Raw genomic sequence first — 54911 nt, 5'->3', positions numbered from 1 at the left:
TTGAAGGGCCTGAGATGAATCCCGCCAATTTTGACAAGAGCCTCGTGCTCATTCCGGCGCGCATGGCCTCCACGCGGCTTCCGGGCAAGCCGCTGGCCGATATCGCGGGCCTGCCGATGATCGTCCAGGTGGCGCGGCGCGCGGCCGCAGCCGATGTCGGACGTGTGGTGGTCGCGGTCGATCATCAGGACGTTTTCGGCGCGGTCGTCGCGGCGGGTTTCGAGGCCGTCATGACGCGCGGCGATCACCAGTCCGGCTCCGACCGTATCCACGAGGCGCTGACGGTGTGCGATCCGCAGGGCCATGCCGAGATCGTCATCAATGTGCAGGGCGACCTGCCGACCATCGACCGGGATACGATCCGCGCCGCGTTGCGCCCGCTCGAAAACGCCGCCACCGATATCGCGACGCTGACGACGGAAATCCGTGACGAGCACGAGAAGACCAATCCGAACGTCGTGAAGGTCGTGGGTTCGCCGATCGGCGAGAGCCGCCTGCGTGCGCTCTACTTCACCCGGGCGACGGCGCCGCACGGGGCGGGCCCGCTCTTCCACCATATCGGCCTCTATGCCTACCGCCGCAAGGCGCTCGAAACCTTCGTCGCGCTCAAGCCCTCGACGCTGGAAAAGCGGGAATCGCTGGAGCAGCTGCGGGCGCTCGAAGCGGGCATGCGCATCGATGTGGAGATCGTTGACACCGTTCCGCTCGGTGTCGATACTCCCGCCGACCTCGAAAAGGCTCGTGCCATGCTCGCGGCCCACCCCATCTGATACGGATCCCAGCCATGACAATGAAGACCAACAGGATCGCCTTCCAGGGCGAGTACGGCGCCAATTCCGACATGGCCAGCCGGGACATGTTTCCCGACATGGATCCGCTGCCGTGCCAGACGTTCGAGGATGCGTTCCTGGCCGTGGAGAACGGTGACGCCGATCTCGCGATGATCCCGATCGAAAACACGATCGCCGGCCGCGTTGCCGACATCCATCATCTCCTGCCGGAATCGCGCCTGCATATCGTCGGCGAGTATTTCATGCCGATCCGCTTCCAGCTCATGGTGCTGCCGGGCGTGACGAAGGAGGAGGTGCGCACGGTCCACAGCCATATCCATGCGCTGGGCCAGTGCCGCAAGATCGTGCGCCTCAACGGCTGGAAGCCGGTGATCGCCGGCGATACGGCGGGTGCGGCGAAGCTGGTTTCGGAAACCGGCGACCGCTCCATGGCAGCGCTTGCGCCGCGCCTGGCGGCCGATCTCTACGGCCTGTCGATCATTGCCGAGAATGTCGAGGACACGGAAACCAACGTCACGCGCTTCGTCGTGCTCTCACGCGAGGAAAAGCCGGCGGAACGGACGGGCGAGGGCATCATCGTGACCACCTTCGTCTTCAACGTGCGCAACATCCCGGCCGCGCTCTACAAGGCGCTGGGCGGCTTTGCGACGAACGGCATCAACATGACGAAGCTCGAAAGCTACCAGATCGGCGGCAAGTTCATCGCCACGCAGTTCTATGCCGATATCGAAGGGCATCCGGACGAGGCGCATGTGCGCCAGGCGCTCGACGAACTGCGCTACTTCTCTGAAAAAGTGCGCATTCTCGGCACCTATCGTGCCCATCCGATGCGAAGCGCCTTCTAGAATTGACGATCGTCAGGGAGCCCGGAACCGGGCTTCCGAAACGGCATTTCCATCCTGAAAGGAGATGCCCATGCGCACGATTACCTATATCACGATCATGGTTTCGATGATGGTGAATGCCGTCGTCTTCGGTGCGGGCGCCATCGCCATCCTGGCGGTGCCGGCCCTTGCCGATCATGCCAAATACCTTCTGCCGGCCTGGATCGCCATCACGTTCCTCGTCAGCCCCGTCATCGCCCGCCTTATGGCGCCGAGGCTGAGGCTGCGCGAGCATCCCGGCGACCGGCCGACCTTCGGCTGGCGCTAGTCCAGCTTCCAGTCCAGCCAGTCGCGCATCAGGCGATGCGCGATGGCGCCCTTCGGCGGGGGTGTCGTGGTGCCCGGTGCCACGCCGGACATCGCGCTGCGCTCGATCATCGCCGCCGTCTCCTCGCGGGTGAACCAGCGGCAATCCTCAAGCTCCTGCTCGTCGCGGCGGATATCGAAGGAGATCGCCTCGCCGTAACAGCCGATCATCAGGGAATGCGGCATCGGCCAGGGCTGCGAGGCGTGGTAGCGCACGCGTCCGACCCTGATGCCCGCTTCCTCGAAGGTCTCGCGGCGCACCGTATGCTCGACCGTCTCGCCGGGCTCCAGGAAGCCGGCGAGGCAGGAATACATGCCTTCCGGGAAATGCGGCGAGCGGCCGAGCAGGCACAGATCCCGCTCCACGTCGATGACCAGCATGATCGCGACGGGGTCGGTGCGCGGAAAGATGATGTGGCCGCAGGCCTCGCAGATCCGGCGGTAGCCGCCGAGTTCCGAGCGCGTCGGCGAACCGCACTTGCCGCAGAAGCGATTGTTCGCATTCCACGTCATCAGGCTGGAAGCCTGGGCGAACTGGCCGAGCAGGTCGTCGTCCAGCATCTGCTGGCGATAGAGTGTCCGGCTGTCCGTCGCCTTCAGCGGTTCCTGCAGCGTATCGGGGTCGGCGCGGACGGGAATGGCCAGACGCGGTTCGCCGTTCTTGAGATAACCCAGCAGGATCGCGTCTTCCGGCACGGGGTCGAGTTCGGCCAGCTCGTAGGGCGCAAACAGCGGATCGATGATCTTCTCGTCGTGCTTGACGACGAGCTTTCCGCTGGCGAGCGCGAAGGCATGGACGTTTTCCGCCTTGAAGGCCTGCTCCAGGCAATCCGGCGCGCGATATTCCGAGCGGCGGTCGAGCGTGTTCTCCGCGAAGGCCACCATCGTGCTGGGTTCGGCGTGCGGGCGATAGAGATCGAATAGCGAAGGCTTCATGGGTTCAGCGCATCCAGGAGCTTGGCGGAGAGTGCCTTGGCGTCCGCCTCCGCGCGCGGCACGGCCGTGCCGTGGCCCCAGACGGGACCGGGCCAGTTCGGATCACCCTCGCTGCGGGCGATGACATGCACATGAAGCTGGCGTACGATGTTGCCCAGCGCGCCGGTGTTGATCTTCGTTGCGCCGGTAACCTGCTTCAGGGCCTCGGCAACCAGCGTCGTCTCGAAGGTCAGCATGGTCTGGTCGAGCGGCGTGAGATCGAAAATCTCGCTGACATCGGGACGTTGCGGCACCAGCACCAGCCAGGGCCAGCGGCCGTCCTTCATGAGGCGCAGTTCGCACAGGCCGATCTTCGTCAGAAGGTCGCTGTCGCGCTCCAGCCGTTCGTCGGTTCGAAAATCGCTCATCGGAGTTCTCACGCATGCTTCTTGTTTGGTGATTCATGACACGCAGCGGATTTCCGTCCAACAGTTTTTTATCGGCTCCGCTTGCATTCGGCTGGAATATTGCCGATATGGAGGCCGGGAGGTTGGTGGTGGACGAGCCACTCGCCAACCGGGTCAGGTCCGGAAGGAAGCAGCCCTAACGAGCCCCGGCACGGGTCATCGTGCCAGCCTCCCACCTTTCCGTCCTGTCGGGACAGACGTTCGATTAACGGCAGGGTCGATGAGCGACGAAACGCAAAATCCGTCCACTGAAAAGCCCGCCGCCTATCGCGTGCTTGCGCGAAAGTACCGGCCGAAGGACTTCTCCGACCTCATGGTCGGCCAGGAGCCGATGGTTCGCACGCTGACCAACGCCTTCGAGACGGGCCGCATCGCCCAGGCCTACATGCTGACCGGCGTTCGCGGTGTCGGCAAGACGACGACCGCCCGCATCCTCGCCCGCGCGCTCAACTACAAGACATCAGACATCGACAAGCCGACGATCGACCTGCGCGTTCCCGGCGAACATTGCCAGGCGATCATGGAAGGCCGGCATGTCGACGTCATCGAGATGGACGCGGCTTCCCATACCGGTATCGACGATATCAGGGAGATCATCGAGCAGGTGCGCTACCGCCCGGTTTCGGCGCGCTACAAGGTCTATATCATCGACGAAGTGCACATGCTCTCGACGCAGGCCTTCAACGGTCTCTTGAAGACGCTCGAAGAGCCGCCGGAGCATGTGAAGTTCATCTTCGCGACGACCGAAATCCGCAAGGTGCCGATCACCGTCCTGTCGCGCTGCCAGCGCTTCGACCTGCGGCGCATCGGCGCCTCCGATCTCGTCGGCCTGTTCACCACCATTCTCGGCAAGGAAGGCGTGGCGTTCGAGCCGGACGCGCTGGCCATGGTCGCCCGCGCCGCCGAAGGCTCCGCGCGCGACGGCCTCTCGCTGCTCGACCAGGCGATCGCCCACGGGGCGGGCCGCGTCGAGGTCGATGCCGTGCGCTCCATGCTCGGCCTTGCCGACCGCGCGCGCATCGTCGATCTCTTCGAGCACATCGTGAAGGGCGATGCGGCAGCGGCTTTGGCCGAGTTCGCCGCGCAATACGAGGCCGGCGCCAGCCCGTCCGTGGTGCTGACCGACCTTGCCGATTTCACCCATCTCGTGACCCGCATGAAATATGTGCCCGATGCCACCGGCGACCAGTCGCTGAGCGAGATCGAGCGCGTGCGCGGCGTGGAATTCGCCAATTCCATCGCGGTCACGGCGCTGTCGCGCATATGGCAGATGCTGCTGAAGGGCATTCCCGAGACGGAAGCCTCCAGCCGTCCCGCCGGGGCTGCCGAGATGGTCATCATCCGTCTTGCCCATGCCGCAAACCTTCCCTCGCCGGAAGATGCCGCCCGCCGGCTTGCCGAGCTTTCGAGCGGGGACGGCGGTGGCAACGGCGCGCGTGCGCCGCAATCCGGAGGCTATGGCGGGCAACCGTCGGCGCAGGGTGCGGTGTCCGCGGTCGCGCGCCAGCCGGATGCGCCGATGCGCGCCCAGGCGGGCGGCGGAACCGTCACGATGCTGCGCCCGGTGCCGCAGGCCGAATCCGCGCCGCAGCCGGTCGGCCGCGTCGAGACCGCGCCCGCCGAGCAGCCGGCAGCGGCGCCGAAGGTGCCGGTCAAGTCGATCTCCGATATTGCCGACCTCTGCACCAGGAACCGGGACATCAGGCTTCGCGCGCTGGTGCGCGCCTTCATACGGCCCGTGAGCGTCGAAGCGGGCAAGCTCGAAATCAGCCTGACCGACGACGCGCCGAAATCGCTGGTCTCAGAACTGTCGAACCGTCTCCTGGAATGGACCGGTACGCGCTGGCTCGTCATCCTGTCGCGGGAAGCCGGCGGCCCCACGCTGGCCGAGGCCGAGGCGATGGCGCAGGAAGCGCGCGTGGCCGATGCCCGGCAGGATCCTGATGTCGCCGCCATCCTCCAGCGCTTCCCCGGCGCGAAGATCACCGACGTGCGCATCAAGGTGCCGGAGACGGAAGACGAGCCGGAGACCGTCGAGGCCGCCGCCATCGCGGAATCCGCCGAGGGCGATATCCTGCCCGGCGACGATATCGAACATTAGCAATTCCAGCAAAGTGCGCAGCGGTTTTGCGTCCGGAATTGCGCGCAATTGTAACAACGAGAACTGAGAGGAGAGGCCGATGCGCGACATCATGGGCATGATGGGCAAGGTCAAGGAAATGCAGGCCAAGATGGAGAAGATGCAGGAGGAGATCGCCGCCCTCGAGGTGAACGGCACCTCCGGCGGCGGCCTCGTCTCGGTCACGCTCGACGGCAAGGGCAACCTCAAGGCGCTGAAGATCGACCCTTCGCTGTTCAAGGAAGACGACGTCGAAATCCTGGAAGACCTGATCGTGGCCGCCCATAAGGATGCCAAGGACAAGGCCGAGGCCGAAACCGCCGAGCGCACCAAGGCGCTGACCGCCGGCCTGCCGATCCCGCCCGGCTTCAAGCTGCCGTTCTGATCACGCCTCAGCCGGTCAGCGCGGCACGCAGCTTGTCGCTGATCGGCGCCGCCAGGTAGCGCAGCCGGTCCTCCTCGGAGAGGTTGCGCCCATAGGTGCGCAGCAATTCCGGCATGGTGACGGGCTCGCCGTCGAAGGGTGTGTAGGTCGCCGGGTCTCCGGCCTGGATCACGCCGTCGCGCAGCACCCGGCAATAGAAGCCGGGGCGTCCCGCGCTCATGAAGCGCCGTGCGAAGCCGGGATCGCCCATGCGGGCATTGAATGTCGCGCAGGGCGTGCGCGTCGAGGTCACTTCCAGAAGCACGCTTTCCGTCTCGAAGCGATCGCCGACGCTGATGCTGCGGCTGTCGACGCCTTCGATCACGATGTTTTCGCCGAAGGTGCCGGGCTCGATTGAGCGGCCAAGGTCCTTCGACCACCAGTCGAGATCGACCGAGCCGAGGCCATAGACCGCCTGTTCCGGGCCGCCGTGATGCTTGCGGTTGCAGATGGCATCGCCGAGCAGGCCCTCGCGGTCAACGACGATGGCCGCGTCCGTCGGCGTCTTGAAAATGCCGGTCTTGTAGCTTTTGCCGGGAACAGGGCGGGCGACGCCCGTGCATACCGCGAGGATTTTGATCAAGCGTCGATCTCCAAAGATTCCGTTTCCCCGTGATATGGGCTAGATAGCGCCAATGGCAAAACGAGTCACCGGTCCCGAAATCGAAAAACTCATCCAGCTCCTGGCGAAGGTGCCGGGCCTCGGGCCGCGCTCGGCGCGCCGGGCGGCGCTGCATCTCGTCAAGAAGAAGGACCAGCTGCTGGGGCCCCTCGCCGAGGCGATGGGCGAGGCGCATCGCAAGGTGCGCATCTGCTCGTGCTGCGGCAATGTCGATACCAGCGATCCCTGCACCGTCTGCACGGATGTGCGCCGGGATCATGGCATGATCATCGTGGTCGAGGACGTTTCCGACCTCTGGGCGCTGGAGCGCGCCGGCGCGATGAACGCGGCCTATCACGTACTCGGCGGCACGCTGTCGCCGCTCGACGGCGTCGGCCCTGACGATCTCAACATCCGCGGCCTCGTCGATCGGGTGGCGAAGGGCGGCGTGCGCGAGCTGATCATCGCCGTCAACGCCACCGTCGAAGGCCAGACCACCGCCCATTACATCACCGACCAGCTCGCCGGCCTGGAGGTCAAGATCACGCGGCTTGCCCATGGTGTGCCCGTCGGCGGCGAGCTCGACTATCTCGACGAAGGCACATTGACGGCGGCGCTTCGCGCCCGCACGGCGATCTGAGGAGACCCATTTTGAGCATTCGCAAAGTGTTGAAGGCCTCCGTCAGCATCGTCCTGTTTTCGCTTGCTCTGGCACTGCCTGCAAACGCCGCCTCCAAGGCGGAGGTCGAGAGGATGTTCCGGGTCTGGATCGACAAGGACCTGTGGCCGGCCGCGCAGAAGACCGGCGTCAGCGAAAGGACCTTCCGTGCGGCGATGGAGGGCGTGACCCTCAACTGGGACCTGCCCGATCTCGTGCCGCCGGGCTCGAAACCCACCAAGGAGCAGGCGCAGAGCCAGGCGGAGTTCTCCTCACCCGGCGCCTATTTTTCCGAAAAGCGGCTGCAGGGGCTTGCGGCGACGGGGCGCGGGCTGGCGAAGACCCATGCGGCGACGCTGCGCAGGATCGAGCAGCGTTTCGGCGTGCCGGGCGAGATCGTCGTTGCGGTCTGGGGCCGCGAATCCGGCTTCGGCAGCGCGAAGATCCCCTATTCGGCCGTCGATGTCCTCGCCACCAAGGCCTTCATGTCGACACGCAAGGACATGTTCCGCAAGGAGCTGATCGCCGCGCTGCATATCGTCGACGGTGGGGACCGCACGGTCGCGCAACTGAAGGGTTCCTGGGCGGGTGCGCTCGGCCAGCCGCAGTTCATGCCCACCAGCTACCTGCAATATGCCGTCGATTTCGATGGCGACGGCGTGCGCGACATCTGGGGTTCGGTGCCCGACAGCCTCGCCTCCATCGCCAATTATCTGGCGAAGAAGGGCTGGCAGGCGGGCCGCAGCTGGGGCTACGAGGTCTCGATCCCGGCCAGCGCGAGCTGCGCACAGGAAGGGCCCGATCTCGCCAAGCCAATCTCGGCCTGGGCGGCCACCGGCATCACGCGCATTTCCGGCAAGGGCTTCCCCTCCGGCGAAAGCAAGGCGTCGGGCATGATGCTCGTGCCGGCCGGCACGCATGGCCCGGAATTCATCGTCACGCCGAACTTCTACGTGCTCAAGGAGTACAACAACTCCGACCTCTACGCGCTCTTCATCGGCAATCTCGCCGACCGCATCGCCTATGGCAGCGGTTCGTTCCAGGGCCAATGGGGCGATGTCGGCAAGATGCTGCGCTCGGATGTGCTGGCCATGCAGAAGGCGCTGGTCGCCAAGGGCTACGACGTCGGCAAGGTGGATGGCCTTCCCGGCTACAAGACGCGCCGCTCGCTGGGCGACTGGCAGGCGAAAAACGGCCTCAAGCCGACCTGCTATCCCGATGCCTCGCTGAAGACGAAGCTGCGCTGAGCATTTCCAGCCGAAGCGAAATCGCTTCGGCGTCGGATATGCGACAAGACCCTCCAGCCTCAATGCATCTCGACATTCTGCTTGAAGCGCTCGTATTCGTGCGGAATGATCGTCTGGCGCTCGATCATGCGGTGGACGCGCGGGTCTTCCGCGCCGCGGTGCAGCTGGCGTAACCGCTCGCCGTTGGCGGCATCGGCATGGGTGCGGCGCTGGTTGTGGCGCACATATTCCACCCAGGTCGGAACGTGGTAGGTCTCCGTCCAGATCGTCGGGTTCTCGAGGTCGCGCATCAGCGCCCATTGTCCCGCGCCGTCGCGAATGCGGATGCGTCGTCGCTCGGTCATCGTTTCCAGGAACTGCGGTATGTCTTCCTCGGCGATCTCGTAGTCGATCAGGATGACGATGGGGCCGCTGCGGGGCTTCAGGTCGAGCGGCAGGTCCGGCTCGCTGAAGCGGTTGAGCGGATCGACATTGAGGCTTTGCAGTTCGGGCAGCGTGAAGCGCAGGCCGATAGCCGCCCCGGCGATCATCGCCACGGCCGAGGCGAGCAGGGCCGCTTCCGCTCCATGGGTGTCGGCGGTCGTGCCCCAGATCCAGCTGCCGGCCGCGATGCCGCCGAAGGTCGTGGTCTGGTAGAGCGAAAGTGCGCGGGCAACGACCCAGCGCGGCGTCGAAAGCTGGACCGTGGTGTTGAAGAGCGAAAGCGCCATGACCCAGGACGCGCCTGACAGCAAGAGGACGGCGCCGGTGAGCAGTGCGGAGCCGCTGACGGCACAGACGGACGCGCTGATCGCAAAGCCCGCAAAGGCCATGCGGGCGATGGTTTCGCTCGCAAAGCGTTCGCGCAGCCGCGCGTTCATGAGAGCGCCGGCGATGGCGCCAAGCCCGAAACAGCCGAGCAGGATACCGAAGGTCAGCGGCCCGCCCTTGACGAGGTCTCGCGCGATCAGCGGCAGGAGCGACAGGATGGAGCTGGTGGAAAGACCGAAGGCGAAGCCGCGCAGCAGCACCTTGCCGATATTCGGCGACATCGAGACATAGCGCAGGCCCGCAGACACCGCTCGGCCGAAATCCTCACGCGGCAGGGTGCGCGGCGACACGGGCGGCTTCCACCGGAACAGCGCGAAGAGAAGGGCGAAGTAGCTGCAGGCATTCACGGCAAAGGCCGCCGCCGCGCCGGCCGCGGCGACGATGGCGCCGCCGATCGCAGGGCCGACGCTGCGGGTCAGGTTGAAGCCCATGCTGTTGAGCGATACGGCGGCCGGCAGGTCCTCGCGCGGCACCATGTCGCCGACCGATGCCTGCCAGGCCGGGTTGTTCAGCGCGGTGCCGCATCCGATCAGAAAGGTGAAGGTCAGGAGCAGCCAGGGCGTGATCAGTCCCTGCCAGGCGAAGACCGTCAGCATGACGGAGACGACGAACATGAATGCCTGCGCCGTCAGCATCAGCTTGCGCCGGTCGAAATTGTCGGCAAGTGCGCCGGCGGCGACGGAAAACAGCATGATCGGCAGCGAGGTGGAGGCCTGCACCAGCGCGACCATGTTGGCGGAGGAGGATATCGAGGCCATCATCCAGGCCGCGCCGACCGACTGGATGAGCCCGCCGAAGTTCGAAATCAGGCTCGCTGCCCAGATCACGCGAAACGTCTCATTTCGGAAAGGGGCGAGGGGGGATTTCCGGTCCGGCACGGTGGGTACTCATTCTCGAAGCAGCGTTGGCTAGCAATCTAGTCCATGCGACGAAAGCGGCAAGTCGATGGCTGGAAATAGCTCGCCCACAGGGTCCGCCGACGCCGACCTTGCATTTGTGACGAACCCGGTCTATATCAGCGTCAAATTCTTGATCGTCAGATGAAGAGTGGGCCCGCGAGGACCCGCTCTTTTTTATTGCCTCGATCAGGCGCATGATAACGACCATCCCGGGAGGGCATGCCATGTCCGACACGACCCAGACGGAAAATGTGGCCATCGAGCCGCGGCTGATCGTCGAAACCGGCCTCGACCGCCGCGTTGCCGACATCATCGAGCCGACCATCGAGCAGATCGGCTACCAGCTGGTGCGCGTGCGCCTGTCGGCGCAGAACGGCGCCACCTTGCAGATCATGTGCGAGCGGCCGGACGGCACCATGACCGTCGAGGACTGCGAGCAGGTCTCGATGGCGGTCTCGCCGGTTCTCGATGTTGAGGACCCGATCGATAAGGCGTATCATCTCGAAGTGTCGTCTCCCGGTATCGACCGGCCGATGGTCCGCAAGTCGGACTTCAAGCGCTGGACCGGGCACCTGCTGAAATGCGAGACGTCGATCCTGGTCGATGGCCGCAAGCGCTTCCGCGGCACGATTACTGCCGCCGACGAGGACGGCTTCACGCTCGACCGGGACCAGCCCGCCGCCGGCGATGCGCCGACGGTCGTCATTCCCTTCACGGCGCTAGCCGAAGGCCGGCTGATCCTGACCGACGAACTGATCCGCGATGCGCTGGCCGCCGACAAGAAGGCCAAGGCCGCGCAGGCCGCCAACCAGAACGACGAAGACGGCGGCGACGAAGAATAATGTGTGAGTGCGCTCCGGCCGAGTGGCGGGGCGGAGAGGACGCAACCGGAGCGGTGTTCCGCTTCAGATAGGTCGGAGGCACAGGCCCCGGCCCGACCATGGAGACCTGAGACAATGGCAGTCAGTGCGAACCGGCTTGAGCTTCTGCAGATCGCGGATGCCGTGGCCCGTGAAAAGGTCATCGACCGCGAGATCGTGCTTGCCGCGATGGCCGACGCCATCCAGAAGGCAGCCCGCTCGCGTTACGGCACGGAATCGAACATCCGCGCCGACATCAATTCCAAGACCGGCGAAATCCGCCTCCAGCGCCTGCTTGAGGTCGTCGAGCACGCCGAGGACTATTCGACCCAGATCCCGCTGGAACTGGCACGCGACCGCAACCCCGACGCCAAGCTCGGCGACTTCATCGCCGACCCGCTGCCGCCGATGGACTTCGGCCGCATCGCCGCCCAGTCGGCCAAGCAGGTCATCGTGCAGAAGGTGCGCGAAGCCGAGCGCGACCGCCAGTTCGACGAATACAAGGACCGCATCGGCGAAATCGTCAACGGCACGGTCAAGCGCGTCGAATATGGCAACGTCATCGTCGATCTCGGCCGTGGCGAAGGCATCATCCGCCGCGACGAGATGATCCCGCGCGAGAACATGCGCTACGGCGACCGCGTCCGCGCCTTCGTCTACGACGTGCGGCGCGAGCAGCGCGGCCCGCAGATCTTCCTGTCGCGGACCCATCCGCAGTTCATGGTGAAGCTCTTCACCATGGAAGTGCCCGAAATCTACGACGGCATCATCCAGATCAAGTCGGTTGCCCGCGACCCGGGTTCGCGCGCCAAGATCGCCGTCATCTCGAACGATTCGTCGATCGATCCGGTCGGCGCCTGCGTCGGTATGCGCGGTTCGCGCGTCCAGGCCGTCGTCGGCGAGCTGCAGGGTGAGAAGATCGACATCATTCCGTGGAGCCAGGATCCGGCTTCCTTCATCGTCAACGCCCTTCAGCCGGCTGAGGTCGCCAAGGTCGTTCTCGACGAAGATGCCGAGCGCATCGAAGTCGTCGTTCCCGACGAGCAGCTGTCGCTGGCCATCGGCCGTCGCGGCCAGAACGTCCGCCTTGCCTCGCAGCTGACCGGCTGGGACATCGACATCCTGACGGAAGCCGAAGAGTCCGAGCGTCGCCAGAAGGAATTCAACGAGCGCACCAACCTCTTCATGGAAGCGCTCGACGTGGATGAGATGGTCGGCCAGGTTCTGGCCTCCGAAGGCTTCGCCGCCGTCGAGGAGCTCGCCTACGTCGATCTCGACGAAATCGCCTCGATCGACGGCTTCGACGAAGACACGGCCCAGGAACTCCAGACCCGCGCCCGCGAGCATCTCGACCGCCTCGAGGCCGAGATGGATGCCAAGCGCAAGGAACTCGGCGTTTCCGACGACCTGCGCCAGATCGACGGCATGACGAGCCAGATGCTCGTTGCGCTGGGCGAAGACGGCATCAAGACGATGGAAGACTTCGCAGGCTGCGCCGCAGACGACCTTGTCGGCTGGACCGAGCGCAAGGACGGCGAGACGAAGAAGTTCGAGGGCCTGTTCTCGAAGTTCGAGGTTTCCCGCGCCGAGGCCGAAGCGATGATCGTCCAGGCCCGCCTTGCGGCCGGCTGGATCACGCAGGAGGATCTCGCCGCCGAGGAAGAGGAAGTCGTCGAGGGCGGTGAAGAGGACGCCTGATCGGCGTCTTCCAGGTTGGCATGCCGCCCGCTGATTTTGCATAGCGGTTTGCGTTGACAAGAGCGGAAACCTATATGGGCAGGAAAGACGAGGACGGCGTGAACGACCGCATGTGCATCGTGACGCGCGAAAAGGGCGAGGCGGATGATCTGATCCGCTTTGTCCTGGGCCCGGACGGCAGCGTCGTTCCGGATCTCAAGCGTCAACTTCCCGGACGCGGATGCTGGGTGAAGGCAGAACGGGCGATCGTCGACAAGGCGGTCGCCAGAAAGCTTTTCGGGCGTGCGTTGAAGGCGGAGGCGAAGGCCGCGCCGGAACTCGGCGCCGAAGTGGACAGGCTGATCGCGGCCCAGCTCGGCGGCATGATGAACATGGCGCGCAAGGCCGGACAGTTCATCACAGGCTCCTCCAAGGTCGATCAGGCGGTTCGCGCTCTGGCGGCATTGGCCGTCTTCCACGCGACGGATGCGGCGGCGGACGGGGTGCGAAAGATTGACCAGGCGAGGAAGGCCGCAAGCTTCCTTACCGATGACGAAACGGAAATTCCCTCCTTCAGGCTCTTCTCCGAGAGCGAATTGGAGGGGCTTTTGGGCCAGAATGCGTTTATCCATGCCGCAGCGCTTGCAGGGCAGGCGGGTGAGGGTGTAGTGAAGCGCGCAATCATGCTCGAAAAATATCGGGGCGACAGCCTGATGATGACAAAAGGTGGCGCTGGCCAGACGAACCAATGACGCGGTTACCGGCATTCGGCCGGCCGAATTCGCATTGGGTGAACACAATTGAACGACGGGGTCTGGTGATACGCATCCGGCCCTGATCTTAGGAACGGAACGGAATGACCGACAACGAAGACGACAAGACGATCAGTGTGGCTGGCAAGAAGACCCTTAGCCTGAAGCCCTCGGGGGTTCAGCAGGGAACCGTGCGCCAGGACATGGGTCGTGGCCGCACGAAGGCCGTCGTGGTCGAGACCCGCACCAAGCGCCATTTCAGCCGCCCGGGCGAAGACCGCCAGGCGTCGGCGCCTGTCACGCCCGTGCAGCGCCAGCCCGAACCGCAGCAGACGCGTCCGGCGCCGCAGCAGTCGCGGCCGGTCCAGCAGCAGCCTTCGCGTTCGGCCGAGCAGAGCCGCCCGCGCGTCGGCGTCGTGCTGAACCAGCTATCGCCCGATGAGGTCGAGGCCCGCCGCCGTGCGCTTGCCGAAGCCCAGATCCGCGATGCCGCCGAAGCGCGCCAGCGCGCCGAGGACGAGGCCCGCCGCAAGGTCGAGGAAGAAGCCCGCCGCAAGGCTGAGGAAGAAGCCCGCATCCAGCGCGAGAAGGAAGAGGCCGAGCGCCGCGCCAACGAGGCCGCCGCACCCGCGCCCGAACCGGAAGTCGTCGAACCGCAGCCGGTCGCACGCGCTGCTGCTCCTGCTGCTGCCGAAACGCGTCCGCAGCCGGGCCGCGTGCCCGTTGCCGCGCCGGCCGGGGTTCCCGGTCGTGGTCGCCGCGATGCGGACGACGATGACGACAAGCGTCCGCGTGGCGGCGTGCCCGCCAACCGCGGCGCCATCAAGCGTCCCGAGCCGGCCAAGGCTCCGGCCCGTCCGAAGTCCGACGACGGCCGCCGCCAGGGCAAGCTGACGCTCACCACCGCCTCGACGGACGAGGACGGCTCGCAGCGCGGCCGCTCGCTGTCGGCGATGCGTCGCCGCCAGGAGAAGTTCAAGCGCAGCCAGATGCAGGAAACCCGCGAGAAGGTCATGCGCGAGGTCATCCTGCCGGAAACCATCACCATTCAGGAACTGTCGCAGCGCATGTCCGAACGCGCCGTCGACGTCATCAAGTACCTGATGAAGGAAGGGCAGATGATGAAGCCCGGCGATCTGATCGACGCCGACCTGGCTGAACTCATCGCGGGCGAATTCGGCCACACCGTCAAGCGCGTTTCGGAATCCGACGTCGAAGAAGGCATCTTCAACGTCACCGACGATGCCGGCGATCTGCAGAGCCGTCCGCCGATCGTGACCATCATGGGTCACGTCGACCACGGCAAGACCTCGCTGCTCGATGCCATCCGCCAGGCCAACACGGTCGCCGGCGAAGCCGGTGGCATCACCCAGCATATCGGCGCCTACCAGGTCGAGCACAACGGTCACAAGATCACCTTCATCGACACCCCCGGCCACGCCGCGTTCACCGCCATGCGTGCCCGTGGTGCGCAGGCGACGGATATCGCGATCCTCGTGGTCGCCGCCGACGACAGTGTGATGCCGCAGACGATCGAGTCCATCAACCACGCCAAGGCGGCCGGTGTGCCGATCATCGTGGCGATCAACAAGATCGACAAGCACGAAGCCGACCCGCAGAAGGTGCGCAACCAGCTCCTCCAGCACGAGGTCTTCGTCGAATCCATGGGCGGTGAAACGCTCGACGTGGAAGTGTCGGCCAAGAACCGCCTCAACCTCGACAAGCTGCTCGAAGCCGTCCTGCTGCAGGCCGAAATCCTCGACCTCAAGGCGAACCCGAACCGCACGGCCGAAGGCGTCGTCGTCGAAGCCCAGCTGGATCGCGGCCGCGGCGCCGTTGCAACCGTGCTGGTTCAGACCGGTACGCTGAAGCCCGGCCAGATCCTGGTCGCAGGCGATCAGTGGGGCCGCGTGCGTGCGCTGGTCAACGACAAGGGCGAGCACGTCAAGGAAGCCGGTCCGTCCATGCCGGTCGAGGTCCTCGGCCTGTCCGGCACGCCGGCCGCCGGTGACAAGTTCGCCGTCGTCGAGAACGAGAGCCGCGCCCGCGAGATCTCCGAATACCGCCAGCGCCTCGCCCGCGAGAAGCAGGTGGCGCGTCAGGCCGGTTCGCGCGGTTCGCTCGAGCAGATGATGAGCCAGCTGCAGAACACGGGCCTCAAGGAGTTCCCGCTGCTCATCAAGGGCGACGTGCAGGGCTCGATCGAAGCCATTGCCGGCGCGCTCGACAAGCTGGGTACCGACGAAGTGCGCGTGCGCATCGTGCATTCGGGTGCCGGCGCCATCACCGAGTCGGACATTTCGCTCGCCGAAGCGTCCAATGCCGCGATCATCGGCTTCAACGTCCGTGCGAATGCCCAGGCACGCACGGCGGCCGAACGCGCCGGCCTCGAAATCCGCTACTACAACATCATCTACGATCTGGTGGATGACGTGAAGGCGGCGATGTCGGGCCTGCTCTCGCCGGAGCGTCGCGAAACCTTCCTCGGCAATGCCGAGATCCTCGAGGTGTTCAACATCACGAAGGTCGGCAAGGTCGCGGGTTGCCGCGTCATCGAAGGCAAGGTCGAGCGTGGTGCCGGCGTGCGCCTCGTGCGCGACAACGTCGTCATCCACGAAGGCAAGCTCAAGACCCTCAAGCGCTTCAAGGACGAAGTCGCCGAAGTGCCGATGGGCCAGGAATGCGGCATGGCCTTCGAGAACTACGAGGACATCCGCGCGGGCGACACGATCGAGTGCTTCCGCGTGGAGCACATCACCCGCACGCTGTAAGCGTCCGGCGATCCCAATATCGTGCGAGCGCCGGACCTTTTCGGCGCTCGCATTTTTTTGAAGGTAACGACCATGGCAAGAGCAACTACCTCCGCACCGTCGCAACGCATGCTGCGCGTCGGCGAGCAGGTGCGCGCGGCCCTGACCCAGGTTCTCCAGCGCGGCGAAGTGCGTGATCCGCTTCTCGAAAAGACGGTGATCTCGATTTCGGAAGTCCGCATGTCGCCGGACCTGAAGCATGCGACGGCCTATGTCACGCCGCTGGGCGTCAAGGATCACGACGCGATCATCGAGGCGCTCAACCGCAAAGCGAAGTTCATCCGCGGCCGCCTCGGTCCGCAGCTGCGCCAGATGAAATACATGCCGGACGTCCGCTTCCGCGACGATACGAGCTTCGACAATTACAAGAAGATCGACGAGCTCCTGCGTTCGCCCGAAGTGGCGCGCGACCTTTCCGCCGATGGCGGCGACGACGACAAGTAACCCAGGATAAAGATGTCCAAGCCCCGCAAACCCAAGGGCCGGCCGGTTTCCGGCTGGCTTATTCTCGACAAGCCGTTCGATTTCGGCTCGACCGAAGCCGTCGCCAAGATCAAGTGGCTTCTCAAGGCCCAGAAGGCCGGTCATGCCGGCACGCTCGATCCGCTCGCCTCCGGCATGCTGCCGATCGCGCTGGGCGATGCGACCAAGACCGTTCCCTACGTCATGGACGGCCGCAAGATCTATGAGTTCACCGTCACCTGGGGCGAGGAGCGCACGACCGACGACCTGGAAGGCGAGGTGACGCAGAGTTCCGACAAACGCCCGACCGCCGAAGAGATCAAGGCGATCCTCGGCGACTATACCGGCACCATACAGCAGATCCCCCCGCAGTTTTCGGCCATCAAGATCGACGGCGAGCGTGCCTATGATCTCGCCCGCGAAGGCGAGACGGTGGAAATCCCGTCCCGCGAGGTGGAAATCCACCGCCTGACGCTGATCGCATCGGACGAGAATACCGCGCACTTCGAAGTGGAGTGCGGCAAGGGGACCTATGTCCGCGCGCTCGCCCGCGACTTCGGCCGCCAGCTCGGCTGTTACGGTCATATCTCGGCGCTGCGCCGCACCTTCGTCGCGCCCTTCGGCGAGGACGACATGGTGCCGCTCGCCGACCTGTTGGCGCTGGAAAAGATCGAGGACGAAGCCGAGCGCCTCGCGGCACTGGACGCCTTCCTGATCGATACGGGCGAGGCCCTCTCCAGCCTGCCGCAGATCGTCATCAACGACGACCAGGCGCATCGGCTGCGCATGGGAAATCCCATCATCCTCCGCGGCCGCGATGCGCCGGTTTCCGCGGATGAAGCCTATGCCACGGCGCGCGGCAAGCTGGTGGCGATCGGCGAAATCGGCGGCGGCGAGTTCCGTCCCAAGCGGGTCTTCCAAGGTTGATATGGGGGCGGAACCAACCGCCGCCGACTTGATTTCACCACAAGCAACAGGCTTTATGGGCCTGCAAGGTTCGCTCCGGGGCGGGGTGGGCGGCGTGCGCCGCCGTGATCGCTCCTGAGGGAAGGGTGAAAAGGGCTGGCCGTTGACGATTGCGCCGACTGACAGAACGGTCTCTGCCGGAGACGCGGAGGCAAAACCTGCCGTCGGACGCCGGCGCATGCACTATCCGGTCCTCTTCTATCTCGTCTGCATGATCCTCGTCCTGATCGTGCCCGCCTTCCTGTTTTCCATGGTGGTTCTGAAGCGCACCAACGAGGCGCAGGAGCGGATTTTCGAATCGCTGCTGCGTACCTCCACGAGCGCCGTGAACCGTGCCGTCGAGCGTGAAATCTCCGGCATGTTCTCGACGCTGAACTTTCTCTCCACATCGGAAAGCTTGGTGCAGGGCGACTTTGCCGGGCTGCATGCGCAGGCCAGCAAGACGCTCGAAGGCACGGATATCTATTTTCTCGTCATCGATCCGACGATGCGCCAGCTCGTCAACACGCGCGTGCCCTATGGCACTGCCCTCAACATGGCGTCCGATCCGACCTCCGCAAGCCTGGCGCTGGCGCGCGGCGAGCGCATGGTCTCGGATATCTTCTTCGGCCGGACGGCGCAGCAATGGGTCTTCAACGTCTACCAGCCCATGCGGCTTTCGAACGGCCGGCAGGTGCTGCTGACGCTGACGAAGAATGCCGACGCCTTGCGCCGTGCGGTCAATCCGGATGTCCTGTCCCCCGGCTGGAACGCCGCGGTCATCGACAGCACGGGCACGGTGATCGCCTCGACGGACGAGAAACAGAAGACCGGTACGGAATTTTTCCTGCGCGTGGTGCCATCCCTGCGCCTCGGCGTCAGCACCATGCGGCAGGACGGCACGAATTATCAGATCGTCACCGAGTTCTCGTCGCTGGCGGGCTGGCGCATGATCGCCTGGGCGAAATCCTCCGACGTGCAGGCGCCGGCGGCGTCGTCGATACGCTGGCTGGTGATCGGCGGCGTGGTCTTCGCGCTGCTGGCCGCGATCGGCGCGGTCGGCATCGCGCGGGTCCTGTCGCGGGACGTCCGGCTGCTTGCGCATGATGCCCGCAGGCTCGGGCATGGCGAGCGCGTCGCCGCACGGCCCTATGCCATCACCGAACTGGAGACGGTGTCGCGTGCGCTGGCGGAAGCGGCGGATGCGCGGGTGAAATCCGAAAACGAGGTTCGCTTCCTCATGCGTGAGGTGGCGCACCGCTCCAAGAACCAGCTCACCGTCATCCAGGCCATGCTGAACCAGTCGGCAGCCGGCGCGGAGAATGCCGCCGATTTCGCAGAAACCTTCCGCAAGCGCGTGGCGGGGCTGGCCCGCTCGACCGACCTGATGATCGCCAATGCATCCGACGGCATCAACCTGATGGAGCTTGCCAAGAACCAGTTGAAGCCGTTCACGCCCGACGATGCGGCCCGCGTGCGCATTACGGGTCCCGCCGTTCTGCTCGATCCGCAGGCCTCGCAAACGCTCGGCATGGCGCTGCACGAGCTTTCGACCAATGCAACGAAATACGGTGCGCTCGCAAACGAAAGGGGCATCGTCTCGCTGAGCTGGGTGGCGAAGGGCGAGGATCTCAATCTCGTCTGGCGCGAGAGCAAGGCGTCGATCGACAGGGAGGCCATCGCGGCTAGCCGGAAGGGCTTCGGCAGCGTGGTCCTGGAGCGCATGCTCGGCATGGCGCTGGATGCCAAGCTCGACTTCATCGTGCACGACGACGGTATCGAATGGCGTGTCACGATCCCGCTTGCGCGGTTGCGCGATGAGGAAGCTCATCACGCACGCCGCAATTCATGATAGAACGGCGGCTCCTTCTCATGCTCGGGGCTATTCCATGAGATTTCTTCTGCGTGCTGCGGCTCTTGGCGGCCTCCTCCTCGTCTCGCCGGCGCTGGCCGGGGAGTGCCTGGTCGACGATCCCACGGGCACGCCCCTCAACGTGCGCGCCGCGCCGAACGGTCCTGTTCTCACGACGCTTGAGAATGGCACCGGCGTCGTCATCCTCGACCAGCGCAAGCTCGGCACGAAACGCTGGCTGCTGGTTTCGGTGCACGGTCGGCAGCTTGGATGGATCTTTGCGGCCTATGTCGTTTGCCCGGCGACGAGCGATGCGGCGAAGGCCGCACCCAGCCTGCCGGTGCCGCAGCGGTAGAACGGGCCTTCCCTTTCACAAGCGAATGGTTTATAGGCACCGCCAGCAATGCGGGCTTTTGCCCCTTGCCTCACGGCCATCGCTGGACGACATCCCGGCTTTTGGCGACTTCTGGTTCTCCATTCATGAAAGGACATACGATGTCGATCACTGCTGAGCGCAAGGCTGCGCTGATCAAGGAATACGCAACTGTCGAAGGCGACACCGGTTCGCCGGAAGTCCAGGTTGCGATCCTGACCGAGCGCATCAACAACCTGACGGAACACTTCAAGGGTCACAAGAAGGACAACCACTCCCGTCGTGGCCTTCTGACGATGGTGTCCAGCCGCCGCTCGCTTCTTGACTACCTCAAGAAGAAGGATGAATCCCGTTACAGCAAGCTGATTGCTGCCCTGGGTATTCGCCGCTAAGCAATTTCGGCGGGCGTTCTCACGAGCGCCCGCCGCATTCTTTTGCGGAAGACAATTCCGCCGTACCGTTTCGCCAGTGCCGGTTGAGGCCGCCTCGCGAGATGGCATTCTCCAGCAGGCCGGATGGGCCGGACCTGCGGAACCAACCGATGACCTGTCATGGGGCAGGATTGCAGGATGCTTCCCTGAGAAGCGGTTCCAGAACGGTTTCCGTCCGGAATTGCGGCCAGCAAACACGAAGCCTCCCGTTGTCTTGCCCATGATGCGTCATGAAGCGGATAGACCACCTGCGCCTTTTCGGGCGGCGGTGCGCGTATCCGCCTTACGAAGGACAAGACATGTTCGATACCCATACGGTTGAAATCGAATGGGCGGGCCGTCCGCTCAAGCTGGAAACCGGCAAGATCGCCCGCCAGGCTGACGGCGCGGTTCTCGCGACCTACGGCGAGACCGTCGTTCTCGCCACCGTCGTTTCGGCCAAGGCGCCGAAGCCGGGCCAGGATTTCTTCCCGCTCACCGTCAACTACCAGGAAAAGACCTACGCCGCCGGCAAGATCCCGGGTGGCTACTTCAAGCGCGAAGGCCGTCCGTCGGAAAAGGAAACGCTGGTTTCCCGCCTGATCGACCGTCCGATCCGCCCGCTCTTCCCGGAAGGCTACAAGAACGACACGCAGGTCGTCGTCACCGTCGTCCAGCATGACCTCGAAAACGATCCCGACGTTCTGTCGATGGTTGCCGCTTCCGCAGCGCTCACGATCTCCGGCGTTCCCTTCATGGGCCCGGTCGGTGCAGCGCGCGTCGGCTACATCAACGGCGAATACGTTCTGAACCCGCATCTCGACGAGATGGACGAGTCCGTTCTCGACCTCGTCGTCGCCGGCACCCAGGACGCCGTCCTGATGGTGGAATCCGAAGCCAAGGAACTGAACGAAGACGTCATGCTCGGCGCCGTCATGTTCGGCCACAAGGGCTTCCAGCCGGTCATCGACGCGATCATCAAGCTCGCCGAAGTGGCTGCCAAGGAACCGCGCGACTTCCAGCCGGAAGACTATTCGGAACTCGAAGCCGAAATGCTCGGCATCGCGGAAACCGAACTGCGCGCCGCCTACAAGATCACCCAGAAGGCCGACCGCTACGCCGCCGTCGACGCCGTCAAGGCCAAGGTGAAGGCACACTTCCTGCCCGAGGGCGTCGAGCCGAAGTACTCCGCGGAAGTCATCGGCTCGGTGTTCAAGCACCTGCAGGCGAAGATCGTTCGCTGGAACATCCTCGACACCAAGAGCCGCATCGACGGCCGCGACCTCGACACCGTTCGCGCCATCGTATCGGAAGTCGGTATCCTGCCGCGTACGCACGGCTCGGCTCTCTTCACCCGCGGTGAAACCCAGGCCGTGGTCGTTGCCACGCTCGGCACCGGCGAAGACGAGCAGTATGTCGACAGCCTGACCGGCATGTACAAGGAACGCTTCCTGCTGCACTACAACTTCCCGCCCTACTCGGTCGGTGAAACGGGCCGCATGGGCTCCCCGGGCCGCCGCGAAATCGGCCACGGCAAGCTTGCATGGCGTGCTATCCGCCCGATGCTGCCGACGGCGGAACAGTTCCCCTACACGCTGCGCGTCGTTTCCGAGATCACCGAGTCGAACGGCTCGTCCTCGATGGCCACGGTCTGCGGCACCTCGCTCGCCCTGATGGACGCCGGCGTTCCGCTGGCCAAGCCCGTTGCCGGTATCGCCATGGGCCTGATCCTCGAAGGTGACCGTTTCGCGGTTCTCTCCGACATCCTCGGCGACGAAGACCACCTCGGCGACATGGACTTCAAGGTCGCCGGTACCGCCGACGGCATCACCTCGCTGCAGATGGACATCAAGATCGCCGGTATCACCGAAGAGATCATGAAGGTCGCGCTCAGCCAGGCACAGGGCGGCCGCAAGCACATCCTCGGCGAAATGGCCAATGCCATCTCCGAAGGCCGCTCGCAGCTCGGCGAATTCGCACCGCGCATCGAAGTCATGAACATCCCGGTCGACAAGATCCGTGAAGTCATCGGCACGGGCGGCAAGGTCATCCGCGAGATCGTCGAAAAGACCGGCGCCAAGATCAACATCGAAGACGACGGCACGATCAAGATCGCATCGTCCTCCGGCAAGGAAATCGAGGCGGCCCGCAAGTGGATCCACTCGATCGTCGCTGAACCGGAAGTCGGCATGATCTACGAAGGCACGGTCGTCAAGACCGCCGACTTCGGCGCCTTCGTCAACTTCTTCGGCCCGCGCGATGGCCTCGTGCACATCTCGCAGCTCGCGTCCGAGCGCGTTGCCAAGACCTCCGACGTCGTCAAGGAAGGCGACAAGGTCTGGGTCAAGCTGATGGGCTTCGACGAGCGCGGCAAGGTTCGCCTCTCCATGAAGGTCGTCGACCAGGCAACCGGCAAGGAGATCGTTGCCGAGAAGAAGGCCGACGGCGAAGCCGCCGAGTAATCGGACCCTCCTACCTTTTGGAAGGGGCGCGGAGCGGCATGTTCCGCGCCCTTTCTTTTGAACGTCTGAAACCCCACGCTGTGAGCCGACCATGACCCGCGATGCCCTGAAGACCCTGTTCCACCCCTTTGCCTCCGGCACGCTCGGCATGCCCGGCGAGGGCGAACGCTACCTCTTCCTCGGCGCGGAAGCCGGCCAGCGCCCGCCGGAAGGATTTGCCGCGTCGCTGGAGGCGGTCCAGCCGCTGCGGTCGCTCTATCGTGGCCTGGAAGCCGTGCGCCAGCCGGTGACGCCGCTCATCGAGGGCGAGGATTTCGACGGCGCGCTCATCCTGATGAACAAGCACAAGGGTGAAAACGAGAACCGCATTGCAGAGGCCCTGCGGCGCGTTCGCACCGGCGGCCTGATCGTCGTCGCGGGCAGCAAGGAAGACGGCGTGCAGTCGATGCGCAAGCGCCTCGACCAGCTCGGCCTGACGGGCGATTCCATGCCGAAATATCATGGCCTCGCCATATGGTTTGCCCGTCCGGAGGATCCGGCGGAGGCGATTGCCAAGCTGGCGGCCAAGCCGGTGCGCGTCGACGGCCGCTTTACCGCGGCACCCGGCATGTTCTCCCACGACCGCATTGACGACGGCTCCGAGCTGCTTGCCAGCCGCATTCCCGAAGATTTCAACGGCCACGCCGCCGATTTCGGCGCGGGCTGGGGCTATCTCTCCGTCATGCTCGCCGATCGTGCGCCGCAGGCGAAGGGCGTCGACCTGTTCGAGGCGCATTACGAGGCGCTGGAAGCGGCCAAGGAGAACATGGCAGAGAACTGCCCGAACGTTCCCGCGCGCTTCTACTGGTTCGATCTGACGGCCGAAACCCCGCGCGATCACTACGACCTCATCGTCATGAATCCGCCCTTCCACGAAGGCCATGCCGCCGATCACTCCCTCGGCGCCGGCATGATCCGGATGGCGGCAAAGTCCTTGAAGATCGGCGGCCGCCTGCTGATGGTCGCCAATCGCGGCCTGCCCTACGAGCCGGTGCTGAAGGAAGCCTTCAAGGAAAGCGGCGAAGTCTGCCGCAACGCCCGCTTCAAGGTCCTCTTCGGCCGTCGTTGAGGTTCAGGGGGGACCGGCGTCGGCTTCCGCTTGCGCCGATTGCCATTTTCCTGAAACAGGTCCACCATGACGGGACCGTAGCCGTTCAGGAGGCCTGCAATGGCTTTTGGACCTGCCAGACCGCCGATCATGGAAGACGTGGCGGAAGTCATCGCCAAGGACGTGAAACAGGGGGAGGGGCATACGCCGCCTTCCGAATCGCCGCTCGCTTTCTTGAGGCGAGGGGCAGATGGCAAGCCGATCGAAATGAACAGCCGCGTGCGCACGATGCTGCTTGGCATCCTGGTCGCGATGGTGCTGCTTGTCGGTATTCTCTTGGTGCTTTGATCGATCAAGGAGAAACGGCGCGAAGTGTAACTCCGCGCCGTTTGTTCGTTACTCGCTGTCTGCCTTGGCCAGCCGCTCCAGCGTCGGCATGGAGGTGATGTTGTAGCCGGAATCCACATAGTGGATTTCGCCGGTCACGCCGCTCGACAGGTCGGAAAGCAGGTAAAGCGCCGAATTGCCGACATCCTCGATCGTGACGGTGCGGCGTAGCGGTGCGTTCTTCTGCTGCCAGGAGAGCATGGCGCGCGCATCCGAGATGCCCGCACCTGCCAGCGTCCGGATCGGGCCCGCGGAGATCGCATTCACACGGATGCCCTGCGGGCCGTAGTCGCCGGCGAGGTAGCGCACGGAGGCTTCGAGGGCCGCCTTGGCAACACCCATGACGTTGTAGTTCGGCATGATGCGGGTGGAACCGCCATAGGTCAGCGTCAGCATCGCGCCGCCGTCCGTCATCAGCTCGGCCGCACGCTTGGCGATTTCGGTGAAGGAGAAGCAGGAGATCACCATCGTGCGCGAGAAGTTTTCACGCGTGGTGTTCGCATAGAGGCCCTTCAGCTCGTTCTTGTCGGAAAAGCCGATGGCATGCACCACGAAGTCGAGCTTGCCCCACTTTTCCTTGATCGCCTCGATCGTGGCGTCGACCGATGCGATGTCCTCGACATCGCAGGGAATGACGAAATCGGAGCCGAGCTCGGCGGCCAGCGGCTTCACCCGCTTGCCGAGCGCCTCACCCTGATAGGTAAAGGCGAGTTCCGCGCCCTGGCTCGCGAGCTTCTGTGAGATGCCCCATGCGATGGAGTGGTTGTTCGCGACCCCCATGATGAGGCCGCGCTTGCCGTTCATGATCCCCGTCATGCCTGTCATCCGTTGTGGCGCTGGAAGACCAGCGTGGCGTTCGTGCCGCCGAAACCGAAGGAATTGGAAAGAACCGTATCGATCTTCGCATTGTCGATGCGCTTGCGCACGATCGGAACGCCGTCGAATTCCGGGTCGAGCTCGGTGATATGCGCGCTCTCGCCGATGAAACCCGCCTGCATCATCAGCAGGCCGTAGATCGATTCCTGCACGCCGGCGGCACCCAGCGAGTGGCCGGTCAGCGACTTGGTCGACTGGATATGCGGGATCTTGTCGCCGAAGACTTCGCGGATCGCGCCGATCTCCTTGGAATCGCCGACGGGCGTCGAGGTGCCGTGCGTGTTGATGTAGTCGACATCGCCCTTCACGGTGGCGAGCGCCTGGCGCATGCAGCGCACCGCGCCTTCGCCCGACGGGGCAACCATGTCGTAACCGTCCGACGTCGCGCCGTAGCCGGTGATTTCGGCATAGATCTTCGCGCCGCGCGCCTTGGCGTGTTCCAGTTCCTCCAGAACCAGGACGCCAGCACCGCCGGCAATGACGAAGCCGTCACGGGTCGCGTCATAGGCGCGCGAGGCCGTGGCGGGCGTGTCGTTGTACTTGGAGGACATGGCGCCCATCGCGTCGAACAGGTTCGACATGGTCCAGTCCAGATCCTCGTGGCCGCCGGCGAACATGAGGTCCTGCTTGCCCCACTGGATCATCTCGGCGGCATTGCCGATGCAATGCGCCGATGTCGAGCAGGCCGACGAGATCGAGTAGTTGACGCCATGGATCTTGAACCAGGTGGCGAGCGTCGCGGATGCCGTGGACGACATAGCCTTCGGCACGGCAAAGGGGCCGATGCGCTTGGGCGAGTTGTTCTTGAGCGTGATTTCGGCGGCTTCGATCAGCGTGCGGGTGGAAGGACCGCCCGAACCCATGATGATGCCCGCGCGCGGATTGGCGGCATAGTCGGCCTCTTCCAGGCCGGCATCGGCGATCGCCTGCTTCATGGCGACGTGGTTCCACGCACCGCCCTGGGAGAGGAAGCGGGCGGCCCGGCGATCGACGAGTTCCGTGGTGTCGATATTAGGCGAACCCCAGACCTGGCACTTGAAGCCGTGGTCGGCGAAATCCTGCGAGAAGCTGATGCCCGAGCGCGCGTCGCGCAGCGAAGCCGTCACCTCGTCAGCATTGTTCCCGATCGAGGATACGATCCCCAAGCCCGTGACAACTACCCGTCTCATATTCATGACCTTTTCTAGAACGTCTCATGGTGAGGGCGAATGCCGCCCTCAGGCTGCCGGTGGCTGGCGCCGCCCTTAAGCTTCCTTGTCCTTCGACAGGCCGACGCGCAGGTCGCTCGCCTGATAGATGGTTTCGCCATCGGCCTTCAGCCAGCCGTCCGCCGTGCCGAGCACGAGGCGGCCGCGCATCACGCGCTTGAAGTCGATGCCGTATTCGAGGAGCTTGGTATCGGGACGAACCATGCCCTTGAACTTCACTTCGCCCGTGGACAGCGCCATGCCGCGGCCGGGCTCGCCGAGCCAGCCGAGGAAGAAGCCGGTCAGCTGCCACATGCCGTCGAGGCCAAGGCAGCCCGGCATGATCGGGTTGCCCTGGAAGTGACAGGGGAAATACCAGTCGTCCGGCTTCACATCGTATTCGGCGCGGATATAGCCCTTGTCGAAGGCGCCGCCGGTTTCGGAAATATCGGTGATGCGGTGGACCATCAGCATAGGCGGCAGAGGAAGCTGTGCGTTGCCGGGGCCGAAAAGCTCGCCACGGCCGCAGGCCAGAATTTCCTCGTAGTTGTAGCTGGATTGCCTGCTCGTCATCGAATGTCTCATCCCCGGTCTTGAGCGACCCTTGGTTCGCATGGATTTGGTGGAGGCAGGATGCGGATTGAAGCGCCCCTGAACTCCTCGTCTTCTCGCCGCGCCCTGTCAGGGCGAGACGTTGTTTCCGCTGTCCGCATACATGATGCTCGCCATGACAGCCAGTGCAAAGTACAGAACGGCGGGTGGGAGCCCGGTTTTTCCGCATGTTGCGCGTGTTGAAGCCGACGTAATCCTATTGAATACCGCTCCAGCAAAAGTTATATCGAAAGTTCAGGATTAGAGTTCAAGGCCAGACAAGCGGATACGTCGATCATGACGCATGCACACGAGATGCCCATCGAAGAGCGCCTGCGCCATTGCGGCCTGCGCCCGACGCGCCAGCGTGTGGCCCTTGCCGACCTGCTTTTCGCCAAGGGCGACCGCCACCTCACGGTGGAGGAACTGCACGAGGAAGCCGTCACCGCCGGCGTTCCGGTCTCGCTGGCCACCGTCTACAACACGCTGCACCAGTTCACCGAAGCGGGCATGATCCGCGTGCTCGCGGTCGAAAGCTCGAAGACCTATTTCGATACCAACGTTTCCGATCACCATCACTTTTTCGTTGAAGGTGAAAACCACGTCCTCGACATTCCCGTGAGCAATATCGAGATCGGAAACCTGCCCGAGCCGCCGGAAGGCATGGAAATCGCCCATGTCGACGTGATCATCCGCCTGCGTCCGCGCAAGGGCTGAAATTTCTACATCACATCGTCGGGGTGGCGACCGGGCCGGGCCTTGTAGACCGGAAACCGCCAGCCGAACTTCAACGCGCCGCCGCGCACGATGAAGGCTGCGGCGATGCCGATGGCCGATGCCAGCCAGAGCGGCGCGCCCGCGACCGTTGCCGCCGTGAAGCCCGCCGCACCGATGAGGGCGGCGGTGACGTAGATCTCCGGGCGCAGCAGCACCGAAGGCTCTCCCGCCAGCAGGTCGCGGATGATCCCGCCGAAGCTTGCCGTCAGCACGCCGGTGGTAATGGCCACCGTCGGCGATCCGGTTGCCGCGAAGCCCTTGGCTGCCCCCATCACGCAATAGGCCGACACACCCATCGCATCCAGCCACAGCAGCAGGCGGTAACGGGATTCGATGCGGTGCGCGAGCACGAAGACGATGAGCGCGACCGAGACGCAGACGATGAGATAGGTCGGGTTCACCACCCAGAAAACGGGCGTGGCCCCGAGAATGACATCGCGGAACGTACCGCCGCCGATGCCCGTGGCGGCTGCAAGAAACAGGAAGCCGATGATGTCGAGCTGCTTGCGCGAGGCCGAAAGCGCGCCGGTCGCGGCAAAGACGGCCACCCCCGTATAGTCAAGCAGTTCCAGGATCGACACGGTGTTCCCCCCTCATGCGGGCCAAGCCTCGCGACAGCCTTGCCGCAGTAGAGTGCGCCGGCAGAATCACGCCGCGCGCCGTCAGCGGCCCATAATGACCGAATCGCGTGCCATGGAAAGGTTTGAGAGATGGCTATCCGCATGAGTTTTCTGGCGCTCCTCTCCGCCGCCATCGTTTTGATGGCGATGCCGGCCCGCGCCTCCAACATCGTGCCCGATGCGCTGTCCGCCGTGCAGGCGGAGGTCGCCAAGCGCTGCAAGACGGCGGTCTATGGCGAGGATTTCGCCGACTATGTCGACTTCAACAACGACCGTCTGGTGGACGCGATCTTCAATCTCGGCGCGGTCAACTGCGATGGCGTGCCGGGCGGTCTCTGCGGCAATGTCGGCTGCCCGCACCACTTCTATATCCGCGTCGCCGAGGGCGGGTTCTTCCTCGCGGCGATCGCCGATCTCTACGGCTACGACATGAAGAAGCGGTTCGGAAACATGGTGCTGGAGCTGAAGGCCAATGCCGCCAGCTGCGGCCGCGACGACAGCGAATACTGCGTGATGACGATCCGGGTGCGCAATGCCCGTTTCGAGACGATCTCGAAGAAGTAGCCTATTCCGGCAGGAACGCGCTCGTGCGGCCGGCCATGGAATAGAAGGCGAGCCCGATCCACTCGCGAACGGCCATCGTCATCAACTGGCTGTTGACCGAAGGCTGGGTCAGGTCGAGGCCGAGGCTCGCCTTGCCGGTCGTACGGAAATCGGTCGGCCAGGGCAGCATCTCGAGACCGCGTTTGCGGAAGAGCCCGATCGAGCGCGGCATATGAAAGGCCGAGGTGACGAGGAGGCAGCGTTCCAGGCCGTTTTCGGCAAGCAGCGCCTGCGTGTAATCCGCATTCTCGAACGTATCGCGCGATCCCCCCTCGCGGATGAGCCGGGTTTCGGGAATGCCGAAGGCCGCGAGGAAGCGGCTGCCGATCACCGCGTCGCCTTCGAAATCACCGCTCAGGGAGCCGTCGCCGCCGGAAATCAGGATGCGCGCCTGTGGAAACTCGCGGGCAAGCCGCAGCGTCTCCACGAAGCGATCCCCCGCCTGGTTCATCTCGTAACCGCCGCGCGCGGTGGTGACGTCAGCCTCGAAGCCGCCGCCGAGCGTGATGATGCAGGCCGGTCCGCCCTCGGGCAGCGCGGCGCGGGGGATGCGGTCCTCCAGCGTCTGCAGCAGCACCGCGCCTGTCGTCGTGAACAGGGTGAGGAACAGGACCAGCGCGGCCAGAACGCTCGAAAGCGTCCTGATGCGGTTCCACTTCAGCAAACCGGCGAGCAGGCCGGCGACGATGAGGAAGAAGGCCAGCGAAAGGGGTTGTGCGACGAGCCAGAAGATCTTCGAAATGTAGAAGGTCACGCGTCGCTTACCCCGCTTTTCGTGTCAGGCCGGTACGGCGGCGGGTGCCGCCTTGCCCCGTCGCAGATAAAGGATGCCCGCCGCCAGCGCAATGCCGGCGGCCAGAACGGCGACGGCGATGAGCGGGCGGTAGGTGATCCAGGCGATGGCAATCACGCTCGGGCCGATCAGAAGGGTGAAGATCAGCGCGATCGCGGTCGTGCCGAAGCGGACGATCGAACCGATGAAGGGCACGAGATCGGCGATGACGCCGAGGATCGACAGGATGAAGACGAAGCCGATGAACAGGCCGATGAGCCCGCCGGCGCGCACCAGCCAGGTGATGACGGTGTTTTCGCTCTGTGCCGCGTCGAACATGGCGGGCGCCTCCACGAGGCCGGCCTGGCTCAGGAAGAGCGCCCGTCCGTTCGAGGTCGTATAGGGCACGAGGCCCGCGCCGCGTTGCGCGCCGACGAAGCTTGCGCTGTCGATGTCCGAGCGCGTGAAGGACATGCGGATGTCGCCGATCTCGGGGTTCTGCGGATTGTTGGAAAAGACCGCCTGACCGACGACGACGGAGGCCGGCTTGCCGAGGGCGGCGGCCTCGCCAAGGCGGGTTGCGTCCGACGCGCTCAGCGGGATCGGCCGCTCGTCGCCCAGTCGCGCGGCGGCCCGGCCATCGACGCTGAAGGCCCCGATCGTCGCCGATGGAACGAAGAAGCTCGCATCGTCGATCGGCATTTTCGGATTGTCGTGTCCAGCCTGACGGAAATTGCTGGAGTTGACGGCATCGCGCTTCCATTCCTTGCTGTAGGAATAGGTGGTCACGGTTTCCTCGCCGCCGCCGAGCTGCTTGCGGGTCTCCGACCGGGATGTTTCCACCCACTGGTACATCTCGACGACGCGTTCGAGGCCCGCCGCGCCTTCCGCCGAAATGCCGAGCACATTGTCCTCGGGCACGCCGACCGGCTTTACCGGCCCGGACACATGGACGAGTTTGCCGTCATTGGCCGGGTCGACGCGGCTGTTGTCGACGGAGACGACGAGCCCGGCGCCTTCGACAAGCGCCCTGTAGGTCTTCACCGAGCGCCCTTCGTTCCAGAAAAGCAGCCAGATGCAGGCGACAACGAGGATCAGGCCGATCACGATCCTGATCAACGCCCCCTTCAGTCTGGAGAACCATGATGTGGTCGTCGTTTCGGTGAAGCTCATTGTGGTCCCCAGCAAGACTGATCTGCGTCATGGAACATACATCCCAATCTGCTTATTCTCGCCGACGGTATCGCGCAAGCGGCGCCGGGCTCACGGAACATCCTGCCGGCCGGTTCGTTCTCGCGTTACGGAACCAAAGGGAGAAGACAGATGGACGAAACAAGGGAAGATCGCATCCGCAAGCGCGCCTACGAACTGTGGCAGCAGGCCGGTGCGCCGGACGGCACGCCGGATGATCACTGGTATCAGGCCGAGCACGAAATCGATCAGGGCAACGGTGAGATCGAAGGAGACGACGAGCCCAACCTCGCCGCACTCCGCGAAGCCGCACGCCAGCACTCGGACACGTTCCTGGTGAAGACCGACCTCGAAGATGCCGACCAGCGCGAAGCCACACCCGGCATGCGCGAGCAGCCTTAAGAGCGGAGAACGTTCGGTTCTAGGGAAGGTTTGGTGGAGCTAAGCGGGGCCTCCACGACTGGCGTCTAACCCCTTGAAGCCATTGATAAGGCATGATAATCGCGGACTAAAGTTGGTCTGAGTGATTGGTCTGAAATGGCAAAAAGTTCGATGCGCTATCTCAATTTGCGCGGTTTGAAATACTGGTTCAAGCGTGACATTCCCCTAGCGATCCGCTCCCACTTCGACGGCAAGAGCGCCTATCTCATCAATCTTGAAACCGGTGACATTCGCGCTGCGATGGCCAGACGAGACGAATTGCGTCGGGAGACAGACAAGCTGTTCCGGGACGCCAAGTTTGGCAGAGCGTTGGCTCCTGTGATCGATGTGATCCGAGAAAAGGCCGAAATATGGACGAAAGAGATCGCGGAAGCCGCCGCCGATCCTTGGGGCTGGACCGCCAAAATCTATCATCGTCGCCCGGAAGACATCGAAGACGAGGATGTCGATACGCCCCGAGAGTTCGTTGAGCGAGAAGCCGAGGAGATCGAACGCACTCACGGAAGGGAGGGACGTGACCGGTTCCTCAATCTCGTCCAAGGGCGCGTAGACGTCGATCACCACATTGACGCCTATCTCAGCGAGGCGAAGCTTGCCAAAAAGACTACCGACGAGCGCCGCAACCTGATCAAACGGTTTGCGGGATGGGCCAAGCTTAAGGGATGGCCGCTCCATGAAATAACTCGTGCGAGAGCGGGAGCTTACTACTCCGAGGCCATCGCACCGCTCGACGTTCGAACGGCACGGAAGCACTTGGGAAGCGTCAAGCTCTATTGGGATTACCTCATCATCCGAGGTCACGTAGCTGGTGACAACCCATGGGACCGTCAAAAGCTCCCAGAGCGTGGCCGAAGGGTTGAGCGCAACGGGAAGAAGAAAGAACGCGCCTTCACGAAGGACGAGATCAAAACACTCATATACTCGCCGTACCCTGCCGGGACGAGTAAGTCATTCGAAGCCCAACTCAGCGATGCGATGCGCATCTCTGCCCTTTCTGGAATGAGAGAGAGCGAGATCGTCACTCTATGGGTCGAAGAATGCCCGATTGACGAGAAGGGGAACGGATACTTCGACATAAGACAGGGTAAGACCGGCGCTGCGGAACGACGCGTCCCAATGCACCCGGAACTCCTTGAGATCGTCAAGCGCCGTTCCAAGGGGAAAGGGCCACAAGATTGGCTGTTCGATGAACTGGCCAAAGAGCGTGATGCTGGCGACGTCTTCGGAAAGCGGTTCCGGCAGTATCGTTTGAAGCTCGGCGTTGACGACAAGCAGCCGGGGCAGCGGCGCAGTCTGGTCAATTTCCATTCTTTCCGTCGTTGGTTCATCACCGAGGCGGAGCGGGCTGGCATAGCGGAAAGCACAATATCCTCTGTTGTGGGCCACGAAGAAGGCCGCAAGTCGATAACCCTTAAAACCTACTCTGACGGCCCTGCGTGGCAGCAGATGCGGGTTTGCGTTACCTCTGTGAACCTCCCCGAGCTAAAGGAAAAGACCGAGGTTGTCGAAGCGACAGAGGCGGCCGAGGCGGCTTAAAACTGACAGAAATTTGCGAGGCATCGACCTCGACAAGTGCGGAAGCGAGCGTCCCCCCGGTGGGGTGGCGGCTATTACAGCACGCAACGGAAGCGGTCGTCTCTAGCTGAATGCCGTGCCGATGAGTTGAAGGACGAAGCCGCAAAGCACTAGGGCCAACCCTCTACGCCAATAGAGATGTCGAGCCATCGTTTCGACCTCCTCGGATACCTCGCCGATTGCGTCGGGATTGTCGTCCTTGAATAACTCCCGCGTGACATGAGAGGGCGGGCCATAAGGGTACTTGTCAATGTCGGAATATAGCTCGGCGATGTCCTCCCATTCCTCATCGATAAAGATGCGAGCCAGACCGGCTAGGTCGAGGAGCATACCGCTTATCGTGATCAACTTGGGGCTGACGAAAACGACCGCCCCGATGAGCAAAGCAAGGGCTATCAGAACCGACAGCTTCACCATCCTTCGAAAGGTGGCGATGAGTTCCAGTCGGCTACCCAAAGCGGATGGGAGAATGCGACCGTACAGAGTGCGTGTCACATAACCCTCAAGCGCATCATAGCGTTGCGCTGACCACGCAAGGCCATCGGCTATAAAGTTGCGCAAGTTCCGTCCCCCTACCTGCCTAATCCCCCGCATCTTATGCGGACGGAGCCGGTGCCCACAATGGACCGAAGGGGTGCGCCCACAGGCGTTCATTTGGGTGCGCATCAAGAGAACCACGAAAATGATGGTTCGATAATTACCTATTGACAGCCCAAATAGAACCGATGATAAGCGAACCACCTAAAACGAACTAAGGGTTCCAGATGCTTACCAGAGCCTACCTTCGCGCCAGCACAAAAGAGCAAGATGCGAGCCGCGCCAGAAACGACCTCCAGAGCTTTGCTGACGAGCGCGGTCTGAAAGTGGCGTCTTGGTATGTTGAGAATGAGAGCGGCGCTTCCTTGGCTCGCCCTGAGCTGTTTAGGCTGCTTTCCGACTGCCATCCCGGCGACGTCCTACTGGTCGAGCAAGTTGACCGCCTTAGCCGCCTCAACGCTGAGGATTGGGCGAAGCTCAAAGCTGAAATCACCGCTAAGCGCGTTCGGGTTGTCGCCCTTGATCTTCCCACCTCCTACCAGTTGGCAAACTCGGGAGACGACTTCACAAGCCGAATGCTGGATGCAATCAACGGCATGATGCTCGACATGCTGGCCGCTATCGCACGTAAGGACTACGAGGATCGCCGTAGGAGGCAGCGACAGGGCATTGATAAGGCCAAGTCCGATGGAGTTTATCGGGGTCGCCCTGAGGACGCCAAGCGGAACGAGGCAATCATCGCCATGCTCAAGTCTGGCCAAAGCTGGAACAATATCGTCAGCGCCACAGGATGCTCGCGCTCGACACTATCTCGACTGGCGAAGCGCATTGCTTCCGCACAGGAGGCATAAGGATGGAAGCGGCGGTTCAAGTTTTGCATTGGCTGGTCATAGGCGGCATGACCATTGCGGGGGTCATCGGCGTCTGGGAGACGTTCTTCCGGCAATGATCTAGCGAGGCAAAGCAAAAATAATCATGTCGATCGCTGATAGAATATATAAGATCAGTGCGATTTTCGGTAAAAAACAGTCTAAGTAGAAATTAGGGTTGGTGCGCGTAGATCATCTAAATTCACGAAAATTGGATGCGATATGCGAATGCGTTGCTAAGGCTATAAATGGGAAAAGAGTGATTTCTACTGTTGGCCGATTACCACCCCTTTAAGGAAATGACGTCTCAAAAATCAGTCAGATTTACTTTCTGATACTTCCCGCCATTCGCGTTCGGTGTCGCCTACCGTCATCCCTGCGTCCCTATCTGTTTCCCCCAAAGCGCCACTCGTTTCCGCGCTTGTTCCCCTCAAGTGCAGCATGAGGACGTCTTCTGTTCCCCGCAGCAAGAGCCATCTGCCTTCGTAGTCTGTTGCGCCAACCACCTGTCACGCGGCTTGCAACTGGCAGCACGAGGTGCGAGGCGGACTTCCAGAGTGTCGCCTGAAACGGTTGGGCTGTCTGCGCAATAGAGCCGCATCGGCTGCACTCCGTCGCTAACTTCGAACGTCAATCGTGCGGAGCTTTCAAGGCTGACATGCTCGGACACTTTGCGGATGATAGCGGAGAACTTCCCGGATGGCATGTGAGTGCGACCGTCCTCGTCAATATCCCATAGCTGCACGAATATCTCCGTCCATGCTTCGGGGTTAGCGCCGCAGTCAAGCGCCGCGAACTGACCCGCCTTGACCTCAGTGACGTGGTAGCCGCCTCTGATCCTTCCGCCATCATAGGTGAAGACAAGGGGCATCTCTTTGGCGTTGTCGAGCGTGCCTAATAGTTTGCCTAAGCTGATGTCGGTAGCGGACTGCAAAAGGGGCTTGTCGTGAGCGGTCATCTGCGTTACTCCCGTTTCAATAGTTCAAGGATCATTGAAATATGGATCAGCGTCAAGCCCTGACATCGTTCGCCGCGCTCTCGCAGGAAACCCGGCTCCAAATTGTTCGAATGCTCGTGGTGGCGGGACCGGAAGGAATGGCAGCGGGAATGGTCGCAGAGAAAACCGGCCTTTCGCCGTCGAATGTCTCATTCCACCTCAAAGAACTGGAGCGATCCGGCTTGATCACTCAGAAGCGTGTTTCCCGCTCTATTATCTCCTTCGCCAACTACGAGGCGCTTGGGGGTCTCGTGCGGTTTCTCATGGAGGACTGCTGCGCGGGCCATCCCGAGATTTGCGCTCCTGCCGCCGACATCGCCGCTTGCTGCGCTCCAGTCCAGAATGTGCAGTGAGGAACCGGGATGTCGCTGTTTGAACGCTACCTGACCGTTTGGGTTGGTCTCTGCATCATCGTAGGGGTCGCGCTTGGCCACTTCATGCCATCCACTTTCCACGCGATAGGGGCGCTGGAGGTCGCGAATGTCAATTTGCCCATGGCGGTCCTGATCTGGCTAATGATCATTCCTATGCTGATGAAGATCGACTTCTCGGCACTCGGGAAAGTTGGTCGCTATTGGCGGGGCATCGGCGTGACAGTCTTTGTCAATTGGGCGATCAAGCCGTTTTCCATGGCGCTCCTTGGCTGGCTGTTCGTCGGCTGGCTGTTCCGACCATACCTGCCAGCAGATCAGATCGACTTCTATGTCGCGGGCCTTATCATCCTTGCCGCCGCACCTTGTACCGCAATGGTGTTTGTCTGGTCCAATCTGACCAAAGGAGAGCCCCACTTCACTCTCTCGCAAGTCGCCTTGAACGACGCGATCATGGTTGTGGCATTCGCGCCGGTCGTTGGCCTCCTGCTCGGGCTGTCCGCAATCACCGTGCCATGGGACACCCTGACCCTTTCGGTGGTCCTGTATATTGTCCTTCCGGTGATCGTGTCCCAAGTCCTGCGCCGCCTTACCGACGCCAATCGGCTGGCCGAAACGCTGCAACCGGTCTCGCTGATCGCACTACTGGCAACTTTGGTCATGCTGTTCGGCTTTCAAGGAGAGCAGATCATTGCGCAGCCGACTATCATTGCGCTGCTGGCCGTCCCTATCCTGATCCAAGTCTACTTCAATGCGGGGCTGGCCTACCTACTCAACCGCTGGAGCGGTGAGGAGCATTGCGTTGCTGGTCCATCGACTCTGATCGGTGCCTCTAATTTCTTCGAATTGGCTGTCGCTGCTGCAATCAGCTTGTTCGGCTTCAAGTCGGGCGCTGCACTCGCAACGGTCGTCGGTGTCCTCGTAGAGGTGCCTGTCATGCTGTCTGTCGTCTGGATCGTCAATCGTAGCAAGGGTTGGTACGAGCGAGGCCATCGGGTGCGCACTGGCACTCATTCCATCAATTCCAAAGAGGCATGAAAATGGACGCCACCATCTACCACAACCCCGAATGCGGAACCTCTCGCAACACCTTGGCCCTGATCCGCCATGCGGGAATTGAGCCGACAGTCATTGAGTATCTGAAAGAGCCACCGTCACGGGACCAACTCGCCTCCATGATCGCTGATGCAGGGTTGTCTGTGAGGGAGGCCATTCGGGAAAAGGGAACGCCGTACGGGGAGCTTGGCTTGAACGATCCGGGCTTGAGCGATGCGCAGCTTCTCGACGCCATGCTTGAGCATCCGATCCTTATAAACCGGCCTTTTGTTGTGACGCAGATAGGGACGCGCCTTTGCAGACCATCCGAAGTCGTCCTCGACATTCTGCCCGATACGCATACGGGGCCATTCACCAAAGAGGACGGCGAACAGGTATTGAACGAGCAGGGGAAGCGCATTGTCTGATCTGCCCGCAGCTTCGCTCGACCACCTACAGCAGCCCGATCTTGAGGCGCTACGCCCACCGTATGCGAACCACAAGCCACGCATCTTGATCCTCTATGGCTCGCTTCGCGAGGTCTCATATAGTCGGCTGCTCGCCCAAGAGGCGCGGAGGTTGCTGGAGCATTTCGGCTGCGAAGTGCGCATATATGACCCGAAGGGCCTCCCTCTGCCTGACGAGGAACCGGCAAGCCATCCCAAGGTGCAGGAGCTTCGCGAACTGTCGGAATGGTCAGAGGGACAAGTATGGGTCAGTCCAGAGCGCCACGGCGCAATGACCGGCGTTATGAAGGCGCAGATTGATTGGATACCGCTTGCCATCGGTTCGGTTCGCCCCACACAGGGCAAGACCCTCGCGGTGATGGAAGTCTCGGGCGGCTCTCAGTCGTTCAACGCAGTCAATCAGATGCGCGTTCTCGGGCGTTGGATGCGGATGATCACCATCCCAAACCAGTCGTCGGTATCAAAGGCGTATCAGGAGTTTGACGCCAGTGGCAGAATGAAGCCTTCGCCATTCTATGACCGCGTGGTGGACGTTTGCGAGGAGCTTGTGAAGTTCACGCTGCTGACAAGGGGCGCTTCTGCCTATCTAGTTGACCGCTACAGCGAGCGGAAAGAAGATGCGGAGAAGCTAGAGCAACGCGTGGCGCTCAAGTCCATATGACCCCGGAACGGTTTCCCCTTGGAGCCGTCCTCGGCCTCGGCATCACCCAGATCATCGGCTACGGAAGCCTCTATTACAGTTTCAGCATCCTCGCGCCTGACATGGCGAGGGACTTTGAATGGTCCGTGGAGTGGGTCTTCGGAGTTCTCTCCGCTGCACTGCTTGTCGGCGGGCTTGTTGCCCCTTGGCTTGGCCGCTGGATAGATCGGTTCGGCGCTGGCAGGGTAATGACGTTTGGCTCTCTCGTTGCCGCAGTGGCGTTGATAGGATGCGCCCTGGCACCTGATCGAACCACGTTCACGTTGACGCTGATTGCGGTCGAGGTGTCTGCCAATCTGGTGCAGTATGGGGCGGCGTTCGCCTTGCTGGTCCAGATCGGTCCTGCCACCGCGCAACGAAGCATCACGTATTTGACGCTGATCGCCGGTTTCGCATCGACAATCTTCTGGCCAATCACAAGCGCCCTTCACGCGCACTTGTCGTGGCAGAGCGTCTATCTCGTATTCGCTGGCCTCAATCTTCTGGTTTGCCTCCCCATCCATGCTTGGCTGGCCCATACAGCCACGCAACGGAAGAAGAACGGCGACGCCCATAAGACCACCCATGCGGTAGCGGGATCGCTTTCCCCCGATGCCCGGAAGACTGGCTTCGTTATGATGGTGACAGCCTTTGCGCTCCAATCGCTCGTAGGCTCAGCGGTGCTTGTCCATATGGTGCCGCTGCTATCCGGTCTCGGGCTTGGCGCTTCTGCTGCACTGGTTGGGACACTGTTCGGCCCTGCACAAGTTGCCAGCCGGTTGATCAACATGGTGCTAGGGAAAGGCCTCCCGCCGCTTACGTTGGCCATCATAGCCGCCGCGCTCATGGCCCTTTCGGGGCTGGTTCTTGCCGCTACTTCCCCCGCTACGGCTGGAGCAATGGTCTTTGCGGTCCTATTCGGGTTCGGGAACGGGCTGTTCAGCATCGTCTCCGGAACGCTCCCGCTGTCGTTGTTCGGCAGTGAAGGATATGGGCGACTGCAAGGAAAGGTCATGTCGGCTCGGCTTATCGTTTCCGCCAGTGCGCCCTTCGTCTTCGCCCTCGCCATGTCGAACCTCGGAACGCTGGCGTCGATTGTTATCATTTCCGGCATCGGGGCGGCAGCGGTTGCGGCCTTTGTTCTGATTGGATGGGTGCAGCGGCGACGATAACCACGTCCACTAGAAAAGCGAAACTTCCCCTATCAGGACAATCCGCAGCCGGACCCTTTTAGGATGCTTTAGGACAAGTCGCCCCTTACCCCGCCCACTAGAAATCAGGCGCGATCATCTCCCTCAATCACCCCTGTGTTTTGGGGCTGACTGCAATACGCCGCACAATAGAACCAAACCACATCATCTCTCTGACGAGCGAGCCTCAATCCATTAGGCCGTTCATTAGAACTAATTCCCGGTTCACATATCCCATGTCTATCGGGCGCCTAATGGCGACCTAGCAACCGCCTTCAATAACCACATCATCAATCCACCACAGTGGCCTTCCGAGAACCCCTCGGAGGGCCTTTTTCATTTTATGCGAAAGGAAAAGCTCATGAGAGCAGAAGCAGCAAGGACCGTGTCCGAAAGAAGCAGACTGGCACAGGAAAGACAGCCTATCCCGTTTATTGACGAGTTCGGCCAGCGGTGCCTTCGGGTGCCCTTGGACAGCAAGAGGAAGAGATACGCGGTCATTGACGAAGCGTCGTATCAAAGAGCGACGGCGGGCAGAGCCACGGGCGTCTGGTTCTTGAACGACAACGGACACGGTAACTCCTATGTCCGATGCTGGAGCCTAGCGAGCGCTACCGGCAAGCCCACTTTGGTTCAGGTCGCAAGACTGATCACCGACGCGGGACGAGGGAAGATCGTCCGCTATGCAAATGGGGATAGGCTCGACCTTAGAGCCAGCAATCTCAGAAGTCGGCGTGGGTCGGCCAAGAGGTGTGACGGCCAGATAGCGACGATCTCAGAAATGGAAGTCGCAATATGAGCGGGGGCGCGGGAAACCCCGCCACCCTTCGCAAGAGAGCCACGGTCGCCATCGAGCGGATCAACCAGACGGATCACTTCAAGTTCCGCTGGGGCAAGCTCGACAAGTACCATAAGGCTGACCTTGCGGGCCATTTAAGGAAGACCGGCAAGGCGCTTGATCCGGTCCTTCTATGGCGCGACAGCGAAGACGGGAATGCTGCTCTCGTCCTCATCGATGGCGAGCATCGTCTAGCGGCATACAAGGCCGTGGGATGGAAGAAGGGCGTCCCTGCCATCATACTTCATTGTGATCGTCGGACGGCGTTGCTGGCGGCTCTGGGAGCTAATGCAAAGCATGTCCTTCCCCTCAGCCAGACAGAGAGGACGGACGCCGCATGGAGGCTGGTAAGGGAGCCAGTCCAGCCACCCTATACCCGCAAGGAGATTGTCGGCTTGGCCAGCGTGTCGGCCCGTACAGTCAACTATATGCGCAGCCGATGGACCGAGATGGTCAAAGCGGGGCAGGAGCCTACAGGAGAATGGGGGCGGGACCGCTCTGGTCATTCAGAAGATCGCGATGGTTCGGAAATGACCGACGCTCGAAGGGAGCGGGAGATTGCAATCCTAGTCTCTGAAATCCGCGATGTCATCGACAGACGTAAGAGGCCAGAGAAGGCGATCTTACGGGATGGTTGGGCGGTCGATACCGCAATCCTTGAGGCCATTGGCGACAAACGCTTCAAGGACTTGGCAGACTACTTCTTTGGAGAGAATGAGGAGCGGAACGAATGGTTCGGGGACACCCTTACCGACGATGCCGATTGCTCAGGCGACGACATGGATGATGTCAACTTCTGATGCCAAGGGTGCAACAAGTAGGGAGGTGCAATTGCACCCCCTGCTGGTTCCCTGCCGGTGACGCCGAATGGTTATCCACCGGCACCACCGAGGGTATAGCCTCACGCAGATAACAGAATATCAGCGATCACTGAAAATTGGTCTGAAAGGTTGGTCTGAATTGGTCTGAGATAAATCGGAAAATTCCCCGTAAGGGTTTGATAAGCCTATCAAATCTGTACGTATGGGAAATTTGGTGGAGCTAAGCGGGATCGAACCGCTGACCTCTTGCATGCCATGCAAGCGCTCTCCCAGCTGAGCTATAGCCCCATAACGGGTCCGGCGAGGCCGGTTTCCGGGAACCGAAGCGGCGTTGCCGTTCGGTGTGCGGCTTATTACTTGCCGTGCCGGAGGATGGCAAGCCGAAAAATGAAATCCGGCCGATTTTTTTAAAATCGGCCGGAAATCAGAGTGTTACGCTTCGTCTTCGTCGCCGGTGACGCCAATGAGGTCGCTCATGTCGTCGTTGTCGTCGTCTTCGTCCTGTTCCAGGAACGTGTCGTCGTCGTCGCCGTCGATTTCGACGTCGTCATCGCCGAGATCCGGAATGTCGTCGCCGCCGGATGCATCTTCATCGGCATCCTCGAGCGAAACCAGTTCGACTTCCGTGTTCTCGGTATCGACTTCGTTGACGTCTTCTTCCTCATCCTTCTCCATGACGGCGGCCGCGGAGGTTTCCTCGAAGAAGGAAAGCGGATAGGACTTGCCCGTATAAGGCGACACGATCGGATCGCGGTTCAGGTCGTAGAACTTCTTGCCCGTCTCCGGGTCGATGCGTTTGGTTCCGAGTTCCGGTTTTGCCACTGTCAAAGCCTCTCAGGTGCCGATTGTCTCAGGCGGGGCCGGGTGACCGGCGCGTTAAAGGGAAAATGATTAGCCGGTCCCCTTAATCGTCTTGCGCTATCCTGTCAAAGCGAAACTGAGGGTGCGACGGAGCGCGCATTCGGGCCGAATGTTTTTCGGCGGGAGGATGACGCTTTAAATCGTTTGTGATAGCAAGCGCGCGATCTCCCCGGAGTGCCTGGCGGAGAGCCGACCATATAAGGAAGACGCCCATGTCGCACGGCGCCCATGCACGGCCCGCAACCGCCCGCAAATCCTCCGGCCTTTCCGGCACCGTCCGCATTCCCGGCGACAAATCGATTTCCCACCGTTCCTTCATGTTCGGCGGCCTGGCGAGCGGCGAAACACGCATCACCGGCCTCCTGGAAGGCGAAGACGTCATCAATACCGGCAAGGCGATGCAGGCCATGGGCGCCAGGATCCGCAAGGACGGCGATACCTGGATCATCAATGGCGTCGGCAACGGCGCGCTGCTTGCGCCGGAAGCGCCGCTCGATTTCGGCAATGCCGGCACGGGCTGCCGCCTGACCATGGGCCTTGTCGGCGTCTACGACTTCGATTCGACCTTCATCGGCGATGCCTCGCTCACCAAGCGCCCGATGGGCCGCGTGCTCAACCCGCTGCGCGAGATGGGCGTGCAGGTCACGTCCGCCGAGGGTGATCGCCTGCCGGTCACGCTGCGCGGTCCCAAGACCCCCACGCCGATCACCTACCGCGTGCCGATGGCCTCCGCCCAGGTGAAGTCCGCGGTTCTGCTCGCCGGCCTCAACACGCCCGGCATCACCACGGTCATCGAACCGATCATGACCCGCGACCACACGGAGAAGATGCTGCAGGGCTTCGGCGCGAACCTGACGGTCGAGACGGATGCCGACGGCGTTCGCACCATCCGGCTCGAAGGCCGCGGCAAGCTCACCGGCCAGATCATCGACGTTCCCGGCGATCCGTCCTCCACGGCCTTCCCGCTGGTGGCGGCGCTGCTCGTTCCGGGCTCCGACATCACCATTCTCAACGTGCTGATGAACCCCACGCGCACCGGCCTCATCCTGACCCTTCAGGAAATGGGCGCCGATATCGAGGTGCTGAACCCGCGCCTTGCCGGCGGCGAGGACGTGGCGGACCTGCGCGTGCGCTCCTCCGTGCTGAAGGGTGTCACGGTGCCGGAAGACCGCGCGCCGTCGATGATCGACGAGTACCCGGTGCTCGCCGTCGCCGCATCCTTCGCGGAGGGCACGACGGTCATGAACGGCCTCGACGAATTGCGCGTCAAGGAAAGCGACCGCCTTTCGGCCGTTGCCGAGGGCCTGAAGCTGAACGGCGTGGATTGCGACGAAGGCGAAGCCTCGCTCGTCGTGCGTGGCCGGCCGGATGGCAACGGCCTCGGCAATGCCGCGGGCGCCGCCGTGGCCACGCATCTCGATCACCGCATCGCCATGAGCTTCCTCGTCATGGGCCTCGTCTCCGAGCATCCCGTCACGGTGGACGACGCGACGATGATCGCGACCAGCTTCCCCGAATTCATGGACCTCATGGCCGGGCTTGGCGCGAAGATCGAGCTTTCCGACGTCAAGGCCGCCTGATGACGTTCACCATCGCCATCGACGGTCCCGCTGCCGCCGGCAAGGGGACGCTCTCGCGCCGTATCGCGGAGGTCTATGGCTTTCATCATCTCGATACCGGCCTGACCTATCGCGCGACGGCGAAGGCGCTGCTCGATCGCGGCCTGCCGCTCGATGACGAGGCGGTCGCCGCCGATGTCGCCCGCGGCCTCGATCTCGCGGGGCTCGACCGCGCCGCCCTGTCCGCCCACGCCATCGGCGAGGCGGCTTCGAAGATCGCGGTCATGCCTTCGGTGCGCCGGGCGCTGGTCGAGGCGCAGCGCGGCTTTGCGATGCGCGAGCCCGGCACGGTGCTCGACGGCCGCGACATCGGCACGGTCGTCTGCCCGGATGCGCCGGTGAAGCTTTATGTCACGGCGTCGGCCGAGGTGCGCGCCAGGCGCCGCTACGACGAGATCGTGGCCGGCGGCGGGGTGGCCGATTACGGGACGATCCTGGAGGATATCCGCCGCCGCGACGAACGCGACATGGGGCGCGCGGACAGCCCGCTGAAGCCCGCTGACGATGCGCACTTGCTCGATACCTCGGAAATGAGTATAGAGGCGGCGTTTTCTGCGGCAAAGTCGATCATCGACGCTGTCCTTAAAGACTAGAACGAAGCCTGTCCCCGCGCCGGATTTGCTGCCGAAGGGTAGCGGATAGCGCCTCGTTCATCACCAACACCAACCCCCGGCGCCCGTGCCTTACAGGCACATCAGGAGTTTCAATGTCTCAAGCAAACCCCACGCGCGAAGATTTCGCAGCCCTTCTGCAGGAATCCTTTGCGTCCAACGATCTCGCCGAAGGCTATGTTGCCAAGGGTATCGTTACCGCGATCGAAAAGGACGTCGCCATCATCGACGTCGGCCTCAAGGTTGAAGGTCGCGTTCCGCTGAAGGAATTCGGTGCCAAGTCCAAGGACGGCACGCTGAAGGTCGGCGACGAAGTCGAAGTCTATGTCGAGCGCATCGAAAACGCGCTTGGTGAAGCCGTTCTGTCGCGCGAAAAGGCTCGCCGCGAAGAGAGCTGGGCCAAGCTCGAAGTCAAGTTCGAAGCCGGCGAGCGCGTCGAAGGCGTCATCTTCAACCAGGTCAAGGGTGGCTTCACCGTCGATCTCGACGGCGCCGTTGCCTTCCTGCCGCGTTCGCAGGTCGACATCCGTCCGATCCGCGACGTCACGCCGCTCATGCACAACCCGCAGCCCTTCGAAATCCTCAAGATGGACAAGCGTCGCGGCAACATCGTCGTTTCGCGCCGCACGGTCCTCGAAGAGTCCCGCGCCGAGCAGCGTTCTGAAATCGTTCAGAACCTCGAAGAAGGCCAGGTTGTTGACGGCGTCGTCAAGAACATCACCGATTACGGTGCGTTCGTCGACCTCGGCGGCATCGACGGCCTGCTGCACGTCACCGACATGGCCTGGCGCCGCGTCAACCATCCGTCGGAGATCCTGTCCATCGGCCAGCAGGTCAAGGTTCAGATCATCCGCATCAACCAGGAAACCCACCGCATCTCGCTCGGCATGAAGCAGCTCGAGTCGGATCCGTGGGATGGCATCGGCACGAAGTACCCGACCGGCAAGAAGATCTCCGGTACGGTCACGAACATCACCGACTACGGTGCGTTCGTCGAGCTGGAGCCGGGCATCGAAGGCCTGATCCACATCTCCGAAATGTCCTGGACGAAGAAGAACGTTCACCCCGGCAAGATCCTGTCCACGAGCCAGGAAGTCGACGTGGTCGTTCTCGAAGTCGACCCGACGAAGCGCCGCATCTCGCTCGGTCTCAAGCAGACCCTCGAGAACCCGTGGCAGGCCTTCGCGCACAGCCACCCGGCTGGCACGGAAGTCGAAGGCGAAGTCAAGAACAAGACCGAATTCGGTCTGTTCATCGGCCTCGAAGGCGACGTGGACGGCATGGTGCACCTCTCCGACCTCGACTGGAACCGTCCGGGCGAGCAGGTCATCGAGGAGTACAACAAGGGCGACGTCGTCAAGGCTGTCGTTCTGGATGTTGACGTCGACAAGGAGCGTATCTCGCTCGGCATCAAGCAGCTCGGCAAGGACTCGGTCGGCGACGCCGCCGCTTCCGGCGACCTGCGCAAGAATGCCGTCGTCTCGGCTGAAGTCATCGCGATCAACGACGGTGGCATCGAAGTGAAGCTCGTCGGCCATGAGGACCTCACGTCCTTCATCCGCCGCGCTGACCTTTCGCGTGACCGTGACGAACAGCGTCCGGAGCGTTTCTCGGTCGGCCAGACCGTCGACGCCCGCGTCCTGAGCTTCTCGAAGAAGGATCGCAAGATCCAGCTTTCGATCAAGGCTCTGGAAATTGCTGAAGAGAAGGAAGCCGTCGCACAGTTCGGTTCGTCCGACTCGGGCGCTTCGCTCGGCGACATCCTCGGCGCGGCTCTGAAGAACCGCAACAACGCCGAGTAAGCCTCGCTTGCTTTGAAATGAAGAGCCCGCGGAGAGCAATCTCCGCGGGCTTTTTCGTGGATCTCCGGTTCAGGTCCAGTATTCGCCAAGCTTCTGGTAGAACACGAGGCCGGGCTCGATGACGCCGACCATATCCGCCGTCTTTTCGCGCCGCCGCGCCATGTCGGGACTTTCCGGCTCGCTCTCACCGGTTTCGCCGTCCGCGTCCGCCGCGTGCTCTTCGCCGGACCGGTCATCGCCCTCCAAGCCGTCGTCTTCCGCCGCCTCTTCGCGCTCGGCCTCGCGGTCGTCTCGCCACTCGGTCTCGTCTTCCGCGGGAAGGTAGGGAACGAAGGCGAGGGGCACGCCTTCGCGCAGCGGCAATGCCGCCAGCAGCCGCTCGGGTGTCGCATCGGCGATTGTTGCCTGCGCGGCCTCGCGCGTCTGGGGCAGCGCAAGCGGCTTTCCGTCGTCGTCGGCGGCTTGCGGCAGAGAGGTCGGCTGCTGTGCCGCCTCCGTCGCCGACTTGGCGGACTTTGCCGCGCTTTCGACCGCCTCCTCGGGCAAATCCGCGGGGGCCAGTGCTATGTCCTGCTCTGCGGAAGGATCGAGCGGCCGATCGAGCAGGGCGCGCAAAAAGTTCGCCTCCTCCGGGGATAGGGTCTCCATCAACTGCGTCACCGCCTGCATCAGAAGGGCAGGCGGCATGTCGCGCGCAACGGCTTGCAGCACGGTGCGGGCGAGGACCTGGCCGACGGCAAGCTGGGCCCGCCCGGCCTGGCCCCCTCGCCGCGCGGCGGGCAGCGTCGTCTCGATGTCCTCGGCATCGCCCATATGGCGGGGGGCTGCTTCGATGGTCTCGACAGGCTGTCCGGCGGCGCGGCCGGCGGTGAGGGGCGGGCGGTTCTCGGCTTTCGGCAGGCTGCCGGGGTCGGCCGGCAGGCGGCTGGTCGCCGTCGCCGGCTGGCGGGCCGCATCCGCATCGCCTGTCCGGCCGGCGATGGTGCTGGGCCGGCCGGTATCGAGGTCGAACACGCGCTTCAGCGCCGACTGGAGGGCGCGGATATCGCCGGCCACGGGGTCGGCGAGCGGCGGCGTGCCCTGCCGTGCAACGGCCGCCAGCTGCTGCGCGGTCAGGCCCACCGGGCGCGCCTGCCGGTCGTTGGCCGGGGTGGACAGGGCTGCCGTGTTCACATTCGCCGCGATGATCGTGGCGAGCTTCTGCGCGTCCGGCCCGTTGGGATTGCGCACGATCTCCATGAGGGTTCGTGTCGGCATGGATGACAGCACGGTGTTGATCAGCTTCTCGACGGCAGGCCGCAGCTCCGGCGGCAGCTTGGCCAGGAGGTCGGCGAGCTTGCGGCCGTTTTCGCCCTCCCGTCCCGGCGCCGTCTTCAAGGCGGTAAGCAGCGTCTCGAGCAGGTCGCGGCCGGCATTCGGCTCCGCGGCGGGCGGCATGTGCTTCAGCATGGTCTCGATGAGGCGAAGCAGCACGTCTGCGCGCAGATTGGCAAGCGTGGCGGCGCTCGGCACCGGGCGGGCGGCGGCATCGGACGACACGCCCGCCGGAAGGGCGGGGGCGGTCTGGGCCGTGCCGGTCGTCGGTGCCACACGCGGTAGCATGCCTGCCTCCTTTGCCGATGCCCTGCGCACCGCAGGAGCTTGCCAAGAATGGTCCATCGTTCGTCGGATGGCGCATCATGCGCGACGCTGCTGCTGATGAGCTTCGACCCGGTGAACCGGGTATTCATGCGGGAGGCGGCGGGTAGACCGGCAATGCACTGAACCGCTGACTGGGCCGGACGGGAAAACCCTGGACTCCGAACAACCTGTGATTCCTACATTTGACAGTTCATGGTTAATGAAACACTAACGAACCCGGCAACGCGCCCTCACGCGCCGTCCGAAACGGCTCTTGCCCCTTATGCTCGGCTCGCGTAAATCTTCGCGGCACTTGCAGGCTGGAACTGCGGATGCGGCGGAGACCTTTCGATGAACCTCACCAACCTCATCCTCAACACCGACAGCTACAAGCTGAGCCATTACCTGCAATATCCGCCGGAAACGCGCGCGATCTCCTCCTATGTCGAGGCCCGCGGTCACTCCGATCACGCGGAAGTGGTGTTCTTCGGCTTGCAGATGTTCCTGAAGGCGTATCTCGCCAAGCCGGTGACGATGCAGGATGTGAACGAGGCCGAAGAAATCGTCCTCGCCCATGGCCTGCCGTTCAATCGCGAGGGATGGACGCATATCGTCAATCGCCACGGCGGTTACCTGCCGCTCCTCATCGAGGCGCTGCCGGAGGGCACGATGGTTCGCCGCGGCGTGCCGGTCGTGCAGGTGGTGAACACCGATCCCGCCTGCTACTGGCTGACATCCTATATCGAGACGGCGCTGCTGCGCGCCATCTGGTATCCCAGCACGGTCGCCTCGAGCTCCCGCAAGGTGAAGCAGATCATCCGGCCGATCCTGGAAAAGACCTGTGACGATCCCGATTCCGTCCTGCCCTTCCGCCTGCACGATTTCGGCGCGCGTGGCACGACGAGCCTGGAGCAGGCCGGCATCGGCGGCGCCGCGCATCTCGTCAACTTCATGGGCACGGATACGGTGACCGGGGTTCTCTATGCGCGCCGCTACTATGGTGCGCAGATGGCGGGCTTTTCCATTCCCGCCTCCGAACATTCGACCATGACCTCTTGGGGCCAGGACCGCGAGGCGGATGCCTACGCCAACATGATCGACAAGTTCGGCGCCAAAGGCCTCTATGCCGTGGTCTCCGACAGCTACGACATCAACAACGCCGTCGCGGAGATCTGGGGCAAGCAGCTGAAGGAGCGTGTGCAGACCGCCGGCGGCACCCTCGTCGTGCGCCCAGACAGCGGCGATCCGGTGGAAACGCCGGTGCAGGTGGTGCGCCAGCTCGCCTATGCCTTCGGCACGCATCTGAACGGCAAGGGCTACAAGGTCCTCGACAACAGCGTGCGCGTCATCCAGGGCGACGGCATCTCGTCGTCCGATATCGCGCTGATCCTCGGCCGGCTGGAAGCCTTTGGCTTTTCCGCCGAGAACATCGCATTCGGCATGGGCGCTGGCCTGCTCCAGCGCGTCAACCGCGACACCTATTCCTTCGCCATGAAGGCCAATGCCCGGCAGGATACATCAGGCACCTGGCACGACGTCTACAAGCGCCCGGCAACCATGAACCTGAAGGCTTCGAAGGCCGGCCGGCAGGCGGTGGTGGAAGGCTATATCGGGCTGGAGGCCGCCCGCGTCGATCAGCTCGCGGGCCGTGCCAACATGCTGCAGCCGGTGTGGCGCGACGGTGAGCTTCTACAGGACTGGACCTTCGACGCGGTACGCGCCCGCGCCGCCTGATCCCTTGCATCCGCGCGCCGGCCGCTCCATCTTTTCCCCATGACGGGAGATCGAAGATGACGGTTCGTCCGCCCCAGGCACTTGCCCCGTCCTTCACCAAGGAAACGGGCCTCAATATCCTTGAATATGAACTGATGTCGGAGCGGGCCGATTCGCTCGGCCGGCACGGGCTGAAGGTCGAGAAGGCACTGGCGCTGCTTTCCGAGCGCCTTGCCGCCGGATGCCCGCCCGAGGAACGCGAGGCCCTGCTCGACGATGCCGCCGACAAGGTCTGGGCGTTCTTCATTCAGCGCGAAATGTGCGGCCTGCGCAGCCAGAAGGACGCGATCAGCCGTTACGGCATTCCGCGCGAGGTCATCGCCCGGCTGGGGATCGTGCGCAAGAAGGCTTGAGCCTCAGGCGACGAGCTGGCGCGTGATCAGGTCGTAAATGCCGTTGTCGTCCACGCGCAATGCGAAGATTTCCTTCCTGGCATCTTCCCGCTCGGCCTTCTCCTCGTTGCCGGCGGCATCGAGGTTTCGCACCGCATCTTCCGTCGTTTCGACCTGGTCGCTCGTGTGCTCAGAAGAGGAGGCATTCGAGGAAGACGCCGTCTTTTCCGGGCCGTCGCTCGCCTGCGCACCGGCAGCCAAGAGCTGGATCGTGTCGAGGGCGTCCGTCGTCGCGTCGCCCGACGTCTTCGTCTCGGGCGTCGGTTTCGTCGCCTCCGCGTGGGCGCGACCGATGGCCTCCTGGAGGTCTTTCACATCGTCGAGCTTTTCGCCGGCTTCCAGCGCGCGGATCGTGTCTTCCCGCTCCTTGCGGACCTCCGCATCCTCCACGCGGGTCGGATCGGGCCGCACCCGTTCGAGCTTAAGCTCCTCGATGGATTTCGGATCGGCGGTATCCTCCAGACGCGCGAGGACCTTGCGCATCTCGGGCGTGAGGGACTTTTCATCCTGCGCCTTCTGCGCAAGGGCATCCTTCACGCGCTGGGCTTCGGCGCCGTAGGGGTTGCGGATGGCGGCAACGAGATCGGTGGCCTCGAGGCCGAGGTCATCCAGCCCGCTCTTCTGCTCGAGCGTCGAAACGGTCTCGGGCAGTTCGCCGCGCTGGCGTGTCAGCAGGTTGGAGAGGCGCTGCTCGAAATCCGCGTCCGGCTCATCCTCGCCCTGCGACACACCCGCCGCAGCGGCAAGGCGGGCGACGAGATTGGCGGCGGCATCGTCCGCGTTCCCCTTGATCGCCAGCTGCACGGCCGACAGGCTCGTGCCGAGCGCGGTAAGCGTTACATTCTGGTTGCTGCCCTTCGCCGGCAGGGAAATCTTTCCGATCAGCGCCAGCTGATCCGTGAGGCGCTGGGCGAATTGCCGGCCTGTCTCGCTGTCGCCCTGGCTGATGCCCAGCATCGCGCTGAAACGGGAGACCAGCTTGGCGAGCGTATCCTGGCCGCGGGCGTTGTTGCCGAAGAAGTGCTCGTTGATGCGCGCGTTGGCCTGCCGCGCGGTATCATCGGACGCGACCTGCGCCTGCTGGCGTTTCAGGACGTCGTCGTCCTTGCGCCCGCTCGCCTTCTCTGCTTCTTCGCGCCGGCGCTCCTCGAGCGTCTCGGCGATCGATTGCATGGCCGATACGGCCGCGCCTGCTTGCGCGCTCTGCAACGGTGTCAACATGGCAGCCTCCAGTCTCCCGGAGGATAGACCGGCCTCGTTAACCGGCCGTTAAGCCTGTAACGCCTGATTTCCGGGGCTCTCGGCCGCCGGAAAGGCTCAGCTGTGCGCGAAAATGTCCGTCTCTTCCCAGCCGAGCAGGTCCAGCTTGGCGCGGGTCGGCAGGAAGGCGAAGCAGGCTTCGGCATGGGCAAGCCGACCGTCACGCACGAGGCGGGCATTCAGCTTGTCGCGCAGCGCATGCAGATGCAGCACATCCGAGGCGGCATATTCGAGCTGCGCGGGCGAAAGCGTCTCCGCGGCCCAGTCAGACGACTGCTGCTGCTTGGAAATGTCGACGTCGAGCATTTCCTTGAGATTGTCCTTCAGGCCATGACGGTCGGTATAGGTCCGCGTGAGGCGCGAGGCGATCTTGGTGCAGAAGACCGGCGTGGTGGTGACGCCGAAGGTGTGGAACAGCACTGCGATGTCGAAGCGGCCATAGTGGAAAATCTTCTGGCGGGACGGATCGGCGAGCATGGCGACGAGGTTCGGCGCATCCTTCTGGCCTGCGGCGATGCGGATGACATCGGCCGTGCCGTCGCCGGGAGACAGCTGCACCACGCACAGCCGGTCACGGCGCGGGATGAGGCCGAGCGTCTCCGTGTCGATGGCGATGGCGCCGGTATAGCGCGCGGCATCCGCCGCCGAAATGTCGCCTTCATGATACCGGATTGCACTTGCCATGAAAAACCCCATCTATGTCTTAGCTGTCGAATTATCCGCAGGCCTATAGCGCATGTTGCCAGCCAGCGGTATCTCTTTATGGATTGCGAAAGGCCGGCTTTGCCGGGAAGACGATGAAGATAAGCGCCGCCCTCGTCATGATAGCCGTTCTGGCGTCCCCGCCCGTCGTGCAGGCGCAGGTGTTCGAAAACCTGCCCGGCGTGGTGCCGAGCGATGCGACCGACGCCTATAGCAGCAAGGGTGACATGGTCTGCGAGCAAAAGGTGGATGTGCGCCGCAGCGGCAGCCGCCACTGGCTCCCGCGCGATGTCTATGTCTGCGAGAAGAACGGCATTTCGTCGAGCAGCACCGTGCTCCCGCCGTCCAGCATCCGCGCGCTGCGCGGCCTCGGCTACTAGTCGCGGCCCTTCGGTTCTCGTGCTACCACTCGTGTGGAACGATCCGGAGGAGACATGACCGACAACAGCCTGCCATTGGTGATCAGCGCGCCCGAGCCGCGCACACTGGACCTTATCTTCACGCCCGCGGCGCGCGCCGAGCTGCACCGCACCTACCGCATCGTCGAGGCCGATCCCGACAATATCGCCGGGCTCGGTGACGCGGTGCTGGCGCAGACGCGCTACATCATCGGCCAGCCGCCGCTGTCGGCCGAGACGCTGGCCCGGATGCCGGCGCTGCGCGCCATCCTGAATGTCGAGAGCAACCTCATCAACAACATGCCCTATGAGGTGTTGTTCGCGCGCGGTATCCATGTCGTGACGACGGGGCAGGTCTTTGCCGAGCCGGTCGCCGAGCTCGGGCTTGCCATGGCGCTGAACCTCGCGCGCGGCGTGATCGATGCGGATGTGGATTTCCGCGAGGGCCGTGAATTGTGGGGCGGGGAGGGCAATGCCTCCGCACGGCTTCTGTCCGGGTCGGATATCGGTATCGTCGGCTTCGGCGATCTCGGGCGTGCGCTGAACCGCGTGCTATCCGGCTTCCGCGCGAGGATCCGCGTGTTCGATCCCTGGCTGCCGCCGTCGCTGCTGCGGGAAGCGGGCACCGAGCCGGCGTCCCTTGCGGATGTCCTCACCATGAGCGACTTCGTTTTCGTCGTGGCATCGGTGACCAGCGACAACAAGGGCTTTCTGGGCGCTGACGCCTTTGCCTCGATGCGCAAGGGCGCGGCCTTCATCCTGCTCAGCCGCGCCGACGTGGTGGACTTCCCGGCGCTGATGAATGCCGTCGGCTCCGGGCATATCGTGGCGGCAAGCGATGTCTATCCCGAGGAGCCCTTGCCGCTCGACCATCCGGTGCGCCGTCTCAAGGGTTTCGTGCGTTCCGCCCACCGGGCCGGCGCGCTCGACGTCGCCTTCAAGAGGATGGGCGACATGGTGCTGGAGGATATGGCGCTGATGGATCGCGGCCTGCCGCCGATGCGCTGCAAGCGCGCCGAGCGCGAAACCGTATCGCGCATGCGCTCCAAACCGGTGAGCGTCAACTGATGCAAAAGGCCGTGGCGGTGTCCCGCCACGGCCTTTTGTTTCGCAAGGGAAAATCAGGCCCGCTTGATCACCTTGATCAGCACGAGCAGGACCACCGCACCGATCGTCGCATGGAGGATGGCGGCGAGGATGCCGCTGCCCAGGCTGACGCCGATGGCGGGAAAGAGGAAACCGGCGATGAAGGCGCCGACGATGCCGACGACGATGTTGCCGATAAGGCCAAAGCCGAAGCCCGACACGATAAGGCCTGCGAGCCAGCCGGCAATGGCGCCGACGATCAGAAATACGAGAATGCTTTCGATGCCCATGATGTGCTCCCTATGACAGCTGAAGTCTGTCGGGACTGAATCTGGCAGTCTCTGCAAGGAAAGCAAGGGGCTGGCAGCGAAATCTCGCCGCTCAGAAGACCCGTACTTTTCCAGGCGTGCGCGTCGCGTCTATGTCGATCAGAAGATAGATTGCCGCAAGCGTGGTTGCTGCAATCAAAGTGGCGCCCAGCCCCAGAACAATCATTGTCCGTTCCTTCTGACGTCATTGCCAGTTGAGGACTTGTTGTACGCGCGCGAGCTTGCGCGGGGCTGATGTGAGAGGAAGCCACGTTAATTTTAGCAAAGCCAGAAGCTGCCAATGAACTATTAACCTTCAGGCAAGGAATTAACCATAAACATGGCTTTACACGTCGGAATGGGAAAATCGCCTTTTCTCACCCAGGCATGATGCCGAACCGTCGTACCGGGTCTGAGCCGGTATTCGAGTCTCATCGAATTTGATCATGGATCGACGGGCGGCATGCTCGTGCGCCGGAATTCAGGCGGCACGCCGCCGCGTGGCCACGGCCCGCGGGCCGGCCTTCTCCCCATGTGACAGTTCAGACGTCCGCCCGAAACGGCGGCCGGGCATTGTTGGTTTGGAGCGGATTGGTGCAGGAAATGCCGGCAGAACAGGCTCGAACGGGACAGGCAGCCAGCCTGCGCGACCGTTTGCGTTTTGCCGGGATGGAGACCACCCACGGCGATGCGCTGCGCCGCCACCGCCAGACCCTCGAGCGTCACGTCGAAACCGCGCTGCGCGATCTTTTCCAGCGTTTCCAGACATTCCCCGATGCCGCCAGGCATTTCCAGAGCGAGCGCCAGATCGATCGCCTCCACGATCTCCAGAGCGCGCATTGGAACGTGCTGACCGACGCCCGCTTTGACGGGCTTTATGCCGAGCGGGTCAAGGTTCTCTCCGACAGCGAAAGCCAGATGGGCCTCGATCCGCGCTGGCGCATCGCCGGCCACGCGGTCGTCATGGAGACGGTCGTCAACGGGCTGATCGAGGAATACTGGCCGAAATCCATCCTGCCCGGCGCCGGCAAGGCCCGTCGCAAGGAACTGTCCGAGCTCGTTTCCGCCTTCCTGCGCACGGCGATGATCGATGCGGAGATCGGTGTGTCGCTCCGCTTCAACGAATTGCGCCACAGCCACCACAAGGCGCTCGCCGAGCAACGCCGCGAAGACCGCGCCGAACTCGACCGAGTCTTCGGCGATACGATCCGGGGCCTTTCCCAGCTTGATTTTTCGGGCCGCGTCTCAGGCGAGATGCCCGATGCCTGGCGCGACATGGCGGAGACCCTGAACGCAGCGCTTGGTGAAATCCAGGCGCATCTTTCCTCGGCCGCCGCGCGCGCTGCCGAAGGCGATCGTCTTGCCGGCACGCTTGCCGATGGCGCCCATGCGCTTTCCGTCCGCTCGGGTGAGCAGTCGGCCACCCTGCTGGAGACCGCAAACGCACTTGGCGGCATCGTCGAACGCGTTCGCCAGACGCTTGCCGAAACCCGCAAGGCGCAGTCCGCCGCGCTGGCGACGCAGGATTCGGTCACCCGGAGCGGCAGCATCGTCGGCGAGGCCATGTCGGCCATGGCCGATATCGAGGCTTCCGCCGAGAAGATCGGCCAGATCATCGGCGTGATCGACGAGATCGCCTTCCAGACGAACCTTCTCGCGCTCAATGCCGGCATCGAGGCCGCGCGCGCCGGCGACAGCGGCCGCGGTTTCGCCGTTGTGGCGCAGGAAGTGCGCGCGCTTGCCCAGCGCTCCGCTGATGCCGCGCGTGAGATCAAGCAGCTGGTGACGGGCACGAAGGCGCAGGTCGAAGCGGGCGTCGAGCACGTCCACCGCACCCAGGATGC

At 63.2% G+C, this 54911-nt stretch carries 56 protein-coding genes, 1 tRNA gene and 1 other RNA gene (1 of these 58 cut by a window edge); 40 read left to right on the top strand and 18 right to left on the bottom strand.

Going from position 1 to position 54911, the window contains the following annotated elements; all coding sequences use genetic code 11:
- Nucleotides 1-14 precede the first annotated feature (14 nt).
- The 3 genes from B5M41_RS20425 to B5M41_RS20415 all read left to right on the top strand — a co-directional run bounded on the left by B5M41_RS20425 (nucleotide 15) and on the right by B5M41_RS20415 (nucleotide 1943).
- Nucleotides 15-770: a 3-deoxy-manno-octulosonate cytidylyltransferase gene (locus B5M41_RS20425; protein WP_134649604.1), complete on the top strand. Its 756-nt coding sequence runs from the start codon at nucleotides 15-17 to the stop codon at nucleotides 768-770.
- A gap of 14 nt (nucleotides 771-784) precedes the next feature.
- Entirely contained in the window at nucleotides 785-1636 is an 852-nt protein-coding gene (locus tag B5M41_RS20420; protein WP_134649605.1) for a prephenate dehydratase, read from the top strand.
- A gap of 70 nt (nucleotides 1637-1706) precedes the next feature.
- Nucleotides 1707-1943: a hypothetical protein gene (locus B5M41_RS20415; protein WP_134649606.1), complete on the top strand. Its 237-nt coding sequence runs from the start codon at nucleotides 1707-1709 to the stop codon at nucleotides 1941-1943.
- Here the strand turns inward: B5M41_RS20415 and nudC are convergent.
- On the bottom strand, nucleotides 1940-2917 hold the full coding sequence (gene nudC, locus B5M41_RS20410) for an NAD(+) diphosphatase (protein WP_134649607.1): 978 nt from the start codon (nucleotides 2915-2917) through the stop codon (nucleotides 1940-1942). The two genes, B5M41_RS20415 and nudC, sit on opposite strands and share 4 nt — an antisense overlap.
- On the bottom strand, nucleotides 2914-3324 hold the full coding sequence (locus B5M41_RS20405) for an HIT domain-containing protein (RefSeq protein WP_134649608.1): 411 nt from the start codon (nucleotides 3322-3324) through the stop codon (nucleotides 2914-2916). Before B5M41_RS20405 ends, nudC begins: the two co-directional genes overlap by 4 nt.
- A 117-nt stretch (nucleotides 3325-3441) precedes the next feature.
- Between B5M41_RS20405 and ffs the strand changes: the two genes are divergently transcribed.
- From ffs to B5M41_RS20390, 3 genes are all read left to right on the top strand, one after another.
- Nucleotides 3442-3539: signal recognition particle sRNA small type (gene ffs / locus B5M41_RS20400), an RNA gene on the top strand.
- 44 nt (nucleotides 3540-3583) lie between these two features.
- Nucleotides 3584-5464, top strand: a complete 1881-nt coding sequence (locus tag B5M41_RS20395; protein ID WP_134649609.1) for a DNA polymerase III subunit gamma/tau — start codon at nucleotides 3584-3586, stop codon at nucleotides 5462-5464.
- Between the two features lie 79 nt (nucleotides 5465-5543).
- Nucleotides 5544-5867, top strand: a complete 324-nt coding sequence (locus tag B5M41_RS20390) for a YbaB/EbfC family nucleoid-associated protein (protein ID WP_134649610.1) — start codon at nucleotides 5544-5546, stop codon at nucleotides 5865-5867.
- A 7-nt stretch (nucleotides 5868-5874) separates the two neighbouring features.
- On the opposite strand, the gene B5M41_RS20385 is transcribed toward B5M41_RS20390, so the two are convergent.
- Nucleotides 5875-6486 carry an MOSC domain-containing protein gene (locus B5M41_RS20385; protein WP_134649759.1) on the bottom strand — a complete coding sequence of 204 codons (612 nt, stop codon included), beginning with the start codon at nucleotides 6484-6486 and terminating at the stop codon, nucleotides 5875-5877.
- Between the two features lie 55 nt (nucleotides 6487-6541).
- On the opposite strand from B5M41_RS20385, the gene recR reads away from it, so the two are divergent.
- Together recR and B5M41_RS20375 are read left to right on the top strand one after the other, a co-directional pair.
- Nucleotides 6542-7147, top strand: a complete 606-nt coding sequence (recR, locus tag B5M41_RS20380; RefSeq protein WP_134649611.1) for a recombination mediator RecR — start codon at nucleotides 6542-6544, stop codon at nucleotides 7145-7147.
- An 11-nt stretch (nucleotides 7148-7158) separates the two neighbouring features.
- Entirely contained in the window at nucleotides 7159-8412 is a 1254-nt protein-coding gene (locus B5M41_RS20375; RefSeq protein WP_413713184.1) for a lytic murein transglycosylase, read from the top strand.
- Nucleotides 8413-8471: 59 nt separating this feature from the next.
- On the opposite strand, the gene B5M41_RS20370 is transcribed toward B5M41_RS20375, so the two are convergent.
- Nucleotides 8472-10100, bottom strand: a complete 1629-nt coding sequence (locus B5M41_RS20370; RefSeq protein WP_134649612.1) for an MFS transporter — start codon at nucleotides 10098-10100, stop codon at nucleotides 8472-8474.
- Between the two features lie 245 nt (nucleotides 10101-10345).
- Here B5M41_RS20370 and rimP point away from each other — a divergent pair, with 245 nt between their 5' ends.
- The 12 genes from rimP (at nucleotide 10346) to B5M41_RS20310 (ending at nucleotide 24159) form a co-directional block, all read left to right on the top strand.
- A complete protein-coding gene (rimP, locus tag B5M41_RS20365; protein ID WP_134649613.1) occupies nucleotides 10346-10963 on the top strand; it encodes a ribosome maturation factor RimP in 618 nt (205 codons plus the stop codon).
- Between the two features lie 114 nt (nucleotides 10964-11077).
- Nucleotides 11078-12679, top strand: coding sequence for a transcription termination factor NusA (gene nusA, locus B5M41_RS20360; protein ID WP_134649614.1), 1602 nt, complete (start codon nucleotides 11078-11080; stop codon nucleotides 12677-12679).
- A 74-nt stretch (nucleotides 12680-12753) separates the two neighbouring features.
- Nucleotides 12754-13410: an RNA-binding protein gene (locus B5M41_RS20355; RefSeq protein ID WP_134649615.1), complete on the top strand. Its 657-nt coding sequence runs from the start codon at nucleotides 12754-12756 to the stop codon at nucleotides 13408-13410.
- 104 nt (nucleotides 13411-13514) lie between these two features.
- Nucleotides 13515-16181: a translation initiation factor IF-2 gene (gene infB / locus B5M41_RS20350; protein WP_134649616.1), complete on the top strand. Its 2667-nt coding sequence runs from the start codon at nucleotides 13515-13517 to the stop codon at nucleotides 16179-16181.
- A 72-nt stretch (nucleotides 16182-16253) separates the two neighbouring features.
- Entirely contained in the window at nucleotides 16254-16664 is a 411-nt protein-coding gene (gene rbfA, locus B5M41_RS20345; RefSeq protein WP_134649617.1) for a 30S ribosome-binding factor RbfA, read from the top strand.
- 12 nt (nucleotides 16665-16676) lie between these two features.
- Nucleotides 16677-17609 (top strand): tRNA pseudouridine(55) synthase TruB, encoded by a 933-nt coding sequence (gene truB / locus B5M41_RS20340; protein WP_134649618.1) that lies wholly within the window; start codon nucleotides 16677-16679, stop codon nucleotides 17607-17609.
- Between the two features lie 217 nt (nucleotides 17610-17826).
- Nucleotides 17827-19479 carry a sensor histidine kinase gene (locus B5M41_RS20335; protein WP_230640237.1) on the top strand — a complete coding sequence of 551 codons (1653 nt, stop codon included), beginning with the start codon at nucleotides 17827-17829 and terminating at the stop codon, nucleotides 19477-19479.
- A gap of 37 nt (nucleotides 19480-19516) precedes the next feature.
- Nucleotides 19517-19834: an SH3 domain-containing protein gene (locus B5M41_RS20330; RefSeq protein ID WP_134649620.1), complete on the top strand. Its 318-nt coding sequence runs from the start codon at nucleotides 19517-19519 to the stop codon at nucleotides 19832-19834.
- A 140-nt stretch (nucleotides 19835-19974) separates the two neighbouring features.
- A complete protein-coding gene (gene rpsO, locus B5M41_RS20325) occupies nucleotides 19975-20244 on the top strand; it encodes a 30S ribosomal protein S15 (protein ID WP_134649621.1) in 270 nt (89 codons plus the stop codon).
- A 338-nt stretch (nucleotides 20245-20582) separates the two neighbouring features.
- A complete protein-coding gene (pnp, locus tag B5M41_RS20320) occupies nucleotides 20583-22724 on the top strand; it encodes a polyribonucleotide nucleotidyltransferase (RefSeq protein ID WP_134649622.1) in 2142 nt (713 codons plus the stop codon).
- A gap of 91 nt (nucleotides 22725-22815) precedes the next feature.
- Entirely contained in the window at nucleotides 22816-23832 is a 1017-nt protein-coding gene (locus B5M41_RS20315; RefSeq protein ID WP_134649623.1) for a class I SAM-dependent methyltransferase, read from the top strand.
- Between the two features lie 129 nt (nucleotides 23833-23961).
- A complete protein-coding gene (locus B5M41_RS20310) occupies nucleotides 23962-24159 on the top strand; it encodes a hypothetical protein (RefSeq protein ID WP_134649624.1) in 198 nt (65 codons plus the stop codon).
- A gap of 48 nt (nucleotides 24160-24207) precedes the next feature.
- Here B5M41_RS20310 and fabI read toward each other — a convergent pair whose 3' ends face one another.
- From fabI to fabA, 3 genes are all read right to left on the bottom strand, one after another.
- Nucleotides 24208-25014, bottom strand: a complete 807-nt coding sequence (gene fabI / locus B5M41_RS20305) for an enoyl-ACP reductase FabI (RefSeq protein ID WP_134649625.1) — start codon at nucleotides 25012-25014, stop codon at nucleotides 24208-24210.
- A 5-nt stretch (nucleotides 25015-25019) separates the two neighbouring features.
- Nucleotides 25020-26243, bottom strand: a complete 1224-nt coding sequence (gene fabB / locus B5M41_RS20300; RefSeq protein ID WP_134649626.1) for a beta-ketoacyl-ACP synthase I — start codon at nucleotides 26241-26243, stop codon at nucleotides 25020-25022.
- Nucleotides 26244-26318: 75 nt separating this feature from the next.
- Nucleotides 26319-26834 carry a 3-hydroxyacyl-[acyl-carrier-protein] dehydratase FabA gene (fabA, locus tag B5M41_RS20295; RefSeq protein WP_134649627.1) on the bottom strand — a complete coding sequence of 172 codons (516 nt, stop codon included), beginning with the start codon at nucleotides 26832-26834 and terminating at the stop codon, nucleotides 26319-26321.
- A gap of 315 nt (nucleotides 26835-27149) precedes the next feature.
- Here fabA and irrA point away from each other — a divergent pair, with 315 nt between their 5' ends.
- The gene (gene irrA / locus B5M41_RS20290) at nucleotides 27150-27569 is read left to right on the top strand and encodes an iron response transcriptional regulator IrrA (RefSeq protein ID WP_134649628.1); all 420 of its coding nucleotides are present in this window, start codon (nucleotides 27150-27152) and stop codon (nucleotides 27567-27569) included.
- Between the two features lie 5 nt (nucleotides 27570-27574).
- On the opposite strand, the gene B5M41_RS20285 is transcribed toward irrA, so the two are convergent.
- The gene (locus B5M41_RS20285; RefSeq protein WP_134649629.1) at nucleotides 27575-28210 is read right to left on the bottom strand and encodes a trimeric intracellular cation channel family protein; all 636 of its coding nucleotides are present in this window, start codon (nucleotides 28208-28210) and stop codon (nucleotides 27575-27577) included.
- Nucleotides 28211-28339: 129 nt separating this feature from the next.
- On the opposite strand from B5M41_RS20285, the gene B5M41_RS20280 reads away from it, so the two are divergent.
- Nucleotides 28340-28813 carry a hypothetical protein gene (locus tag B5M41_RS20280; protein ID WP_134649630.1) on the top strand — a complete coding sequence of 158 codons (474 nt, stop codon included), beginning with the start codon at nucleotides 28340-28342 and terminating at the stop codon, nucleotides 28811-28813.
- A 1-nt stretch (nucleotide 28814) separates the two neighbouring features.
- On the opposite strand, the gene B5M41_RS20275 is transcribed toward B5M41_RS20280, so the two are convergent.
- Nucleotides 28815-29606, bottom strand: a complete 792-nt coding sequence (locus tag B5M41_RS20275) for a YdcF family protein (RefSeq protein ID WP_134649631.1) — start codon at nucleotides 29604-29606, stop codon at nucleotides 28815-28817.
- Between the two features lie 24 nt (nucleotides 29607-29630).
- Nucleotides 29631-30797: a TMEM43 family protein gene (locus B5M41_RS20270; protein ID WP_134649632.1), complete on the bottom strand. Its 1167-nt coding sequence runs from the start codon at nucleotides 30795-30797 to the stop codon at nucleotides 29631-29633.
- Nucleotides 30798-30899: 102 nt separating this feature from the next.
- Here B5M41_RS20270 and B5M41_RS20265 point away from each other — a divergent pair, with 102 nt between their 5' ends.
- Entirely contained in the window at nucleotides 30900-31217 is a 318-nt protein-coding gene (locus B5M41_RS20265; RefSeq protein WP_230640245.1) for a DUF2934 domain-containing protein, read from the top strand.
- A 150-nt stretch (nucleotides 31218-31367) separates the two neighbouring features.
- Nucleotides 31368-32792, top strand: coding sequence for a tyrosine-type recombinase/integrase (locus tag B5M41_RS20260; protein WP_167719117.1), 1425 nt, complete (start codon nucleotides 31368-31370; stop codon nucleotides 32790-32792).
- A gap of 102 nt (nucleotides 32793-32894) precedes the next feature.
- On the opposite strand, the gene B5M41_RS20255 is transcribed toward B5M41_RS20260, so the two are convergent.
- A complete protein-coding gene (locus B5M41_RS20255; RefSeq protein WP_134649635.1) occupies nucleotides 32895-33392 on the bottom strand; it encodes a hypothetical protein in 498 nt (165 codons plus the stop codon).
- A 203-nt stretch (nucleotides 33393-33595) separates the two neighbouring features.
- On the opposite strand from B5M41_RS20255, the gene B5M41_RS20250 reads away from it, so the two are divergent.
- On the top strand, nucleotides 33596-34219 hold the full coding sequence (locus B5M41_RS20250) for a recombinase family protein (protein ID WP_134649636.1): 624 nt from the start codon (nucleotides 33596-33598) through the stop codon (nucleotides 34217-34219).
- Between the two features lie 448 nt (nucleotides 34220-34667).
- On the opposite strand, the gene B5M41_RS20245 is transcribed toward B5M41_RS20250, so the two are convergent.
- Nucleotides 34668-35195, bottom strand: coding sequence for a DUF6428 family protein (locus B5M41_RS20245; RefSeq protein ID WP_134649637.1), 528 nt, complete (start codon nucleotides 35193-35195; stop codon nucleotides 34668-34670).
- Between the two features lie 41 nt (nucleotides 35196-35236).
- On the opposite strand from B5M41_RS20245, the gene B5M41_RS20240 reads away from it, so the two are divergent.
- The 7 genes from B5M41_RS20240 to B5M41_RS20210 all read left to right on the top strand — a co-directional run bounded on the left by B5M41_RS20240 (nucleotide 35237) and on the right by B5M41_RS20210 (nucleotide 40614).
- Nucleotides 35237-35587 (top strand): ArsR/SmtB family transcription factor, encoded by a 351-nt coding sequence (locus B5M41_RS20240; RefSeq protein ID WP_134649638.1) that lies wholly within the window; start codon nucleotides 35237-35239, stop codon nucleotides 35585-35587.
- Between the two features lie 9 nt (nucleotides 35588-35596).
- The gene (arsB, locus tag B5M41_RS20235; protein WP_134649639.1) at nucleotides 35597-36643 is read left to right on the top strand and encodes an ACR3 family arsenite efflux transporter; all 1047 of its coding nucleotides are present in this window, start codon (nucleotides 35597-35599) and stop codon (nucleotides 36641-36643) included.
- Between the two features lie 2 nt (nucleotides 36644-36645).
- Entirely contained in the window at nucleotides 36646-37068 is a 423-nt protein-coding gene (gene arsC, locus B5M41_RS20230; protein WP_134649640.1) for an arsenate reductase (glutaredoxin), read from the top strand.
- On the top strand, nucleotides 37061-37768 hold the full coding sequence (gene arsH, locus B5M41_RS20225) for an arsenical resistance protein ArsH (RefSeq protein ID WP_134649641.1): 708 nt from the start codon (nucleotides 37061-37063) through the stop codon (nucleotides 37766-37768). The genes arsC and arsH overlap by 8 nt, the downstream gene beginning before the upstream one ends.
- Nucleotides 37765-38958 carry an arsenite efflux MFS transporter ArsK gene (arsK, locus tag B5M41_RS20220; RefSeq protein WP_134649642.1) on the top strand — a complete coding sequence of 398 codons (1194 nt, stop codon included), beginning with the start codon at nucleotides 37765-37767 and terminating at the stop codon, nucleotides 38956-38958. Before arsH ends, arsK begins: the two co-directional genes overlap by 4 nt.
- A 379-nt stretch (nucleotides 38959-39337) precedes the next feature.
- Nucleotides 39338-39775 (top strand): hypothetical protein, encoded by a 438-nt coding sequence (locus tag B5M41_RS20215; protein WP_134649643.1) that lies wholly within the window; start codon nucleotides 39338-39340, stop codon nucleotides 39773-39775.
- Nucleotides 39772-40614, top strand: coding sequence for a ParB N-terminal domain-containing protein (locus B5M41_RS20210; RefSeq protein ID WP_134649644.1), 843 nt, complete (start codon nucleotides 39772-39774; stop codon nucleotides 40612-40614). The genes B5M41_RS20215 and B5M41_RS20210 overlap by 4 nt, the downstream gene beginning before the upstream one ends.
- A 233-nt stretch (nucleotides 40615-40847) precedes the next feature.
- On the opposite strand, the gene B5M41_RS20205 is transcribed toward B5M41_RS20210, so the two are convergent.
- Together B5M41_RS20205 and B5M41_RS20200 are read right to left on the bottom strand one after the other, a co-directional pair.
- Nucleotides 40848-40923: transfer RNA gene (locus B5M41_RS20205), tRNA-Ala, on the bottom strand.
- A 144-nt stretch (nucleotides 40924-41067) separates the two neighbouring features.
- Entirely contained in the window at nucleotides 41068-41457 is a 390-nt protein-coding gene (locus B5M41_RS20200; protein WP_134649645.1) for a TIGR02300 family protein, read from the bottom strand.
- A gap of 251 nt (nucleotides 41458-41708) precedes the next feature.
- On the opposite strand from B5M41_RS20200, the gene aroA reads away from it, so the two are divergent.
- The 3 genes from aroA to rpsA all read left to right on the top strand — a co-directional run bounded on the left by aroA (nucleotide 41709) and on the right by rpsA (nucleotide 45528).
- Nucleotides 41709-43076, top strand: coding sequence for a 3-phosphoshikimate 1-carboxyvinyltransferase (gene aroA, locus B5M41_RS20195; RefSeq protein ID WP_134649646.1), 1368 nt, complete (start codon nucleotides 41709-41711; stop codon nucleotides 43074-43076).
- The gene (gene cmk / locus B5M41_RS20190) at nucleotides 43076-43708 is read left to right on the top strand and encodes a (d)CMP kinase (RefSeq protein ID WP_134649647.1); all 633 of its coding nucleotides are present in this window, start codon (nucleotides 43076-43078) and stop codon (nucleotides 43706-43708) included. The genes aroA and cmk overlap by 1 nt, the downstream gene beginning before the upstream one ends.
- 113 nt (nucleotides 43709-43821) lie before the next feature.
- The gene (rpsA, locus tag B5M41_RS20185) at nucleotides 43822-45528 is read left to right on the top strand and encodes a 30S ribosomal protein S1 (RefSeq protein WP_134649648.1); all 1707 of its coding nucleotides are present in this window, start codon (nucleotides 43822-43824) and stop codon (nucleotides 45526-45528) included.
- A 69-nt stretch (nucleotides 45529-45597) separates the two neighbouring features.
- Here rpsA and B5M41_RS20180 read toward each other — a convergent pair whose 3' ends face one another.
- Nucleotides 45598-47130, bottom strand: a complete 1533-nt coding sequence (locus B5M41_RS20180; RefSeq protein ID WP_167719126.1) for a hypothetical protein — start codon at nucleotides 47128-47130, stop codon at nucleotides 45598-45600.
- A gap of 369 nt (nucleotides 47131-47499) precedes the next feature.
- Between B5M41_RS20180 and B5M41_RS20175 the strand changes: the two genes are divergently transcribed.
- Together B5M41_RS20175 and B5M41_RS20170 are read left to right on the top strand one after the other, a co-directional pair.
- Entirely contained in the window at nucleotides 47500-48882 is a 1383-nt protein-coding gene (locus B5M41_RS20175) for a nicotinate phosphoribosyltransferase (protein ID WP_134649649.1), read from the top strand.
- Nucleotides 48883-48938: 56 nt separating this feature from the next.
- Nucleotides 48939-49274, top strand: coding sequence for a DUF6665 family protein (locus tag B5M41_RS20170; RefSeq protein ID WP_134649650.1), 336 nt, complete (start codon nucleotides 48939-48941; stop codon nucleotides 49272-49274).
- 3 nt (nucleotides 49275-49277) lie between these two features.
- On the opposite strand, the gene B5M41_RS20165 is transcribed toward B5M41_RS20170, so the two are convergent.
- Together B5M41_RS20165 and B5M41_RS20160 are read right to left on the bottom strand one after the other, a co-directional pair.
- Nucleotides 49278-50534, bottom strand: coding sequence for a hypothetical protein (locus B5M41_RS20165; RefSeq protein ID WP_134649651.1), 1257 nt, complete (start codon nucleotides 50532-50534; stop codon nucleotides 49278-49280).
- Between the two features lie 96 nt (nucleotides 50535-50630).
- Nucleotides 50631-51257, bottom strand: a complete 627-nt coding sequence (locus tag B5M41_RS20160) for a ribonuclease D (RefSeq protein WP_134649652.1) — start codon at nucleotides 51255-51257, stop codon at nucleotides 50631-50633.
- Nucleotides 51258-51370: 113 nt separating this feature from the next.
- Here B5M41_RS20160 and B5M41_RS20155 point away from each other — a divergent pair, with 113 nt between their 5' ends.
- Nucleotides 51371-51655: a hypothetical protein gene (locus tag B5M41_RS20155; protein WP_134649653.1), complete on the top strand. Its 285-nt coding sequence runs from the start codon at nucleotides 51371-51373 to the stop codon at nucleotides 51653-51655.
- 54 nt (nucleotides 51656-51709) lie between these two features.
- Nucleotides 51710-52741 (top strand): hydroxyacid dehydrogenase, encoded by a 1032-nt coding sequence (locus B5M41_RS20150; RefSeq protein WP_134649654.1) that lies wholly within the window; start codon nucleotides 51710-51712, stop codon nucleotides 52739-52741.
- A gap of 53 nt (nucleotides 52742-52794) precedes the next feature.
- On the opposite strand, the gene B5M41_RS20145 is transcribed toward B5M41_RS20150, so the two are convergent.
- Entirely contained in the window at nucleotides 52795-53049 is a 255-nt protein-coding gene (locus B5M41_RS20145) for a GlsB/YeaQ/YmgE family stress response membrane protein (protein ID WP_134649655.1), read from the bottom strand.
- Nucleotides 53050-53670: 621 nt separating this feature from the next.
- Between B5M41_RS20145 and B5M41_RS20140 the strand changes: the two genes are divergently transcribed.
- Nucleotides 53671-54911 carry the 5' portion of a globin-coupled sensor protein gene (locus B5M41_RS20140; protein WP_134649656.1) on the top strand. It continues 358 nt past the right edge of the window, so only the first 1241 of its 1599 coding nucleotides appear in the window; it begins with the start codon at nucleotides 53671-53673; its stop codon lies off the right edge, out of view.

This window comes from Shinella sumterensis, assembly GCF_004514425.2.
Lineage (GTDB): Bacteria > Pseudomonadota > Alphaproteobacteria > Rhizobiales > Rhizobiaceae > Shinella > Shinella sumterensis.
The sequence above is the reverse complement of the archived record's forward strand: the minus strand, read 5'-3'. Positions and strand labels throughout refer to the sequence as shown.

What these genes read in the sequence shown, in the direction of transcription:
- B5M41_RS20180 (WP_167719126.1), bottom strand. Translation starts at nt 47,130, where the DNA reads ATGCTACCGCGTGTGGCACCGACGACCGGCACGGCCCAGACCGCCCCC.
- rbfA (WP_134649617.1), top strand. Translation starts at nt 16,254, where the DNA reads ATGGCAAGAGCAACTACCTCCGCACCGTCGCAACGCATGCTGCGCGTC.
- infB (WP_134649616.1), top strand. Translation starts at nt 13,515, where the DNA reads ATGACCGACAACGAAGACGACAAGACGATCAGTGTGGCTGGCAAGAAG.
- B5M41_RS20170 (WP_134649650.1), top strand. Translation starts at nt 48,939, where the DNA reads ATGACGGTTCGTCCGCCCCAGGCACTTGCCCCGTCCTTCACCAAGGAA.
- B5M41_RS20175 (WP_134649649.1), top strand. Translation starts at nt 47,500, where the DNA reads ATGAACCTCACCAACCTCATCCTCAACACCGACAGCTACAAGCTGAGC.
- arsC (WP_134649640.1), top strand. Translation starts at nt 36,646, where the DNA reads ATGGACGCCACCATCTACCACAACCCCGAATGCGGAACCTCTCGCAAC.
- B5M41_RS20395 (WP_134649609.1), top strand. Translation starts at nt 3,584, where the DNA reads ATGAGCGACGAAACGCAAAATCCGTCCACTGAAAAGCCCGCCGCCTAT.
- aroA (WP_134649646.1), top strand. Translation starts at nt 41,709, where the DNA reads ATGTCGCACGGCGCCCATGCACGGCCCGCAACCGCCCGCAAATCCTCC.
- B5M41_RS20310 (WP_134649624.1), top strand. Translation starts at nt 23,962, where the DNA reads ATGGAAGACGTGGCGGAAGTCATCGCCAAGGACGTGAAACAGGGGGAG.
- nudC (WP_134649607.1), bottom strand. Translation starts at nt 2,917, where the DNA reads ATGAAGCCTTCGCTATTCGATCTCTATCGCCCGCACGCCGAACCCAGC.
- rimP (WP_134649613.1), top strand. Translation starts at nt 10,346, where the DNA reads ATGTCCGACACGACCCAGACGGAAAATGTGGCCATCGAGCCGCGGCTG.
- B5M41_RS20330 (WP_134649620.1), top strand. Translation starts at nt 19,517, where the DNA reads ATGAGATTTCTTCTGCGTGCTGCGGCTCTTGGCGGCCTCCTCCTCGTC.
- B5M41_RS20335 (WP_230640237.1), top strand. Translation starts at nt 17,827, where the DNA reads ATGCACTATCCGGTCCTCTTCTATCTCGTCTGCATGATCCTCGTCCTG.
- B5M41_RS20390 (WP_134649610.1), top strand. Translation starts at nt 5,544, where the DNA reads ATGCGCGACATCATGGGCATGATGGGCAAGGTCAAGGAAATGCAGGCC.
- B5M41_RS20425 (WP_134649604.1), top strand. Translation starts at nt 15, where the DNA reads ATGAATCCCGCCAATTTTGACAAGAGCCTCGTGCTCATTCCGGCGCGC.
- cmk (WP_134649647.1), top strand. Translation starts at nt 43,076, where the DNA reads ATGACGTTCACCATCGCCATCGACGGTCCCGCTGCCGCCGGCAAGGGG.
- B5M41_RS20210 (WP_134649644.1), top strand. Translation starts at nt 39,772, where the DNA reads ATGAGCGGGGGCGCGGGAAACCCCGCCACCCTTCGCAAGAGAGCCACG.
- fabB (WP_134649626.1), bottom strand. Translation starts at nt 26,243, where the DNA reads ATGAGACGGGTAGTTGTCACGGGCTTGGGGATCGTATCCTCGATCGGG.
- recR (WP_134649611.1), top strand. Translation starts at nt 6,542, where the DNA reads ATGGCAAAACGAGTCACCGGTCCCGAAATCGAAAAACTCATCCAGCTC.
- nusA (WP_134649614.1), top strand. Translation starts at nt 11,078, where the DNA reads ATGGCAGTCAGTGCGAACCGGCTTGAGCTTCTGCAGATCGCGGATGCC.
- arsK (WP_134649642.1), top strand. Translation starts at nt 37,765, where the DNA reads ATGACCCCGGAACGGTTTCCCCTTGGAGCCGTCCTCGGCCTCGGCATC.
- rpsA (WP_134649648.1), top strand. Translation starts at nt 43,822, where the DNA reads ATGTCTCAAGCAAACCCCACGCGCGAAGATTTCGCAGCCCTTCTGCAG.
- B5M41_RS20405 (WP_134649608.1), bottom strand. Translation starts at nt 3,324, where the DNA reads ATGAGCGATTTTCGAACCGACGAACGGCTGGAGCGCGACAGCGACCTT.
- B5M41_RS20420 (WP_134649605.1), top strand. Translation starts at nt 785, where the DNA reads ATGACAATGAAGACCAACAGGATCGCCTTCCAGGGCGAGTACGGCGCC.
- B5M41_RS20215 (WP_134649643.1), top strand. Translation starts at nt 39,338, where the DNA reads ATGAGAGCAGAAGCAGCAAGGACCGTGTCCGAAAGAAGCAGACTGGCA.
- B5M41_RS20260 (WP_167719117.1), top strand. Translation starts at nt 31,368, where the DNA reads ATGCGCTATCTCAATTTGCGCGGTTTGAAATACTGGTTCAAGCGTGAC.
- B5M41_RS20245 (WP_134649637.1), bottom strand. Translation starts at nt 35,195, where the DNA reads ATGACCGCTCACGACAAGCCCCTTTTGCAGTCCGCTACCGACATCAGC.
- fabA (WP_134649627.1), bottom strand. Translation starts at nt 26,834, where the DNA reads ATGACGAGCAGGCAATCCAGCTACAACTACGAGGAAATTCTGGCCTGC.
- B5M41_RS20150 (WP_134649654.1), top strand. Translation starts at nt 51,710, where the DNA reads ATGACCGACAACAGCCTGCCATTGGTGATCAGCGCGCCCGAGCCGCGC.
- B5M41_RS20280 (WP_134649630.1), top strand. Translation starts at nt 28,340, where the DNA reads ATGGCTATCCGCATGAGTTTTCTGGCGCTCCTCTCCGCCGCCATCGTT.
- B5M41_RS20160 (WP_134649652.1), bottom strand. Translation starts at nt 51,257, where the DNA reads ATGGCAAGTGCAATCCGGTATCATGAAGGCGACATTTCGGCGGCGGAT.
- truB (WP_134649618.1), top strand. Translation starts at nt 16,677, where the DNA reads ATGTCCAAGCCCCGCAAACCCAAGGGCCGGCCGGTTTCCGGCTGGCTT.
- B5M41_RS20315 (WP_134649623.1), top strand. Translation starts at nt 22,816, where the DNA reads ATGACCCGCGATGCCCTGAAGACCCTGTTCCACCCCTTTGCCTCCGGC.
- B5M41_RS20355 (WP_134649615.1), top strand. Translation starts at nt 12,754, where the DNA reads ATGGGCAGGAAAGACGAGGACGGCGTGAACGACCGCATGTGCATCGTG.
- B5M41_RS20155 (WP_134649653.1), top strand. Translation starts at nt 51,371, where the DNA reads ATGAAGATAAGCGCCGCCCTCGTCATGATAGCCGTTCTGGCGTCCCCG.
- B5M41_RS20270 (WP_134649632.1), bottom strand. Translation starts at nt 30,797, where the DNA reads ATGAGCTTCACCGAAACGACGACCACATCATGGTTCTCCAGACTGAAG.
- B5M41_RS20240 (WP_134649638.1), top strand. Translation starts at nt 35,237, where the DNA reads ATGGATCAGCGTCAAGCCCTGACATCGTTCGCCGCGCTCTCGCAGGAA.
- fabI (WP_134649625.1), bottom strand. Translation starts at nt 25,014, where the DNA reads ATGACGGGGATCATGAACGGCAAGCGCGGCCTCATCATGGGGGTCGCG.
- rpsO (WP_134649621.1), top strand. Translation starts at nt 19,975, where the DNA reads ATGTCGATCACTGCTGAGCGCAAGGCTGCGCTGATCAAGGAATACGCA.
- B5M41_RS20145 (WP_134649655.1), bottom strand. Translation starts at nt 53,049, where the DNA reads ATGGGCATCGAAAGCATTCTCGTATTTCTGATCGTCGGCGCCATTGCC.
- B5M41_RS20165 (WP_134649651.1), bottom strand. Translation starts at nt 50,534, where the DNA reads ATGTTGACACCGTTGCAGAGCGCGCAAGCAGGCGCGGCCGTATCGGCC.
- B5M41_RS20415 (WP_134649606.1), top strand. Translation starts at nt 1,707, where the DNA reads ATGCGCACGATTACCTATATCACGATCATGGTTTCGATGATGGTGAAT.
- B5M41_RS20250 (WP_134649636.1), top strand. Translation starts at nt 33,596, where the DNA reads ATGCTTACCAGAGCCTACCTTCGCGCCAGCACAAAAGAGCAAGATGCG.
- arsB (WP_134649639.1), top strand. Translation starts at nt 35,597, where the DNA reads ATGTCGCTGTTTGAACGCTACCTGACCGTTTGGGTTGGTCTCTGCATC.
- irrA (WP_134649628.1), top strand. Translation starts at nt 27,150, where the DNA reads ATGACGCATGCACACGAGATGCCCATCGAAGAGCGCCTGCGCCATTGC.
- pnp (WP_134649622.1), top strand. Translation starts at nt 20,583, where the DNA reads ATGTTCGATACCCATACGGTTGAAATCGAATGGGCGGGCCGTCCGCTC.